Source organism: Agrobacterium sp. CNPSo 3708 (assembly GCF_028674915.1).
Lineage (GTDB): Bacteria > Pseudomonadota > Alphaproteobacteria > Rhizobiales > Rhizobiaceae > Agrobacterium > Agrobacterium cavarae.
Window position 1 is genome coordinate 1 of the sequence record NZ_JAQZSF010000002.1, and the last position, 56,298, is coordinate 56,298.

The 56,298-nt window shown below is 55.8% G+C and carries 56 protein-coding genes (1 of these 56 only partly in view); 20 read left to right on the plus strand and 36 right to left on the minus strand.

Annotated features, from left to right (window positions below):
• Positions 1-1,622 precede the first annotated feature (1,622 nt).
• The 5 genes from PVA19_RS02990 to PVA19_RS03010 all read left to right on the plus strand — a co-directional run bounded on the left by PVA19_RS02990 (position 1,623) and on the right by PVA19_RS03010 (position 5,929).
• Complete coding sequence (locus PVA19_RS02990; RefSeq protein WP_274101101.1) at positions 1,623-2,837, plus strand: MFS transporter; 1,215 nt, start codon at positions 1,623-1,625, stop codon at positions 2,835-2,837.
• 103 nt (positions 2,838-2,940) lie between these two features.
• Entirely contained in the window at positions 2,941-3,945 is a 1,005-nt protein-coding gene (locus PVA19_RS02995) for a glycerophosphodiester phosphodiesterase family protein (protein WP_274101103.1), read from the plus strand.
• Between the two features lie 163 nt (positions 3,946-4,108).
• Positions 4,109-4,678 carry a peroxiredoxin gene (locus PVA19_RS03000; protein WP_274101105.1) on the plus strand — a complete coding sequence of 190 codons (570 nt, stop codon included), beginning with the start codon at positions 4,109-4,111 and terminating at the stop codon, positions 4,676-4,678.
• A 16-nt stretch (positions 4,679-4,694) separates the two neighbouring features.
• Positions 4,695-5,279, plus strand: coding sequence for a GNAT family N-acetyltransferase (locus PVA19_RS03005; protein ID WP_274101107.1), 585 nt, complete (start codon positions 4,695-4,697; stop codon positions 5,277-5,279).
• Positions 5,280-5,470: 191 nt separating this feature from the next.
• Positions 5,471-5,929: a hypothetical protein gene (locus PVA19_RS03010; RefSeq protein WP_274101108.1), complete on the plus strand. Its 459-nt coding sequence runs from the start codon at positions 5,471-5,473 to the stop codon at positions 5,927-5,929.
• A gap of 325 nt (positions 5,930-6,254) precedes the next feature.
• Here the strand turns inward: PVA19_RS03010 and PVA19_RS03015 are convergent, their stop codons facing one another.
• A complete protein-coding gene (locus tag PVA19_RS03015) occupies positions 6,255-6,692 on the minus strand; it encodes a VOC family protein (protein WP_274101109.1) in 438 nt (145 codons plus the stop codon).
• 285 nt (positions 6,693-6,977) lie between these two features.
• Between PVA19_RS03015 and PVA19_RS03020 the strand changes: the two genes are divergently transcribed.
• Entirely contained in the window at positions 6,978-8,225 is a 1,248-nt protein-coding gene (locus PVA19_RS03020; RefSeq protein ID WP_274101110.1) for an MFS transporter, read from the plus strand.
• Positions 8,226-8,485: 260 nt separating this feature from the next.
• Here the strand turns inward: PVA19_RS03020 and PVA19_RS03025 are convergent, their stop codons facing one another.
• From PVA19_RS03025 to PVA19_RS03035, 3 genes are all read right to left on the minus strand, one after another.
• Positions 8,486-8,848, minus strand: a complete 363-nt coding sequence (locus PVA19_RS03025) for a type II toxin-antitoxin system VapC family toxin (RefSeq protein ID WP_274101111.1) — start codon at positions 8,846-8,848, stop codon at positions 8,486-8,488.
• A complete protein-coding gene (locus tag PVA19_RS03030; RefSeq protein WP_112520236.1) occupies positions 8,845-9,078 on the minus strand; it encodes an AbrB/MazE/SpoVT family DNA-binding domain-containing protein in 234 nt (77 codons plus the stop codon). The genes PVA19_RS03025 and PVA19_RS03030 overlap by 4 nt, the downstream gene beginning before the upstream one ends.
• A 248-nt stretch (positions 9,079-9,326) precedes the next feature.
• Positions 9,327-10,067, minus strand: coding sequence for a histidine phosphatase family protein (locus PVA19_RS03035; RefSeq protein WP_274101112.1), 741 nt, complete (start codon positions 10,065-10,067; stop codon positions 9,327-9,329).
• Positions 10,068-10,509: 442 nt separating this feature from the next.
• On the opposite strand from PVA19_RS03035, the gene PVA19_RS03040 reads away from it, so the two are divergent.
• The 3 genes from PVA19_RS03040 to PVA19_RS03050 all read left to right on the plus strand — a co-directional run bounded on the left by PVA19_RS03040 (position 10,510) and on the right by PVA19_RS03050 (position 11,948).
• On the plus strand, positions 10,510-10,956 hold the full coding sequence (locus tag PVA19_RS03040) for a hypothetical protein (protein WP_274101113.1): 447 nt from the start codon (positions 10,510-10,512) through the stop codon (positions 10,954-10,956).
• Between the two features lie 135 nt (positions 10,957-11,091).
• The gene (locus PVA19_RS03045) at positions 11,092-11,442 is read left to right on the plus strand and encodes an MbcA/ParS/Xre antitoxin family protein (RefSeq protein WP_113262187.1); all 351 of its coding nucleotides are present in this window, start codon (positions 11,092-11,094) and stop codon (positions 11,440-11,442) included.
• Between the two features lie 8 nt (positions 11,443-11,450).
• Positions 11,451-11,948 (plus strand): RES family NAD+ phosphorylase, encoded by a 498-nt coding sequence (locus PVA19_RS03050; protein WP_113262177.1) that lies wholly within the window; start codon positions 11,451-11,453, stop codon positions 11,946-11,948.
• 66 nt (positions 11,949-12,014) lie between these two features.
• Here the strand turns inward: PVA19_RS03050 and PVA19_RS03055 are convergent, their stop codons facing one another.
• A complete protein-coding gene (locus PVA19_RS03055) occupies positions 12,015-12,320 on the minus strand; it encodes a helix-turn-helix domain-containing protein (protein WP_113262176.1) in 306 nt (101 codons plus the stop codon).
• A gap of 621 nt (positions 12,321-12,941) precedes the next feature.
• On the opposite strand from PVA19_RS03055, the gene PVA19_RS03060 reads away from it, so the two are divergent.
• The 3 genes from PVA19_RS03060 to PVA19_RS03070 are packed head-to-tail and all read left to right on the plus strand — an operon-like array spanning position 12,942 to position 14,501.
• Positions 12,942-13,376, plus strand: a complete 435-nt coding sequence (locus PVA19_RS03060; protein ID WP_274101115.1) for a response regulator — start codon at positions 12,942-12,944, stop codon at positions 13,374-13,376.
• Positions 13,354-14,142 carry a DUF429 domain-containing protein gene (locus PVA19_RS03065; protein ID WP_274101116.1) on the plus strand — a complete coding sequence of 263 codons (789 nt, stop codon included), beginning with the start codon at positions 13,354-13,356 and terminating at the stop codon, positions 14,140-14,142. The genes PVA19_RS03060 and PVA19_RS03065 overlap by 23 nt, the downstream gene beginning before the upstream one ends.
• Positions 14,118-14,501: a hypothetical protein gene (locus tag PVA19_RS03070; protein ID WP_274101117.1), complete on the plus strand. Its 384-nt coding sequence runs from the start codon at positions 14,118-14,120 to the stop codon at positions 14,499-14,501. Before PVA19_RS03065 ends, PVA19_RS03070 begins: the two co-directional genes overlap by 25 nt.
• 14 nt (positions 14,502-14,515) lie before the next feature.
• Here the strand turns inward: PVA19_RS03070 and PVA19_RS03075 are convergent, their stop codons facing one another.
• From PVA19_RS03075 to PVA19_RS03090, 4 genes are all read right to left on the minus strand, one after another.
• On the minus strand, positions 14,516-14,827 hold the full coding sequence (locus PVA19_RS03075; RefSeq protein WP_113262173.1) for a hypothetical protein: 312 nt from the start codon (positions 14,825-14,827) through the stop codon (positions 14,516-14,518).
• Entirely contained in the window at positions 14,802-16,061 is a 1,260-nt protein-coding gene (locus tag PVA19_RS03080) for a type II toxin-antitoxin system HipA family toxin (RefSeq protein ID WP_274101118.1), read from the minus strand. Before PVA19_RS03080 ends, PVA19_RS03075 begins: the two co-directional genes overlap by 26 nt.
• Positions 16,058-16,369, minus strand: coding sequence for a helix-turn-helix domain-containing protein (locus PVA19_RS03085; protein ID WP_274101119.1), 312 nt, complete (start codon positions 16,367-16,369; stop codon positions 16,058-16,060). Before PVA19_RS03085 ends, PVA19_RS03080 begins: the two co-directional genes overlap by 4 nt.
• Positions 16,370-16,680: 311 nt before the next feature.
• Entirely contained in the window at positions 16,681-18,951 is a 2,271-nt protein-coding gene (locus tag PVA19_RS03090) for a cation:proton antiporter domain-containing protein (protein WP_274101120.1), read from the minus strand.
• A gap of 453 nt (positions 18,952-19,404) precedes the next feature.
• Here PVA19_RS03090 and PVA19_RS03095 point away from each other — a divergent pair, with 453 nt between their 5' ends.
• Positions 19,405-20,388, plus strand: a complete 984-nt coding sequence (locus PVA19_RS03095; RefSeq protein WP_113262171.1) for a YiiG family protein — start codon at positions 19,405-19,407, stop codon at positions 20,386-20,388.
• Between the two features lie 339 nt (positions 20,389-20,727).
• Here PVA19_RS03095 and PVA19_RS03100 read toward each other — a convergent pair whose 3' ends face one another.
• The 9 genes from PVA19_RS03100 to PVA19_RS03140 all read right to left on the minus strand — a co-directional run bounded on the left by PVA19_RS03100 (position 20,728) and on the right by PVA19_RS03140 (position 29,878).
• Complete coding sequence (locus PVA19_RS03100; protein WP_274101121.1) at positions 20,728-20,886, minus strand: TetR/AcrR family transcriptional regulator; 159 nt, start codon at positions 20,884-20,886, stop codon at positions 20,728-20,730.
• A 187-nt stretch (positions 20,887-21,073) separates the two neighbouring features.
• The gene (locus PVA19_RS03105) at positions 21,074-21,484 is read right to left on the minus strand and encodes a DUF3830 family protein (protein WP_274101122.1); all 411 of its coding nucleotides are present in this window, start codon (positions 21,482-21,484) and stop codon (positions 21,074-21,076) included.
• A gap of 21 nt (positions 21,485-21,505) precedes the next feature.
• Positions 21,506-22,915 carry a dihydropyrimidinase gene (gene hydA / locus PVA19_RS03110; protein WP_274101123.1) on the minus strand — a complete coding sequence of 470 codons (1,410 nt, stop codon included), beginning with the start codon at positions 22,913-22,915 and terminating at the stop codon, positions 21,506-21,508.
• 9 nt (positions 22,916-22,924) lie between these two features.
• A complete protein-coding gene (locus PVA19_RS03115; protein ID WP_274101124.1) occupies positions 22,925-23,653 on the minus strand; it encodes an amino acid ABC transporter ATP-binding protein in 729 nt (242 codons plus the stop codon).
• Positions 23,650-26,550 carry an FAD-dependent oxidoreductase gene (locus PVA19_RS03120; RefSeq protein ID WP_274101125.1) on the minus strand — a complete coding sequence of 967 codons (2,901 nt, stop codon included), beginning with the start codon at positions 26,548-26,550 and terminating at the stop codon, positions 23,650-23,652. Before PVA19_RS03120 ends, PVA19_RS03115 begins: the two co-directional genes overlap by 4 nt.
• Positions 26,551-26,564: 14 nt before the next feature.
• Positions 26,565-27,458, minus strand: a complete 894-nt coding sequence (locus PVA19_RS03125; protein ID WP_274101126.1) for a dihydrodipicolinate synthase family protein — start codon at positions 27,456-27,458, stop codon at positions 26,565-26,567.
• 22 nt (positions 27,459-27,480) lie between these two features.
• Positions 27,481-28,173: an amino acid ABC transporter permease gene (locus PVA19_RS03130; RefSeq protein WP_113326524.1), complete on the minus strand. Its 693-nt coding sequence runs from the start codon at positions 28,171-28,173 to the stop codon at positions 27,481-27,483.
• A 68-nt stretch (positions 28,174-28,241) separates the two neighbouring features.
• Positions 28,242-29,066, minus strand: a complete 825-nt coding sequence (locus tag PVA19_RS03135) for an ABC transporter substrate-binding protein (RefSeq protein WP_274101127.1) — start codon at positions 29,064-29,066, stop codon at positions 28,242-28,244.
• Between the two features lie 170 nt (positions 29,067-29,236).
• Positions 29,237-29,878, minus strand: a complete 642-nt coding sequence (locus PVA19_RS03140; protein ID WP_274101128.1) for a GntR family transcriptional regulator — start codon at positions 29,876-29,878, stop codon at positions 29,237-29,239.
• Between the two features lie 121 nt (positions 29,879-29,999).
• Between PVA19_RS03140 and PVA19_RS03145 the strand changes: the two genes are divergently transcribed.
• A complete protein-coding gene (locus PVA19_RS03145) occupies positions 30,000-30,683 on the plus strand; it encodes a GntR family transcriptional regulator (protein WP_274101129.1) in 684 nt (227 codons plus the stop codon).
• A gap of 574 nt (positions 30,684-31,257) precedes the next feature.
• On the opposite strand, the gene PVA19_RS03150 is transcribed toward PVA19_RS03145, so the two are convergent.
• The 11 genes from PVA19_RS03150 to PVA19_RS03200 form a co-directional block, all read right to left on the minus strand.
• Positions 31,258-32,574 (minus strand): c-type cytochrome, encoded by a 1,317-nt coding sequence (locus PVA19_RS03150; protein WP_113265121.1) that lies wholly within the window; start codon positions 32,572-32,574, stop codon positions 31,258-31,260.
• Positions 32,575-32,585: 11 nt separating this feature from the next.
• Positions 32,586-34,355: a GMC family oxidoreductase gene (locus tag PVA19_RS03155; RefSeq protein ID WP_153310391.1), complete on the minus strand. Its 1,770-nt coding sequence runs from the start codon at positions 34,353-34,355 to the stop codon at positions 32,586-32,588.
• Positions 34,356-34,358: 3 nt separating this feature from the next.
• Positions 34,359-35,063 (minus strand): gluconate 2-dehydrogenase subunit 3 family protein, encoded by a 705-nt coding sequence (locus PVA19_RS03160; protein WP_274101130.1) that lies wholly within the window; start codon positions 35,061-35,063, stop codon positions 34,359-34,361.
• Between the two features lie 442 nt (positions 35,064-35,505).
• Positions 35,506-36,975 (minus strand): M20 family metallopeptidase, encoded by a 1,470-nt coding sequence (locus PVA19_RS03165; RefSeq protein WP_062599720.1) that lies wholly within the window; start codon positions 36,973-36,975, stop codon positions 35,506-35,508.
• Between the two features lie 104 nt (positions 36,976-37,079).
• Complete coding sequence (locus PVA19_RS03170; protein ID WP_274101131.1) at positions 37,080-38,621, minus strand: ABC transporter substrate-binding protein; 1,542 nt, start codon at positions 38,619-38,621, stop codon at positions 37,080-37,082.
• A 39-nt stretch (positions 38,622-38,660) separates the two neighbouring features.
• Positions 38,661-39,521, minus strand: a complete 861-nt coding sequence (locus PVA19_RS03175) for a serine hydrolase (protein WP_274101823.1) — start codon at positions 39,519-39,521, stop codon at positions 38,661-38,663.
• A 17-nt stretch (positions 39,522-39,538) separates the two neighbouring features.
• Positions 39,539-41,167 (minus strand): ABC transporter ATP-binding protein, encoded by a 1,629-nt coding sequence (locus tag PVA19_RS03180; protein ID WP_274101132.1) that lies wholly within the window; start codon positions 41,165-41,167, stop codon positions 39,539-39,541.
• Positions 41,164-41,982: an ABC transporter permease gene (locus tag PVA19_RS03185; RefSeq protein WP_274101133.1), complete on the minus strand. Its 819-nt coding sequence runs from the start codon at positions 41,980-41,982 to the stop codon at positions 41,164-41,166. The genes PVA19_RS03180 and PVA19_RS03185 overlap by 4 nt, the downstream gene beginning before the upstream one ends.
• Positions 41,979-42,923 carry an ABC transporter permease gene (locus PVA19_RS03190; protein ID WP_274101135.1) on the minus strand — a complete coding sequence of 315 codons (945 nt, stop codon included), beginning with the start codon at positions 42,921-42,923 and terminating at the stop codon, positions 41,979-41,981. The genes PVA19_RS03185 and PVA19_RS03190 overlap by 4 nt, the downstream gene beginning before the upstream one ends.
• A 169-nt stretch (positions 42,924-43,092) precedes the next feature.
• Complete coding sequence (locus PVA19_RS03195; RefSeq protein ID WP_062600543.1) at positions 43,093-44,007, minus strand: LysR family transcriptional regulator; 915 nt, start codon at positions 44,005-44,007, stop codon at positions 43,093-43,095.
• A 40-nt stretch (positions 44,008-44,047) separates the two neighbouring features.
• Positions 44,048-44,959 (minus strand): LysR family transcriptional regulator, encoded by a 912-nt coding sequence (locus PVA19_RS03200; protein WP_274101137.1) that lies wholly within the window; start codon positions 44,957-44,959, stop codon positions 44,048-44,050.
• Between the two features lie 100 nt (positions 44,960-45,059).
• Between PVA19_RS03200 and PVA19_RS03205 the strand changes: the two genes are divergently transcribed.
• Positions 45,060-46,436, plus strand: a complete 1,377-nt coding sequence (locus PVA19_RS03205; RefSeq protein WP_274101139.1) for an MmgE/PrpD family protein — start codon at positions 45,060-45,062, stop codon at positions 46,434-46,436.
• Between the two features lie 211 nt (positions 46,437-46,647).
• On the opposite strand, the gene PVA19_RS03210 is transcribed toward PVA19_RS03205, so the two are convergent.
• The gene (locus PVA19_RS03210; protein ID WP_112358086.1) at positions 46,648-47,223 is read right to left on the minus strand and encodes a GNAT family N-acetyltransferase; all 576 of its coding nucleotides are present in this window, start codon (positions 47,221-47,223) and stop codon (positions 46,648-46,650) included.
• 373 nt (positions 47,224-47,596) lie between these two features.
• Here PVA19_RS03210 and PVA19_RS03215 point away from each other — a divergent pair, with 373 nt between their 5' ends.
• Entirely contained in the window at positions 47,597-48,019 is a 423-nt protein-coding gene (locus PVA19_RS03215) for a hypothetical protein (RefSeq protein WP_062599729.1), read from the plus strand.
• A gap of 54 nt (positions 48,020-48,073) precedes the next feature.
• Here PVA19_RS03215 and PVA19_RS03220 read toward each other — a convergent pair whose 3' ends face one another.
• Entirely contained in the window at positions 48,074-48,910 is an 837-nt protein-coding gene (locus PVA19_RS03220) for a helix-turn-helix domain-containing protein (protein WP_274101142.1), read from the minus strand.
• Between the two features lie 72 nt (positions 48,911-48,982).
• On the opposite strand from PVA19_RS03220, the gene PVA19_RS03225 reads away from it, so the two are divergent.
• The 3 genes from PVA19_RS03225 to PVA19_RS03235 all read left to right on the plus strand — a co-directional run bounded on the left by PVA19_RS03225 (position 48,983) and on the right by PVA19_RS03235 (position 50,587).
• Positions 48,983-49,345, plus strand: coding sequence for a nuclear transport factor 2 family protein (locus PVA19_RS03225; RefSeq protein ID WP_274101143.1), 363 nt, complete (start codon positions 48,983-48,985; stop codon positions 49,343-49,345).
• Entirely contained in the window at positions 49,345-50,136 is a 792-nt protein-coding gene (locus PVA19_RS03230; protein ID WP_274101144.1) for an alpha/beta fold hydrolase, read from the plus strand. Before PVA19_RS03225 ends, PVA19_RS03230 begins: the two co-directional genes overlap by 1 nt.
• Before the next feature lie 136 nt (positions 50,137-50,272).
• Positions 50,273-50,587 carry a putative quinol monooxygenase gene (locus PVA19_RS03235; RefSeq protein ID WP_062424485.1) on the plus strand — a complete coding sequence of 105 codons (315 nt, stop codon included), beginning with the start codon at positions 50,273-50,275 and terminating at the stop codon, positions 50,585-50,587.
• Positions 50,588-50,879: 292 nt separating this feature from the next.
• Here the strand turns inward: PVA19_RS03235 and pcaF are convergent, their stop codons facing one another.
• From pcaF to PVA19_RS03255, 3 genes are read right to left on the minus strand one after another with little or no spacing between them, the layout of a single operon-like run.
• Positions 50,880-52,085 (minus strand): 3-oxoadipyl-CoA thiolase, encoded by a 1,206-nt coding sequence (gene pcaF, locus PVA19_RS03245; protein WP_274101145.1) that lies wholly within the window; start codon positions 52,083-52,085, stop codon positions 50,880-50,882.
• 11 nt (positions 52,086-52,096) lie between these two features.
• Positions 52,097-52,798 (minus strand): 3-oxoacid CoA-transferase subunit B, encoded by a 702-nt coding sequence (locus PVA19_RS03250; protein ID WP_274101146.1) that lies wholly within the window; start codon positions 52,796-52,798, stop codon positions 52,097-52,099.
• Positions 52,795-53,517, minus strand: a complete 723-nt coding sequence (locus PVA19_RS03255; protein ID WP_274101147.1) for a 3-oxoacid CoA-transferase subunit A — start codon at positions 53,515-53,517, stop codon at positions 52,795-52,797. The genes PVA19_RS03250 and PVA19_RS03255 overlap by 4 nt, the downstream gene beginning before the upstream one ends.
• A gap of 133 nt (positions 53,518-53,650) precedes the next feature.
• Here PVA19_RS03255 and PVA19_RS03260 point away from each other — a divergent pair, with 133 nt between their 5' ends.
• Positions 53,651-54,412, plus strand: coding sequence for an IclR family transcriptional regulator domain-containing protein (locus PVA19_RS03260; protein ID WP_274101148.1), 762 nt, complete (start codon positions 53,651-53,653; stop codon positions 54,410-54,412).
• 15 nt (positions 54,413-54,427) lie between these two features.
• Here the strand turns inward: PVA19_RS03260 and pobA are convergent, their stop codons facing one another.
• Positions 54,428-55,600 (minus strand): 4-hydroxybenzoate 3-monooxygenase, encoded by a 1,173-nt coding sequence (gene pobA, locus PVA19_RS03265; RefSeq protein WP_274101149.1) that lies wholly within the window; start codon positions 55,598-55,600, stop codon positions 54,428-54,430.
• A 62-nt stretch (positions 55,601-55,662) separates the two neighbouring features.
• Positions 55,663-56,298, minus strand: the final stretch of a protein-coding gene (locus PVA19_RS03270; RefSeq protein WP_274101150.1) for an AMP-binding protein. The gene runs 861 nt beyond the window's last position; 636 of the gene's 1,497 nt are visible here — the last part of the coding sequence; the start codon falls outside the window, past its right edge — the gene reads right to left on this strand; its stop codon occupies positions 55,663-55,665.

Consider the following 56,298-nt stretch of genomic DNA (forward strand, 5'->3'; position numbering starts at 1 on the left):
AGACGCTCGAGCGCATCGCAAACGGCTGGCCTAGCAGCGAAATCCATGCCCTTATGCCGTGGAACTACAAGGCCTGAACGGCCTCAGCTTGCCGCTTACAGTTCAGCAGTCAGATAGACACGGTTGTTTCGAATCCATTCGATAGCAAACTTGGGGGCAAGCTTGGGATCGGCGCAACCGTCGGGGCCCAAGCGAGCGGAACTATGTCGCTACGAGGAACTATCGTGGCGATCTCGGAAATGTTTGGGTCATCCAAAACCAAACAGAAAGACATTGAGAACAGGGCAAAAAGTCGGTCGCCGGAAACTTCGAGAACCAGTGAGCAGTCTAGATCTAAGTCCCGTGAATTGTCCAACAATAGAACTGATTCCAATAACGCGAACGATTCCAAAAAGACGGTGAGAATGTAGATGCCTAAATTTTTAATAATTCTTGTTTTGCTTCTACAGGCTTCCCTACTGGCCGCGTCTATTTTGTATCTTCAGACCTTGTGGACGCCATACATCGCGCTTCTTGCAACGCTAATTCTAGCGTTTGCTCGTCTGCGTTACGTAGACTGGAGATTCTCACTGAAAAGGAGGAACATCAACGGAAAAGCTGTCGGTGGCGAGCTGGTTTGGGGAGTAGTGATGTTTCCGACATTTTATGCTGCCTACAGTTTTATGAATCCTATACTATTCACGCAAATGAACCATTACGCGATTGTAGTCGCCTGTTTTTTTGGTACTCTTTTTATTTGGTGCACGTTGGAGGCTTTGCAGCGGATAAAATTGTAAGTGAAAATTATTTCGACAGGCCTGACTTCGCCCCGTTGAATAGTCGATTTTAAAGTATGCTCTGCCCCATTGAGATGACCTGGGAATGAAGCGAAACCTTTTTACAGACGAACCAATCTTTGGTCCTGACCAGCGGGCGGTCGAGACGACGCTCGAGATCGGCTTTTCCGACCCTCGCGCGCGAGTTAAAGAACTTCTCGCGAAATTCATATTGGTTGAGACCAATCCGCGCAGTGGCGGCCGAAGGACGCCCCCAGCTCGGCGCGCTTCAACCATTTCCATGCCCTGAAGCATGCAACCAAGCGCTTAGTATCAATCGATCGATACCACTTGTTAGGCTACTCGACCTTGAAGTTTTGAGGTCGGTGCACATGACCCGCAAAGTTCTGCTGTCATGCCGAAGCTTTTTCCAAGCGTGGATGAGAATGGTTCGTGCGGTCGACGTCGGAGGCCTCTGCGCCCAACCCTATTGCAAGGCGCTGTCGCCGATCAGATATTCGACACTCGGGCTACGATGACTCCGCCTCTCAACCAATTGCTCTCGGGATCGAAGATTAACTTCGTTCTATCGTACGCGGCCCCGGTGGCGATAGCACGACCCGTAGCGCTCCTGGGAAGCTTACCGGCAAGAACGCCAGGGAAGTCGAGAGTGGCACTGCCGGAGGGTGTGGAAACGCGAACGTGAGTGGCGCCGCGGGTATAATGTAAGCGGTGTTTTCCTCGCACATTTACCAAGCGCGAGAGACAATTCCGAAGATTCCCGCTGCGACATTGAAGGCAAGAATGCGCTAATAGCGGTCATGTAAATGTCATGCCTGCGTTTTATAGTTGCTACGATAATCCTAGATGCTGCGCGGCTTCAAATCATTCCAGATGACCACCTTTTCTCGCACTGCTTCAGTAGTTGCTATGTTGTCGCTTACTCAGCTCTTAGGATGGGGCGCGACTTTTTGGATGATCGCCGTCACCGGTCCTGCTACGGTCGCCGATCTCCACCTTCCGCTGTCCATCGTAATGGTTGGCCCCACGGCCATGCTCATAGTGATGGCTATCATCTCGTGGCCACTTGGCAGAGCGTTTGAGCGCTTTGGAGCCCGCCCGATCATGACGACGGGAGCGCCGATCGCGTCGGTTGGCCTAATGATAATGGGCATGGCAGGCGGCCCTACAGCCTACTTCCTCTCCTGGGCCATGCTCGGCATCGCTGGAGCTTGTATGCTCACCGCACCCGCGCAGATCGCCATTACCGAGATCGCAGGCGAAAGATCAAGAAATGCTCTCAGCGTTCTGATTCTTGCAGGCGGTCTCACTTCAACCATAATGTGGCCCTTAACGGGTATCCTGCAGGCGCACTGGGGTTGGCGGACAACCGCACTCATCTACGCAGCTCTGCTGTTCTTCGTCTGCATGCCACTTCATTGGTACGGATTGGCCAGAAATGCAGGCAACAAGACCAAGGGAGAAAAGCTGGTCAGGTCTACATCCGCAGACCTCAGAAAATTCATTCTTCTCGCCACCAGCTTCGCCGCGAACGGTTTTTTCACATGGGGCTTTGCCCTCACCATCATCATCCTGTTTGAGGCGAAGGGCCTAGACCATACGTCAGCGCTAGGCGCTGCAGCCTTCATCGGTATCGCTCAATGGGCTGGCCGCATGACTGATTTAGCTTGCGGACACCGCTTGTCGGGACTGGCGATGGGTCTCCTCGGGGCAGCTCTTTTTCCGGCGAGCTTCATCGTTTTGCTCGTCACAAACAGCTTTGGCGGCGCAGTGGTCTTTGCTATCCTCTATGGTATCGCAAGCGGCATTACCGCCGTCGCCCGTGCGACGCTTCCGCTAGAGCTCTTTCCAGCCGGTGCCTATGCGCGCTCGTCCGCCAGGATGTCGGTGCCGCTGAATTTCGCGTTTGCGACCGCGCCGCTTGCATTCACGGCGATCATGACATTGGCAAGTTCGCAAGCAACCCTATGGTTGGCCCTGTCCGTGTCGATTTTTGCCTTTGCCAAGCTGCTATGGCTTTCTGTCGTCTATCGCAAGCTAACGAGCGAAAAGACCGCCTAAGGTCCACATACTCTTCCACTTCGCGCCAGAAGCGGTCAGAAGTCTCACCGCCTCAAATCCGTCGCTATCACTCGGATAGCTTGCGCCTTTTGAGGGTACCAATATGGCAAAGAGATTTTGGAAAGCTTCAGTTTATGGTCTGATCGTTGTTTCGGTAATTGCGGCGGCCCTGTTCCTTCTTAATACAAATCTGCTTGCAGCACGCCCTACGGCCTCAATGACCCTTCTCGCCCATCGCGGAATCGCGCCAAGATACGATATGACAGGGGTTAAAGCTGACACCTGCACTGCCACTCGCATGCTGCCCTCTGGAGACGTCTTCATCGAAAATACCCTGGCCTCGATAAAAGCCAGTTTCGAAGCAGGCGCTGATGCGGTTGAGTTCGATATTCATCCGACTACGGATGGTGAATTCGCGGTCTTTCATGACTGGACTCTCGACTGTCGTACTGACGGTCATGGCGTAACGCGTGAGCATTCGATGGCAGAACTGCGTAACCTCGACGTCGGCTACGGCTATACCTCCGATGGAGGCAAAACGTTTCCGTTCCGTGGGAAAGGAGTCGGCCTCATGCCGACGCTTCGAGAGGTACTCGACACGTTCCCAGGCAAAGGCTTTCTGATCAACATCAAGAGTAACTCTCCGAAAGAGGGTGAGCTTCTCGCCGCTTATCTCAAGTCTTTCCCGTCGAGCGTCACCGATAAACTGTTCGTCTATGGTGGCGAGAGGCCGACGGTGGTTCTCAAGCAACTTATGCCGAGGCTGAAAACGACAACGCGGGTTTCGGCCATCGCCTGTTTGAAGGAATATTCCAAATGGGGCTGGTCTGGGATCGTGCCATCCTCATGTTCAAATGGCGTGGTTTACTTGCCCATCAATCTGGCACCGAAGATGTGGGGCTGGCCCAATCGCATGCTCGATAGGTTTCGCGCCGCCGGCAGCGAGGTTTTCATCATTGGGCCTTACAACGGCGGTGACTACTCGACCGGTGTCGATACGGTCGAAGAACTCAAGTCACTTCCGACTGATTGGTCTGGAGGCGTCATGACCAATGACCTACAGCTGCTTGCCCCGGTAGTTGGTCGCAAGCCGCCCTCGGCGAATTAACTTTCGCTGCACACGTATTTTCAAGCACTGAGAACAGTCGCTGTATTCCTGCTGAAGATCAGATGCCGCGGTCGACTTAGCGCAATAGCAGACATTGCAGTGGCATGATAATTATCTAGCGTCAGCCGCTGCTTAGGCCATGTATAACGAAGTAAGAGACACAATGAATGAATTCGGGGACGCGAGAGCAGGTTTGGTTCCTCAAGACGACGGAGCGGCTGCGCGTCTGCTTGGCATGGAAGTGCCCAGCATCGCTTTACAGGCTACGGATGGGACCACCGTGAGCCTGTGCAGTTCCGGCCTATCTGTCGTCTACGCTTATCCTCGGACAAGCCCGCCCGAAGGCAAAGCTATTGACGGGTGGGATGTAGTCCCAGGCGCGAGAGGATGCACACCTCAATCCTGCGCGTTCCGGGATCATTTCGCAGAATTAAAAGAGCTGGGAGCGAGCCGTCTATTTGGTCTTTCCACCCAGACAACGGAATACCAACGCGAGGCTGCGAAACGGCTTCACCTCCCGTTTCCACTTCTCTCCGATCACTCGCTCCTTCTCGCGTCGGCCCTCGACTTACCAACGTTCCAAGCCGGGGGCATGACTCTACTCAAAAGGCTGACGATGATCGTCGAAGCAGGTGTTATAAAACACGTCTTCTATCCCGTACATCCGCCCGAAAAGAATGCAGATGCAGTGATCCGCTGGATAAAGGCCAACCGAATTTCCGCGATGGGTTGATGAATGATTTGGGCCAATGGCGTCCTCGCTTCGCAGCAACAGCGCACGCTGCTGCAGCCGTAGACCTTCGTTTTCTGACGTACCGAAAAACACAGAGAGTAAACACATTTTCGACATTCTTCCGGCAGATGCCGCTGATCGTAAGGATATCGTCAAGCTCTGGCACCAAGGATGGCATGATGCCCATGCAAACCTCGTGCCCGATGGTGTGCTACCGTATCGGTCTAAGGACCATTTCATTCTCTGGCTGAAGGAGGCAGACGACGCATTCTTCATCGCATCAGACGACATGGGCGCAGTCGGGTTCGTCTCCGTGAATGGACCAGAGGTCGTCAAACTCTATGTCAGTAACCGTGCTCAAGGCACCGGTGTAGCCCAGGCATTACTTTCGTTCGGTGAAAAGCGTCTGCTTGAGGCCGGGATCGAAAGAGCGATGCTGCTCTGTACGGGCGGCAACATCCGGGCGGAGCGGTTTTATGCGCGGGAGGGGTGGGACTTATCTTATTCATACGAAGGTGCGCTTTGGACACCAAAGACCAGCAATGAAAGGTTCTTTGTTCTGACCCACCGATTTGAAAAAGACCTGACGCTGCTTCCTTAGCGTCGTTGGGAACAGCTTACGGTCTTCGCCACAGCCATTGGATAAAGAAAGAACGCTTTGGGCCGCCGACCGTCAGAGCGCAAAAGCGCCAACAGTGGACATTAATTTGGGTTCGCTCGGCGCGATCGACGGCAACTGGGTTCTGCGTATGCTCCCTCTCGTGTTCCTTTTAAACGGTAGAGAACCGATCCATGAGCCAAATAGACGATACCATCGAAGCTGTAAAGAAAAAGTGCGGCTTTCAAGTCGTGTCAGGCACAACTTGGAATGATGGAGATTTCAGTCGCTTCGCGGAGCTCACAGGTTTGGCGATCCCGAACCAATTGGCGGACGTGCTGAGACGATATGGCCAATCCGGGACGGAATATAACGACTACTTTCTTGTCGAGGACCATAACGGTGGTCGGTTCGTGCACGACGTTCAAGTTCTCATATCGACTTTCGATATCATCGTAGAGCGCCATGAAACCTTCATTTCTCGGTCCGTCTGGAGGACCAATTCACGCTGCCAATGGTTTTCTTTGGCTCTGCCGACTCAGGACATTCTTATCTTCTCGCCGACGGGATCAATCCTGAAAACAATGCTGTCTACATTTGGCAGCGCGCCACCGATCGGTTTGGAACGGGTAATAACTCCACGGGGATCATAAGGTTGGCCGATAGACTTACAGATTTTTTCTTGCCCTAACTGCACTTGATAACCTCGAAAGCGGGCGCTGTCTCTCGCTTAGAATATAGGGTTTGATCGACATCTGTGTAAAGCCGCTGGTCGCAGGCTCCTAATGACAGACGGTGCAAGAGCGGCTTCATTATGTGATCGAACGGACCTGTTCCGCCGACTGCTCCTCAAGCAAGATGCGTCGCCAATGCCCTAACATATCAAACAAATCCTCCAGCTCTCAAAGGTGAATGAAATTTTCGTCGCGAAACTCGCTCTAAAAAGTCGAAGTTTCGCGACAGACATTTGCGACAGATTTAAGCTGCGAGTGACATGCCCTCGGCCTTACGCTCTACGAGCGCCCAAATGTGGCCGAACGGATCGAAGATCGAGGCCACGCGGCGGCCCATCACGTCAGTCTGGATTTCGTCTCGGATCGCAGCTCCGGCTGAAAGGGCGCGCTGCATTACACCTTCGATGTTTCCGACCTTGAGCTGGAAAATCGTGCTGACCGCCCCTGGTTCTTTCGGAAAGAAAGGGCCACCGTAGGATGGAGACTGTTCGCGATTGGGATTAGAGCCGGCGACCCACACAGGCAGGCTCCCAAACCGCATCTCTACGGCCGCCAGAACGCCATCGATGTCAGTAGTGTTCTCTTCCTGGGCACCAAAGGCGGCGGCATAGAAAGTGGCGGCCTCTCTCTCCCGCCCATGCTCAACAAACAAGGAAGGTTCGACGACGATATCTGCGGACATCTTGGCTCCTCGCTCTATCTGAATCACCTCTCCACCATACCGCAAACTTTGTCGAAACACTGGCATCGCACAAGAGCCGCCAAATTCAGAATCACGGGCGGCTCGTTTCGATTTACCTTCAGCGGTATAACCGGCCTGAAACCGAGGGTTCAGTTAATCCAGAGATCCTTGAACGGGAAAAGCACATGGATAGAACGTCCAGAATTACAGCACGCGTTGCATTTCTAGTGTATGACATCACGGTCACTACCCAAGACGCCACCCCCTTTGTAAGAGATTAGTTTAATGTCCCTACTAGCCGGTGCAGGCCGCTTCGGCGCATTTCGCCATCCCGCCTACCGGCAATTTTTCTCAGCACGCTTCCTCTCCGCCTTTGCAGTGCAGATCGTCAGCGTATCGGTCGGCTGGCAGATGTATGAGGTCACGGGCAACGCCTTCTATCTGGGGCTGATCGGGCTTTTTCAGTTCCTGCCATCGTTGCTTCTCATTCTGGTGACCGGAACGGTCGCAGACCGTCATAATCGCCGCATGATCATGTCGCTTTGCCTCCTCGTTGCCTGCTCCTGCGCGGCAGCGCTACTAGGACTGACGCTCGCGCATGCCTTTACGCCATCGCTCGTCTTTCTCATTCTCATCCTGTTCGGCATAGAGCGGGCATTCATGGGTCCGGCCGTGCAGTCGCTTGCGCCGAACCTAGTGCCGGAAAGCGATCTGCCTAATGCGATTGCTTGGAATTCATCGTCATGGCAACTGGCGTCCATTCTTGGCCCGGTTGCCGGTGGTCTGCTCTATGGCGCAAGCCCGGTTGTATCCTATTCGGTCGCGCTCACGCTCTTTGCGCTCTCGGCCATCCTTGCCTTCATGATCAGGAAGCCTGAGCAGCGGACAACATCGCGCGCGGTGACGCTGGAAAGCATGCTGGCAGGCTTCCGGTTCATCTCTCATGAAAAGGTGGTGCTGGGCGCGATCTCTCTCGATCTTTTCGCCGTCCTTCTGGGTGGCGCGGTCGCGCTGATGCCGATCTTCGCCAAGGAGGTGCTGACGCTTGGACCGTGGGGGCTTGGCCTCTTGCGCGCGGCACCAGGAATTGGTGCGATCGTCGTCGCGATCTTTCTGGCCTTTCATCCGATCCGCCACCATGCCGGCGTGACGATGTTTGCAGGCGTCGCCCTTTTCGGTGCCGCGACGGTGGTCTTCGGGCTCTCGGCTACGCCATGGGTGTCAATTGCTGCGCTAGTGGTGATGGGCGCAGCCGACATGGTGTCGGTCTATGTTCGTGAAACGCTGATCGCGCTCTGGACTCCTGATGGGGTACGTGGCCGTGTCAACGCCGTCAACATGGTCTTCGTCGGGGCGTCCAACGAACTTGGCGAATTTCGCGCGGGAAGCATGGCATCCGTTTTCGGCGCGGTGCACTCCGTCGTCATCGGTGGGATCGGTACGCTTATGGTCGCAGCCATCTGGGCGGCGCGTTTTCCCAAGCTTCGGAAGATCGATAGTCTCGAGGCGCCAGGAAAAACTCGGACCGAATGATCGGGGTCACTTAAGACATTCCGATTGCGACTGCGACCGCGCTCACCGAACCCGCGTCACGCCGCTTACACCGCGATCCTGTCCGGTTCCTCCTCAAATCGCCCATGGCGCGCTTTCGGCCGCAACAGGCGGATACGCGACTGAGCTTGATCATAGACCACTGCGGCTGAATCAGCTCGCGCAGCATGCGTCGCAGTTCCAGCCAGGAGGTCTCTTCCTAGCGAAGCTAAGGAATTACAAGTGCCTAGACTGGCGCATTCCTAAGCTTCAGGCGAGATCAGAGTGACAGTCGGAAAATACGATTGGTAACGGGCCACATCTCGCGTCAACAAGGGAAGGTTTTGTATCGCTGCGTGGGCGACAATAAAAAAGTCAGGCAAGGCCTTACCTGCCAGAAATAACGCCGCGCGAGGGAAAGGGTTGAGCTTCAACCCCGCCTGATCAACAAAAGCATCAAGCGCTTCTATCCGCTCATATCGAACAGATAGTTCCGCGTGCACAACATCATTGATGCACAACGGACCTGAAACGCTTGCCAGTTCGAGCTGCTGAATTGACCAGTCGGCCGAAACCGGGTCGTCCGTCACAAGATCAAGCAGGACATTTGTATCGACAAGCGTCACTCGTCACCACGGGTCAGAGCCAGGATGGCGTCGGTACCCAGACCTTCACCAGCATGGCCGCGCAGCTTGGCGAAACGCGTGAGCGGCTGTTTCTTGTCAGCCCTGACAAGAACTATCCTTCCATCGGGAGCTCGAACAAAATCGACCGAGCTTCCTGGTGAAATCCCTAAAAGCTCGCGTACGGCTTTTGGAATGGTGACCTGCCCTTTGGCCGTGACAGTTGTTGCCATGTCAAATTCCTGTAATACCGACATATGAAATGGTATTACTTTCGTGCATCTTTTTCAACTTGTCCCGTGCCGAAAACGACCGCTAAGGCCCAGGCACCAGATCATCAAAGCAATATACCATTTCAAACCGGCCCAAAGGTCATGGACCGGATTTCTCTCCAGCTGAATTTTGCCCGTTTCAGAATTCATGGGTCTGTCTTCGACGTGCTGATCTACGATCAAAAGCGGTCAACGAAGCTCTTTTATGCCTACGGTCCTGGCTTGACCGATACTTGCGCGCCATACACCTCTCGCAGATCGTTCTGGTCAGGCTGACGATCACCAGCCTGATGGAGCAGCCTGGAGGTGTATCCGGTTTCGCGCGTCCCCTCGATCAGCGTGACGTCGGAATTACCGGGATTGACGGATCTTTCAAACCAGTCAACCGACTGCTGAAGGAAACTCATCTCGAAGGCACGATTGGTAACACCGTGGCCGACAATCACAACATTGTCGTGGCCGTGGCGCGCTTCGTGCATAATTGTTTGCAGAAACAGCCGCATCCGCTGCGCCACATCTGCGCGGCTCTCGCCATCGGGCGGCCGGGCATAGAACTTGCCGCTGTTGCTGCGTAGTCTCGCCCATTTTTCGAATTCGTCGGGAAATTTCTGCTTGCGCTCAGCATGGTCATAGATTTCCGTAAAGAGCCCGAAATCCTGCTCCCGCAGGAGATAATCCTCGCGGACCTTGCCGACGCTCTCGAGAGGCAAGGCGTCGAGTAGAGCGTCCTTGCTTTGGCGCGTGCGCATGAACGGTGAGTACCATATGCGAAGCGTCTCTAACCCCGGTTCGGCCAGTCCTGCAAGATAGGCTGCGATCACAGATCCGGCTTCACGCGCCTGGCGATATCCCCATTGCGTCAACGGGACATTGTGATCGCCAAACTGGCTGTAAGCCCGCTCGTCGAGATTACCCAGAGATTCGCCGTGACGGACAAGAAAGATGCGCATGAGCTATCCTGCGGCAAGGGTTTGGACGCCACCTCTCCCAACCTTAACCGACAAATCGATATGGTGGTGGCCTTCAGCACCATTCACTATCATATGAACTCTAGACCGCGAGACTGCAAACCGGCATAGGGTCGGCAAATTGCCATGATCGTCCACCGGATGTGGAAAGTTGGTCGCTCATCACGACATTCCTGGCGGTCGAGATAAACAAGCTTCGCTCCCGAATAGCTCGAATCTACGCATCGGGTGACAGCTCAAAGTCTGACCAGACGCTGGTTTAACACCCTCGTAGTCGTCGACAAAAGTCCACCAATCGCTTCGCCAAGCAAGCCTACCTCGGTGCCCGATAAATTCCGCTCTTTCAATTGAAGCGCAAAGCACTGGTATTCCTCGTATGGATGTTCTACCCGCCACGGGCCGATATCCATGAGACGGCACGGTTATGGCAATCCTGTTCAAGACGACAATTTCTGAAGACAACGCATTTTCCAGGATAGAGCAACTGCTCAATTCTGGCGTTGAGTATGATGGCTATTTCAGTGTCGCGGACGATACCGGCGAGACGCCGCTGCCGTGGGGGCCCTCCATGAGCGCCGAAGAGTTCCTTGCCAAAGTCAAAGAGCAATTGGAAGTGACCTGGAAAGCCGCGCGCTTCTGGGTCATCTATGAACGTCGTGGTGACTTTGCAGATCCCGATGCAATCGTCATGCGCAACGCGGCGTTTCGCATTACCCGTGGATACAACGGCGTCATCATCGCCTCGTTCAGTCTTCTAGGGCGACACGACGCCTCGCATGATCTCGAACTTGTCTTCGTCTGTTTTCCGGAAGACTTTCAGCGCCGAAACTTTAGAATTCGCTTCGAGAACAAGCCAATTATCCCTCATTGACGAGCATGACATCGATCCGATCGGCTGCCATATGAAGGTCTCCTGAGCGATCCATATTCCCGCCCCATGGCTTGAATGCCGCATTAATTGACGCTATATTGCGTCATAATAGCGGGAAATGCGTGGGGTTTTGATATGGCTCTGACACAATATGCTGATGATGGCTTGTTTGCGCCCAACAAGATCGCCAACGTTCTTCACACCACAAGCGAGGACATCGCGCGTAGTGCTGGACTTGGCAAAGACGCCGTCCAGCGCAAAGACCGGATCAGATCCGACAAGACCCAGAGGCGCCTGCGTGAAATGGTCGAGGTCGTCAATAAGGTCGAGCCTCGGTTCGGATCTGCGCTAATGGCCTATGCCTGGTACCGCTCAGAACCCCTTTCAGGCTTTTCCGGCCACACCGCAATGCAACTTGTGCGGAACGGCCGGGCTGATGAAGTGCTCGATTATATCGATGCCATTGATGCCGGCGTCCATGCCTGACCGTGCAAATGCACTACAAAGGCAAGCTGTACCGAGCGCTCAATCCGCTCTACGCCCGTGAGCCGTTTTCGGGACGGGGTGCCGAACTTTATGGCGGCCGATTTAATCCAAAGGGAATGCCGGCACTTTACACGTCACTGACCATCATGACGGCGCTTAGAGAAGCAAATCAGGCGGGAAGTCTGCAACCAACCACGCTCGTATCCTATGACGCAGATTTCGAGCCGTTGTTCGATACGCGAGACCTGAACCTCCTAGAAAAACACCGGATAAGTCCTCAAGCGCTGAGTAACACGACCTGGAGAGACGAGATGAACCTGCGCGGTGAAGCGCTAACGCAGCAGCTTGCTCGAGATCTAAAAAACGCCGGTTTTCACGGCCTGGTCGTCAGGAGTTTTGCTCCTGGCACGACCGACACTGACCTCAATATTGTACTGTGGACATGGGGAACGTCGCTGCCAAACCGTCTGTCAGTGATCGACGACGAGCGCCGATTATCGAGATAGCATCAACCTTCAAGTCCTTCCGCAACACCCTAAGCGACGAGATAGAGCCTTGGATCGAGATCCACGTCAGGCATCAGCATCACCATCGGAACTCGGAACGAACGCAGGCAGATCCTCGTCGCTATCATGCGGCTGAAGCAGCGCATTGACAGCCGGCACCATCGACTGCGGAATGAACATCAGCTCGAGACCAAGCGCACGCGCGATATTCACCAACGTTGTCGCGCGGGCAGCGCTACTTCCGGTCTCAATCTCGCGGTAGCGTGGTCGCGATATGCCAGCCATCTCGGCGACCTGCTCCTGCGTTAGACCCAGCCCTTTTCTCCCCGCCCTTAGAAGATCGCCGATTTCCACCAAGGTTTCAGACTTCATTGACACATGATCTCCAAACATATCTTTGGAGTTAATATTGATACGTCTGCGTATCTTTTAAAGTGACCGCCCCAAAGACTATGCATCGATCCTCCGGTGGACCGCACTGCGGCAGGCGCCTAGCGCACCAGATCTCGGAGGCTCCTTAACAGCGCAGACGGCCGCGGCGGGTGTAGAGTGCCCATTTGGTCTTAAAACACCTGAACCGTTACTCACCGCCACCGGCAATAAGGCGTTTGCCTTCGTCGGTAAGGATGAGGCGAGGAACCCCGTTCGAGGCGCCCTCTCTGACGAACGGTTCTCGTTCAAGATTGGCAACCATTGAAGCCGATATACGGTGTCGCCAACCAGCCAAACACGACCAGAACGACGCTGGTAGCGATACTGGTTTATCGCCGACAAGGTTCGGATTGCGTTCTTCGAAAGCTGCTTTTCACAAGACATCGTCATGACGGCTCCCATGAATGTTCTCTGTACGTTCAATTGATGGCGGACCCACGAGCTTTCAACTGCACGGCCGGTCATTCAGATTTAATTAAATATGTTCGCAAATACTGGTTAGCAGGGATGATCGAAACGGGCGTGGACAAGTTGAGTAACCGATAGCCATTGGAGCCACACATGTCCCCGCGTACCGTGCTCGTCGTAGAAGACGATCTTCTGATCAGATTGATATTGGCTGAGGCACTCCAGGACGACGGGTATGCTGTCGCCGAGGCCGCGAACGTTCTCGAAGCTGTCGCGGTGGTTGGACGTAATCCCTCCTTTGACGCGCTGGTCACTGACGTCGATATGCCAGGGCATCTGACCGGCCTTGATCTTGCTAATATGGTAGCGAGCGTGTCTCCTCGAACACAGGTCATTGTCGTTTCAGGTCGTGATGTCAGCGACGATATGAGGACGGGCTGGGTTTTCATGCCAAAGCCTTACAGCCTGGATCAGCTCCTAAGCTTCCTAGATAACGCCCAGGGCGCGTCGCAACCGAGGCAGCTGAGATGGCGCGAGCAGTCTGAACATGCGATAGCTTCGCTCTATGACAGCAGTTCTCGGCATTGATGCAGCATGGACATTCACAGAACCAAGTGGCGTAGCTCTGGTTGAACGTGACGGCGTTGATTGGCGACTTGTCCGGGTTGCGGCGTCCTACCAAGCGTTCCTTGCTGATCAGGATTTTGAAGTTGGTAGACATCGCGGTTCGAAGCCTGATCCACATGCTCTCCTTTCGAAGACGGCTGAACTCCTCGCAACGCCTGTCAGTGTTGTCGCTATCGACATGCCCTTGTCGACTAACCCCATCACGGGGCGGCGCGTTTCCGACAACGCGATTTCTTCGCTCTATGGATCGAGGCATGCTGGTACGCATACGCCAAGCCAAAGCCGACCCGGAAAGCTCAGTGACGACCTGACATTGGGTTTTGCACGAGCAGGCTATCCGCTCCTGACATCCGGAGCATCTTTTCCTGCTCTCATCGAAGTCTATCCGCATCCGGCTCTGATCGAACTGGCAAAAGCAAACCGAAGGCTCCCTTACAAGCACGCAAAATCCCGTAAATACTGGCCGGAGGCGAGCCTTATAGATCGTCGGCACGCGCTCCTAAGCGTCTGGGCAGGCATCGTCACCTTGCTGGATCATCGCATTAAGGGCGTGGCATCCGCTCTGCCTTTACCAGACCCATCCTCGCGAGGCTATGAATTGAAAGCCTTCGAGGATTGCCTGGATGCAGTCGTATGTGCCTGGGTTGGTACATGTGTTCTGGAAAGAAGCGCTACAGCGTATGGCGACGATACTTCGGCCATATGGGTGCCAATAGCCGGAACATAGCCTTACCGATCGATCTTGGTGCCAACGGTGCTAAATCCCACATCAATATGACAAAGACGCCCGATCATTCATCTAAAGACCAAATTCAAAGTGAGGACGCTCAAATGGCTTACAAGCCGAGGCTGGGAGAGGTTTGCTTGTTCGAAAATGAAAAAGCCGGACACAACACCGCTCCTGACCACCGTGGGTATTTCATCGCAGACCGCGACATAACGGCCGGAGAAAAGGTCGAGTTCGCGCTGTGGGCTGGACGAGCAGATAGCCCGCGTTCATTTGGCGGCCGCCTGTCCGCGCAAAAGAGTTCGCCTGAGCCTCCACCGCTTGATCTGTTTGGGAATCCTGTTGAAACCTCTGAGTGAGTTTCGCGATCCAATCATGTCGGCGCTTGGGGCGCGTGCTGTAACGAGCTTACAATCCATCCAAAATCAACGGGCAATGGTAGACAGAGACGTTTCAACATCGAAAGCAACGGCGTCATATAGCCAGCACCATCGCCGCCCTGGTCGCGCTGAGAACGATTACCCATCGCGATCGAACACGCAACGAATAAGAAAGTTATCCTGCTGGCGAGTTTCGGGATGGCTGCAGACATTTCGATCCTAGCACGTGTTTCCAGCATAGTGGTGCCGTATCGATGAGCGCCGCCAGGCAAGACCAAATCATCGGTCAGCCAGCCGATCGCCATTCAGGAATTTGTCGAGTTCAGCGGTGCGGGATCTGGATAGTTGAACTTCTTCGGCAAACTGCGGCCAACGATCTACAGCGTCTCTTACCTGCTCTATAACTTGCTTGGCATCATGATCGGAGATCGAAGCCCCTCTGGAGACCGCCAAGAGGTGTTTCATGCCGGGAGCTCTACCCTCTCCGGCTACTGCAGCGCTATGCTCACCGCCCGGTCCAGACGAGAACGTAAGATCGTATGCAGGTGCCAAAGACCACCGGCCTTTCCCATCCATAAGAAATGCATGATTTTTGGCATGGTCGTCGCGATTTTTCGCGTAAACATTGAAGACCATATTGCGAAACATCTTGAGAACTTCGGCAGCATCGCGGGTCACAAGATGGGTCAGCTTGTGAAGTTGCTGATAGTCCACGCTGGCCTCGCGATGGCTGGCATTCAACAAGCCGCTTGCCGTGTGCATGTGAAGCCTGCCGGCAGATGTCCTGTCAAAACGTTGCGTCGCAAAAAGCCGCCTGCCTTTCCGGGTCTCCAACAACCGCGTGTCAGCCATTGTCAATCCTGCAGCTACCGCCATCAGCGCATAGGCCCTTTCTTCAGCGCCAATCTCGGGCGGATCATCGGAACTTGGTGCCTTGACCATCCATCTTTCGAACCCCGCAGCCAACGGTTGGCCATAGTCAAGAACACAGATGTTTTCCGCCTTGTTGAAGCCGATCATAATCTTTGGACGCGCACCTGCGGATCCACCTTGTGCGCCCTGCAAACGATCTATGTCGGCAATGTCCATCTGCGTCTGTACCAGTTCGACCTGATCAGCAAACCAGTCCAGATCATTCTCTGCCTGTCGTTTCTCATCATCTGGCAGTTCTGGATCGTATGAGAGCGCACCCATCCCCGATCGTCCTACGGCCGACAGACGCTCAACTGGCGTGAGCCTTGTATAGTCAATGCCCGCTCGCTGGAGACGGCGTTCTAGCAAAAGACGGCCCCACCCGTCAGGCAGGCTGTCGTTGAATAGCCCGTGGAGCCCGTCGAACGGATCCCGAGGCGCCGCAATCAACCCGATGGCTGCCATCATATGGAATGGTGAGACCAAAAGCGGCGCTGCCAGAAACTCCGCAGCGTACTCGAAGTAAGCCCTGCGTTCCCTGCCACTCCAGGCCAGAGTACCGAGCTTCTTCTCATTCCCTTCGAGATCTAGGTGAACTTTAAGCTGCTGGATCGGCTTGAACTTCATTTCTTGCGCACACGCTGTTTGAGAGGACGATCAATAACGTCGTCGATATCCTGCGGCGGTCGACCTGGAAACAAGCGTTCGAATTCCGCTTCCGCCTCAAGGGCAAACGCGATTTTCACGACGCTCTCGAGTGAAATTTTTCCGGTTTCTTCAAACAGTCTCAGCGATCCATAAGACACATTCGATCTCGAAGCCAGTTCACGCTGCGTCAACCCATGCTCAATGCGACGACGCTTCATTCTCTCCGCCATCCCCTTGACAACGTCCGCAGGGGAAAGCATCTTAAATGCTAACATATTATCACCCAACACCAATATCTTCTATTAATGCTAGTATAATAGCATTTATGTGAAAGACAAGTTAGCAAGTTACCAGAGCGTATGGACGGCACGGGAAAAGGCAAGGGCATCGTTCACCCCAATGTCACTTGCAAAGAAACGGGTTCACTAGTGCCCACACTACAACAATAAAATGCCCCGAAACGGGGGGGCAATCGGCCGGTATGTCGAGTTTTGTGGCCGGATCGGCGAAGCCACTTAACCGGCGCTCGACGTCAAATTCCACAAAGGCGAGGACTTCGAGATCGGCTTTTTGTCGATACAAGGTAACGGCAGAACCATCATATTTCGATGAAGACAACCGAGCGGTCGGCGGTTTCCAGAAGCGTGTCGGCGACAGTGCCATAGGAAAGATCAGCGCCTGCCCGCCTGTTGACGCCCAAAATGATCAGATTGAAGCGGCCTCTCCGAGCATGCTTGAGTATGGCCAGTTCCGGTGATCCTTGCTGCGACGTGACCTTCTCCAACGGCAGACCGTAGAACTCTGCAATTTGGTCAAGTTGCGCGAACGCCGATTGCTGGACACCACTCGTGTCGCTGACTCTCGACAGAGACGCTGCCTGTGCAGGATCCTTAAAATACACTGCAGCGATCGATCCGCCGGTAGCCTTTGCGATGACAAATGCAAACTCTGCTGCGTTCAGCGAACGCTCTGTCCCGCTGACAGGTACAAGTATACGCAGCTGACTATCCGCGTCTGGAAGATGTCCTCGAGCCGAAACGATCGCCGTCGTCCCGCTGAATGCATCCACCATCGCTGTGTGCCGCCCACCGTACCCACCGCCCTCGGCCGTGCTTGGCTCAACGCCGACGAACATCATGTCATGGCCTTTGTCCGCAGTCTCGGAGAGGATGTCGTCCAGTTCCCCGTCCCTCGGTCGGATCGTGACGTGGACCTCGCCGTCGGCCGAAGCTTGCTTGACGTCGTCCATTTGCAGGGTCGCATCGGCAGTGCTCTGCACGCGCTCGCTGACTTCTTTCGCGCGACTGTCCGGCATACGTCCCGCTAAATCGTCTCGACCATCGCCGGGTTCGTCCACGACATCCAGAACGGTAATTGGCATCTTGCGCACGGCAGCGAAATGTCCAGCGATGCGAGCAGCAAGATCGCTGCTGGCTGAATGGTCGACCGCAAGCAGGATACGCTCGAAATTGGAAAGGAAGCTTTTTTCCTCGAAGGATTCAAGCCGCAGGCGATCCTCCTCATCTTCCCGAATCGGTAACCGCGCCAGTGCCCACCGCAAAGTGGGTGGCATAGCCATCGTTGTCACGACTGCCATAGCAACGATCACGGAAAACAGACGCTCGTCGAGCACGCCGACCGATAGCCCTATGGAAGCGACAATAACTTCAGTTGATCCCCGGGCATTCATTCCGCACCCAAGCGCAATAGCTTCTGGATTGGAGAACCCACCCATTTTAGCACCGACAAAGGCACCACCGAATTTTCCAAGACTGGCGATCAGGATCAGTCCTACAGCTAGAAGCAATATGGACGGCTCAGCCAAAAGGCCAAGATCAGTGTGGAGCCCCGTCAGGCCGAAGAAGACCGGCATGAACAGCGCAGTCGTCAAGGCGCGCAACTGTCCTTCGATCTGGCGTGTCAAGATCGGGGACTGACCGACGAGAATGCCCGCGACAAACGCGCCCAAGACAGTGTGAACACCGATCAAATTGGTGATGATCGCCATGCCACCCATGATGGCAATAATTGCGCTTAACACCGGCAGGTCACTCTTGAAGGTATCGTTGACCCATCGAATGATCTCAAAAACGATGCGCCGCCCGATCGTGAAACTGAAGGCCATGAACGCGATCGTGCCGATGACGCTCTTTGCGAGGATTGCGACATCCACAGTGCCACTCGTCGCCAGGCTGAACGTCACAGCGATGATAACCCAGCCGATCGTATCATCGATGATCGCTGAGGCGACAATCAACTGACCGACGTTACGGCGCATGAAGTCCATCTCGCGAACGACGGACGCGACAATCTTTACCGAAGAAATCGACAGCGCGGTTCCAATAAAGAGCGATGTGACCAATCGCGCGTCGGGATCGGGCAACAGACCTGCAGGGATAACCTCCCCCAACGCAAAACCGAGTGCAAACGGCACCACGATCCCAGAGAGGGAAACTCCAGCTGCCGCACGACGCAGCCGCAACGCCAGACCGAGGTCCGTTTCCATACCTGCAAGCAGGAGCAAGAACAAAATACCGAGTTGGGCAACGGCGTCTGCCATTGCCTTTTGCGCCTCGCCGTTCGGGAATAAAGTCGATTGCGCTTCCGGAAACACGAGACCGAATACCGAAGGACCCAGCAAGATCCCGCCGATGATCTGGCCCATGATCGACGGCTGCCCAATGCGCACCATAGCCTCGCCCAGCAATCTGCCGACGACCACAAGAACAATGATCTGGATCAGGAACAAGGCCTCTGAGGGACCGGGTGACTTTCCATCGGCGGCAAAGGCCGCGCCACACGTCACGAACGTGCCAACTATCGGCAAGACCCAAAGGCTAAGCCGGCCAGAATTCACCTTGATTTTCATTCGATGGAAGCCCCGCGCATTTCTGGCGATAAAACGGGCGAGATATTTGAATGTTCCACCGAGAGAATTGGAGACGGTGCCACCAGAACCGTTAGTTTCAACCCGCTGATCCAACTCGCAACAAAATCATCTCCGACGCTCGCGTCAGCTCGACAGAAAACCTTAAGCCGTACGCAGCTGCCAAATGGCCGGTTATATGGGTCCTCCAGCTAAACCCGACCAGTCACCTCCTATTCATCAGCCAGAGGTCCCGCCGTCCTCGAAAAGAGCGAAAAGCTTCATTAGACTTGTCTTGAAAAAGCGATCGGTTCAAAAGCAACCCGTTACAGCGCCTCTCCACCACGATACTGAACAGGCGCTTTGACCTGAGCAAGATTCTAATGCCAGGCGGCACATCGACTACGAGCTGGCGCCGAAACTGACGATCTTCTCAGAATGCAAATGAGGACCGAAATGACATCACATCGACTTTCCAAACCCCTGATCCGCTCGCTAGCCCTTGCCGCATCCCTGATCCTGCTCTCGGCCTGCGATGACAGCACGTCGAGCCAATCAGGCCAGGCGAACGAGGAGCAAACCGCAAGCGAGCAAGCACAGATCCAAAAGTACAATGCGTATGTAGAGGTCGCCAATTCGGTTCAGCGCTCTTACGCTGAGGATCTGGCAACGTACCAAACTACCGTAAAGCCCGTGCTTGACGGCAAGAAGAAGGAGGACAACCTTCTCTTCCCGTCTTCGTCGCCTATGGGCCGGATTAAGGAAAACCTGGACAAGGCACGCGCGATGAAGCCTGACATGGCCGAACTCGACGGGCCAGCGAAAGCTTATTCCGACGCATTGGCGAAAGCGGTCCCGCTTGACCGCGACATGGCCAACTACATTGAGGCCAAAACCTATCTGAGTGACAAGGGCGCGCATGGCCGCGATACACAGCCTGCTTATATCGCCGCTATGGAAGAACTGGCCACGGCCCAGGCAAGCTACAACAATGCCATAGAGGCGAAGGACCGCGCCCGCATCAAATCCGCCTTCGACAAGACGGAAAAAGACACGCTCGCCTATTTCCGGATCGGAATGGTCTATCACATCAAGGACAGCATGGATCTCGCCTCCGGCTTCTTGAGCGGAACAGGGCTTGGCGACAAAAAAGAAGCCTTTAAGGCCTCGCTTGACCAGTTCAATACTATGGCAACCGGTTATGACAATAAAATCAGGGAGCAAAGCAACGAGGGTTGCTCGGCCATCATGTCCAAAGCCAACGCTTACCTCTCGACCGGAAGGCAGATCGTCAGCAGGACAGAAGACGGCTCCTACGAAAAGGACAAGCAGCAACGCTCCCAGTTCCAGATGATGCAATCGCGGGAGCAGCAGGATGCCAACTCGCTGCTGCAGGACTACAACAATATGATCAGCCGACTGAACATGAATCAGTGCTAAACCGGAGACGATCAATAGTGTCGCGGATCACTCGCTGATCCGATGGCTGATTTCCCTTAAGTCTGCATTCCATGTTGTTCCAGCGTCGAATGCAGACCAGGTCATGATCTTGTAAATTGGGATGAGAGCCTGATCCCAAAATGCTTCCACCGCCTCGATATCCGTGCGAACCCGCCAAGGATCATTCCCAGTTGCTCCAGATCTATCGATAAGCGGGCGCCTGCGATCATGCGATGCGGTGGTCTGCAATATTGATTCAGCCCGCCCAGCCGCGTGTGCCTTGCAGAGGTCCCCTTCTTTACAACTGTTCTTTTCACCGCAATGCTTCGCGTTGGTGGGCTACCCGGGGATCTCAAACGAGAGATAGTGCTGAATGGTCGGTGCAAAGAGCGAGGTGATCGTGCCTGGCGACATCGTGGCAAGTGGCTCGAGCTTCAATATATATCGCCCGAGCGCCAGACCAAGCATATGTGATGCAACGAGTGCTGCTCTCGTCATCAAGTTTAATCCGCCTTCCTTTAGAGGTGCTAAATCGCCTTGGCTTGCGCTCCCCACGTCATTGCTTTGGTCGGACTCATTGTCGGAGGGTCTAAGGCAGACCCTCCCATCACTCAAACGGAAGAAAATACGGATTCTCGGTAATAGATACAACGTCTCGCCTCTGTATCTCTGCTTCGAAACACTTCTAAGCAAGTTCGAACCGAATATGCTGCGCCCCTTCCCAAAGTGTCTTGTTACCCAGCACAGCCAAGTTTTCGAGGTTAGACGTCACGGTGATGAAATGGTTGCCAGCGAGTTGTCCCATCTTGGACGAGAAATCGACACCGCCGTAAGCGAGCAAAATTTCCGTCTCGCTGATGCCGCCGGGGTAAAGTATGATATGGCCGGGGGCGGGATGGCTCGTGTGGTTTTCGTAGCCGACGCCGAAATTATAGTCCCCAAGTGGTATCCATACGCCCTCCCCCGACCAGCGAACATGCACGATCTGGCCTTCAAACGGCAAACGTTCAATGAAGGCCTTGCAGGTCTGAGGGGCTTTTTCTGTTTCGAGCACGGCATCGAAAACGAACGGGCCGGCAGTGATTTTCAGTTTCATAAATTCAGGTCTCCGAATTGCTTAGATAGTTTTAGTGCTTTGGGTGCGGGCTGAGCGGTAGGTGCCATCGCCCTTCTTCCCAACGAGCGCGCCGTCACGAACCATCACCCGGCCGCCGAGGATGACGGTGGTCGGCCAGCCCGTGATCTCGATACCTTCATAGGGCGAATAGTCAGCACCATCGTGCAGATCGGCATGGCGTATCGTGCGATTGATGGTCGGGTCCCAAATGGCGATGTCGGCATCTGCACCGATCGAGATCGTGCCTTTTTCCGGGTAAAGCCCGTAGGTTTTGGCATGATTGGTCGCCGAAAGCGCGACAAAGCGCGGCAAATCGATACGCCCCTTCATCACCCCTTCCGAAAAAAGTATTGGCAGACGCGTTTCGACACCGGGGATACCGTTTGGAATGTGACGAAAGCTTTCAAGTCCCTTCGGACTGCGCTTGCCGCGTTCGTCATCGTAGCGGAACGGGCAGTGATCGGACGAGAAGAGATCGAAAATGCCGGTTTCAATACCTCTCCAGCATTCTTCCTGAGCAGCCTTGTCGCGGGGTGGAGGAGAGCAGACAAATTTCGCGCCCTCCCAATCCATGCCGTCTAGATCATCGGCCGTCAGCATCAAATATTGAGGGCATGTTTCGCCAATCACCTTGAGACCACGAGATCGAGCTCGCGCGATTTCCTCCATCGCTTCGCCGTTGGAGACATGGACAATGACAATGGGCACATCAACGATTTCGGCAAGTGTTAGCGCCCGGTGTGTCGCCTCGCGTTCAACCGCCACCGGCCGTGTAGAGGCATGCGCTCGCGGAGCAACGTTCCCCTCCGCCTCATGCCTTGCAATCAAAAAACGGATAGCATCTTCATTTTCACAATGGACCATGACAGTCGCGCCAGTCGATCGTGCAACGTCCAGCGTCTTGAGGATTTCTGCATCGTTGAGCCGAAGCCCCTCATAAGTCATGAAGACTTTGAAGGAAGAATAGCCGTCAGCAGCCAAAGCCGGAAGCTCCTGACCAAGGAGACTATCCGTCGGGTCCGAAACGATGAGGTGAAAGCTGACATCGGTATAGCAGTTGCCCTCGGCGAGCTCGTGATAAGCATTAAGCGCCTCGCGCATCGGCTTATCCTTCTCCTGCAGGCAAAACGGCATAATCGTCGTATTGCCGCCGAAAAGGGCAGAACGGGTACCGCTCTCGAAGTCGTCGGCCATGACGATGCCATCTCCCGAGGGCTGGGAGATATGGACATGGCTATCAATGCCACCCGGTAAAACGTATTTGCCGCTCGCGTCGATTGTCTGGGCACCGCCGTCGAGCTGTTCGCCGATCTGGACGATTTTGCCGCCGCGAATGGCTATGTCGGCTTTGAAGATGTCGGAGGCGGTCGCTATGGTACCACCTTTAACGACTAAGTCGAATTCGGTCATATCAAACTCTCAATGATGGAGGATCTTGCTGAGAAAGGCTTCTGTGCGCGGATTGTGACGATTACTGAAGAAATCTTCCGTGGCGCGGTCCTCGACGATTTCGCCCTGGTCGATGAAGATCATCCGTGTCGCGACTTTGCGTGCAAAACCCATCTCATGGGTAACAACCATCATCGTCATGCCTTCACTGGCAAGGTCGGTCATTACATCCAACACTTCGGAAATCATCTCGGGATCGAGAGCTGATGTCGGCTCGTCGAACAGCATGGCTTTCGGGTTCATGGCAAGCGCCCGGGCTATCGCCACGCGTTGCTGCTGTCCGCCGGACAATTGGCCTGGATACTTGTGGGCGTGCCCTGTCATCCCCACGCGATCCAGAAGATCCATGCATCGCCTTTTGGCAATAGTTTCGCTGCGATGAAGAACGATGCGCTGTGCAAGCATGATGTTGGCTTCGATTGTCAGGTGCGCGAAGAGTTCAAAGTTTTGAAACACCATACCAACACGGGAACGAAGATCAGGCAGGTCAGTGCCGGGATCATTGACTTCTATCCCATCCACTCGGATCGACCCTTCCTGAATGGGCTCCAGCGCATTGACGCATTTGATCAGGGTCGATTTGCCAGATCCAGACGGCCCACAGACCACGACAACTTCACCCTTGGAAACACTCGTTGAGCAATTCTTGAGGACCGCAAACTCGCCATAGTATTTCGTGACGCCGGTGATCTCGATCATGACCGAACTCCCTGAAAGCGGTTGATGGAAAAGGCCGACAAATCGCGCCCGGGGTCGCGGCCAAGGACGAGATCGGCCGTGAGTTGGCCGATGAGAGGCCCAAGCGTAAAGCCATTGGATGTGACTGCATTAAAGAAACCGGGCAAACCTGGATGCTCTCCAAGGATTGGCGCGCCGTCGATGTTGATGTTCATCGCAGCCCAACTGCGGATGACGTGCAGTTTTCTGAGATCTGGGACAACGTGCTGCGCCACCCAAAGATTGCCCTCTAGGCTGGAAAACATCGGGCGAGGATGGCTGTGGACAGGATCGAGACCAGCCGTCCAACCACCGCCGATCAGAAAATTGCCGTTGGCAGCCTGCTTGAGCGTCAGATGACGGTCGGCATGGGCAACCAGATGCGAGACAGCTGGCGCAGCGGCCTCGGTCACCACCATCTGCAGCGGCGCCCCGAACACGGGAATGTCCAGCCCCAGCATTGCCCCGACGCGCGAAGCAAAAGCACCGGCAGCATTCACGATGCGGCCTGCCCGTAGCGGTCCCCGCGAGGTTTCGATGATAAATCCTGACCCTTCGCGGCGGATCGACAGCACTTCGGTACGGTCCGATACGCGAGCACCAGCGGCCACAGCGCCGTCATGCACGTGTCGCGTCGCGACAAGCGGGTTGATCTTCCCTTCCATTGGACAATATGCGGCGCCAATCATCAACGGAGAAAGCGCGGGCTCTAGCTTCCGTAAATCTTCAGCGCCAATCACATGACAATCGATGCCATTTTCGCGTTCAACTCGAGTCTTCTCCTCAAGGAAGCGCATGTGTGCTTCGGTCTCGGCAACCATCAGGCCGCCCGTGATCTTCATCTCAAAATCGCGACCGAGCTTTTTTTCAAGCATCTGCCATAGCGAAATGGAGTCTCGCTGCAACCGAAGCGTTTTTGCGGCTGGCCCTCCACCTGCTTCTGCTCGGGCTCCGTGATCGAATGACAACAATTGCGCATGGAGGCTGCCGGCATTCCCGCCCGATGCCAGTCCGCCAGGAAAACCACGTTCCAACACCACAACATCTTCGCCAGCTTCCGCCAGAAACAAGGCGCACGAAAGTCCGGCAATTCCCGCGCCGATGACAACGGTGGACGCTTCTCTCATCGGCAGCGGTTCGGAATGGTGCAATGGCGGACGTGCGGGCAACAGTGCTCGTCTATGCCCTCCCCACTCCGGCTTCTCAATCGCAAGTGCCGCAAGCGGCACCGGACGTAGTGGCATCTGCGGTGCAAGCAGGCCGTCGGTCTCGCTCATAGGTCGGCCGGTCAATTCTGTGAGCGTCCGGCCACAGTAGCGGCTTTGGCAGCGTCCCATCCCGGCACGGGTCAGGCGCTTCATTGTTGCGATGTCCAGCGGACCCTTAACGGCAAGACTCTTCAGAGTACCGATTGCGACACTTTCGCACCGGCAGGCGAGAGCGGTGTCTGCGGGTTCCAACGGTGTTGGCGCCGGGGCAAACAATCGCCAAAGCGCTGCTTGAAACGCTTTGGCGCGCGCAAGTTTTCTCTTAGCTGTGGTGTCTGGCTGAGGCTTGAAGCCGAGCTTGGCTGCGATTGCCAGACCTGCAAGCCTACCTTCAGCCATTGCCAGGTAAGCACCACCAAAACGCACAGCCTCGCCGACGATATGGATGTGAGGCAGCGAACTTTCGCCATCCTCGGCACAATCTGCCGTGAGGGTGCCGTTCCCGGTTACACGATGAGCACAACCCAGCAACCGCGACAACTCGTTGGACGAGGTAAAATGTCCACCCAACAAAACGGTATCGACTCCGAAGGTTAAGTCGCCCCCAAGACCGGAAACCGTCACCGCCTCTACCCGGCCATCACCTTTGATGTCCGATATTTGCGCGTTCCAGGCGAGCTTGACACCTGCTCGCTCCAATCTTGCGATCTCTTTCACGCCTTTGAGGGCAAGTGCCGCGTCATGGCGAAAAACATTGAATGCTTCGACTGGACTGCTCCATGGTGCGCCTGCCTGCTCCACCAGACAGACAACGTCACCGCCCGCCTTGAGAATCTCGCTTGCGACTTGAAAATTGAGAGGACCGTTCCCGGCAATCAGAATGCGCCGACCGGGAAGCGTGCCATAGCTGCGCAGCAGGGTTTGTGCAGCCCCTGCCGTCATGACACCCGGTAGCGTCCAACCCTTGATGGCTGGCGGTCGCTCAAAAGCCCCGGTTCCGATGACAAGCATGGTAGGTCGGCAATAGAAAACGCCATCATGGTCTAGACTGGAAATTACTACTCGTCCATCTTCTCCATGAGCCGCGCCCCAGACGGTCACGCCTGAACAAATGGTCACGCCAAGCGAGCGTGCTCTTTCGATCAACGCAGCCCCATCTGCGGCCTGCCGGTCAGCCTTGAGCGCCAGACGTGCTGCATCCGTGTTAGGCTGCTTGAAGAATTGGCCGCCAGATGTGTGCCGCTCATCGACCAGAGTTACAGAGGCCCCGGCTTCTGCCGCTGCCACCGCGGCAGCGAGACCACCCGGCCCCGCTCCAATGACCAGCAAGTCCATGTCCAACTCAGGAAGTTTTGTTGGGACAGGGCTCAGGTCTGCTAGACCAGTGGAAGTGATGTCGGGACGCGCCTGCTGACGATCAACGCGCATGCCGTCTCGAACGGGCGTCATACAGGCGCGCTGGCTCGTGCGGCTATCGATTGTCACAAGGCAATCGTGACACACACCCATGCCACAAAACAGACCACGCTTCTCCCCTGCTGCATCAGTAGAGAAGTCTGCTTGATCCAGCGCGGTCAGCGCGGCGGCAATGGAAAGGCCCGGATCGACGCGATGCGCAACGCCATCGAAATAGACGGTCACGCCTGCATCCTGAATGATCGAACCGGGCATCTGGTTTCTCCGGCTCAGTTTTGGGAAAAGCTTAAGCCGAAACGCTCGACCAAAGCCTTCATCGCGGCATCCTGCTCTGATGGCAACGGCAGACGCGGCGGCAGCGGCGATCCTGCGGCAAACCCCATGTGGTTCAGCAAGGCCTTGGAGCCAGCGACATAGGCCTGTCCACCGACCGCCTGGATGATGGGAAGCCACTCCAGATAAAGCGCACGCGCTTCATCGTATTGCTTCTCATCGGCCGCTAGAGTGAAGATGCGCGACATTGCTGCAGGCGCCACATTGGACGCAACGGCTACCCAGCCCTGCGCGCCCATGACGAAAGATTCAAAGCCTAGAATACCGCCGAAAGGCGTCATTTTGTCACCAGCCAGGCGAACGATATCTCGGATTCTGGTGACCTCGAGCGTCGATTCCTTGACGTAGTCGCAGCCATCAATCTCGGCGATGCGAGCCAGAAGTTCGGGCTTCATGTCCACATTCGACGTTGCAGGGTTGTTGTAGACCATGATCGGAATGGAAATTGAGCGGGCGATGGTTTGGTAATGTGTTACCAGTTCGTCGTCGGTCGGCGTCGAGTAGAATGGCGGGATTATCATCACGCCATCCGCGCCCAGTGCCTCGGCCTTGCAGCTCAAGCGAACCGCTTCACGGGTATCTTCAGCACCTGTTCCGATCAGAACTGGTACGCGCCCGGCGGCGCTCTGGATGACCGTGCGGGCGACGTCGTCCCAATCCTGATCGGATAGTGAAAGGAACTCTCCTGTCGAACCAAGAGGGATGAGTCCATGCACGCCCTCCCGGATCTGCCAATCTGTAAAGGCAGCGAGTGCTGGCAAATTGACTTTCCCATCTTCGTCGATGGGAGTGATCATCACGGTAAAGACACCACGAAACGTCTTTGGCATGCAGTAAGTCCTTTATTGAATATCAGCGCTTTTCGCTGAGCTGTAGCGGTGCTGTGGACTGGCCGAAGCGCCTTTCGATATGCCGCTGCACAAAGTCCCAGAGGGTCGTGAGAAGAAGATAATAGATGGCAGCCACGGCGAAGAGTTCGAGCACCATGAACTTTTCCTGGATCAGCACCTGGGTGCGCCGTAGCAGTTCCTCCATTGAAATGACGGAGGTGACGGATGTTGTTTTCAGCAGACCATTGACCGAGTTACCAAGGGGCGGGATGATGACCTTGAACGCCTGCGGCATGACGATGTGGCGCATTATCTGACGCTCAGTCATGCCTAAAGCTCTCGCCGCACGCGCTTGTCCTGCAGGAACTGCCTCGATGCCGGACCGGATAATCTCCGCCAGATATGCTGCCTCGTTCAAAGCCAGCCCGATCAACGCAGCTTGTACAACGGAGAACTTGATCCCGAGTTGCGGTAATGCGGTATAGAGCACGATCAATTGCACGAGCAGCGGCGTGCCACGGAACAGCCAGATATAGAACCACCCGATGCACCTCATAAGCCTTAGCTTGGATCTGCGCATGAGGGCCACGACAAAGCCGAGTAGTAGGCCGAACACAAGTGAGACGCAGGTCAGCCAGATCGTGGTGACAACACCTCCGAGGATGAAGGGATTGACGAGATAGTCGAAGAAGCCAGACCAGTTCCAGTACGACATGGAGGGACCTTTAATGCTAAGGAGATGCCGGACGAGCCGGCATCCATCAGAATGATGAACCGCTCAGATCAGCGGCCTGGACCCTTGACTGAGTAGTCGCCTGCGATCATCGGCAGACCGTAGCTGTCGAAGAGTTTTCCCAACGAGCCATCTGCTTTCATTTCTTTGAGGACGCCGGATACCGCGTCTGCAAGTTTCGCGTTCTTGAAAGCAACGGCAACGGGTGCAGGATAAAGACCGCTGACGGCACGACGGAAATCGCCACGGCTATCATATTCCTTTGCGACACCATCGATTGAGACAACGCCCTCGACTTGACCGGCGCGTAGCGCCTGGAAGGCCAGCGCGAAATTATCGAAGGTCTGAATGACGAGCCCTGTCTTGCCGGCGGCTTTGAGTTCAGCGTCAAGAGCACGGGTCGTCGTTTCTTCGAAGCCGCCGAGCTCGACGCCGACGCGCAGACCATCAAGCCCATCCTTGTCCTTCACCGTCGTATTGCTCGTCGCCACTGAAACGCTGATGGCCTGGTCCTCGTAGGGGATCATTTGCATGATGGCCGCGCGCTCTTTCGTGAAGAATATTCCAGTGTTGATCATATCCCATCGGCCAGCCTGAAGACCGGGGATCATCGCCGAGAATTCGATGCGGACATATTCAGGCGTAAGGCACAGGCGCTTGGCAATTTCCTCGCCAAGTTCGACCCGCATGCCTTTGAGCTCTCCGGTGGAATCGACGAACTGCATCGGCGGTAATGTTGGATTAACCGACATTGTCAGCGTCCCAGGCTTGACCAATTCGGAATCGGGAACCTTAGGCGTGCAGCTCTGCGCAAACGCCGACGCTGCCGTGGAGAGTAATAGAAGGGAGGCAATGGAGATGGTGCGGAATGACATGATGACCCTCTGGTTTTTCGATCTTCTCGTGGACCTAAACAACGATGCTTGTTAATTTCGCATTCATTTGGTATACCACTTTCATACACAATCATTTGCCGTATGCAACATCTTTCCGCCAGGGCAGTCAAAAATTGAAATATCTGAGGTTTGGGATAGGCTGGCTCGGCTCAGTACGTCGAAAGGACGTTCTGGCGCACCCGTTCAAGATGCAACGTCATAGCCACGCGGGCGGCATCCGCATCGCGATCCATCAGTGCTTTTACGATGCCCTGATGGTCAGCAAGACCCGGCTTCCGCTGGGCGAGTTTACGCTGGCGCTCGAAGATCGTGGTGTAGCGCCTCATTTGCAAGATGGTGTCCGCCATGAAGGGATTTCCACTGGCATCAGCAATGCCCTGGTGCAAAGCATCATCGAAGTTCCATACGAACTCGGGATCAGGATCTGGATCCAACTCTATGTCTCGAAGCATCGCAGCGAGGTCTGCGACTGTCTCAGCCGTTATTCCCTTGCACGCTTGCGCCGCCGCACTTGGCTCAACGAGCATTCGCATCGCCACGCTGTTCAGGTAGTCGGACAGGGTGACGATACGCACCGTGAGAACGCCCTTGGCGTTGCGCGCAAGAAGCCCCTGCCCCTCAAGACGTCCCAACGCATCACGCATTGGCGAACGAGAGACGCCCAGTCGCGCCGCAAGCCTGCGCTCCTGCACCACAGCACCACCCGCCATTTGCGCGGAGAGGATTTCCCCGAGCAGTGCAGAATAGGTCTCATCTGCAAGGCTTCGTTCCGCCGTGACCTGACCGTCCATTCCATTGACTCCCCGGTAGTTGACAATATCGAGCGGTATGGACCATGGCTGAAAACAAGAAAAGCCTTTGGGGCAACATCAACTGGGAATAGACCAATAGCTGCCTGGAGGCTGATGCGCTTTGACACAAACAGACACTGATCCTGGCATAGGAAAACGGTCCAAAGACGCAGGCCACAAGCTTGCCGCCCTCGCGTATAACGCTGTTTCTGACATGATCCGCCACCGTCGTCTTGGAGGCGGCCACGTTATCATCGAAGCGCAGCTTGCCGAGATGCTCGGTGTGTCGCGCACGCCCCTGCGTGAAGCTTTGCAGCGGCTGGAAGGTGAAGGCTTGATTCACAAAGGCGACGGCCGCAACTACGTGGTGCGACACGTCGATATCGGAGAATACATCCAGAGCCTGAAGCTACGTCTGTTGATCGAACCACACGCGGCTGTACAGGCCATGCCAAGCATACCCGGTCGCAAACTCGTCGAGGTGCGGCGCGAAATTGACGAGCTTATGGGCGCTACTGCGTACCATACGGATGCCCACTGGTTTTCAGACGATCACTTGCATAACCTGATAATCGACCATTGTGGCAACGAAGTTATGGCAGGTGTTTTACGCAATCTGCGAGCCGCCACGCGCCTCTTTGAAATCGGCCAGTTGAAAGACCGCCTGACACCAGATTCTACGGAACATCTTGCCATCATCGACGCCTTGCAGCGCAACGACCCCGGCGCGGCGTTTGAAGCAACGAAAGCGCACATTGAGAGCCTCATTGAGTTTGCGCGAATGCACCTCATCACCAATGAGTGAGCTTTCTCTGTAAAGCACGCTACATCCGGCGGCCTTGCGTCTTTCTAAGTACTTGGGCATGGGGATTGGCGATTGGTTGGAGAGATCAGAAACGCGAGTGGACAAAAGTGAAGGCAGCGATGATACACCGCATGTGTTTTTCAAATTGTCCTGAAGTCAAATCATCTCCTGAATGTGCCCGCTATTGCCGCTTGAGAAGAACTTACGTGCTTTATAGGGGTATTCCGCCTTTCCTGCTCGGATCGTTGTGAAACTTGGAACGCGATGTTTCTGCAAGGTGACAACGCAAATGAAGTCGAGTACGTCCGCCGCCGGGCATCGAAGTGTAAAAAGACCGGAAGCTTATCGCTCCACCTCCGTCGACCGACCTCTCGATTACAGTTCTGCTGCGACCTTGTTCAATGTGGGTACCTTCTAAGCGTCGATGAAACGAACGACTTCCTTCTCAGTTGTCGCCCCTCTCAGGAAGAAAGCCAAAATACACAGTATCTCGCACAAGGATGGCGATCATCAAATTCGGTTACGAAAGAGCCCCACTGAGATGACGAGGGCTCTTACTTACTTCTTGTGGCCATTAGTGAGCGTTGCCGAGCTTTCTGATCGCTTCCACGTCCTGCGTGGTTACCGCAGAAGCTTTGTTCGTCCACGCGTTGCGCAGGAAGGTGGCAAGCGTTGCGATCTCCTCGTCGGACAGGCGATCCTCGTAGCCCTGCATTCTCACCTTCATGGGGCGTTTTTCAGTTGAAGGAAGCTCTGCACCATGGAGGATCACGCTAATCAGGCCTTTGCTAGACTTCGCTGTCACCAGTGAGTTTCCGTCAAGTTCCGGGAATATTTCCGGCGCACCCTTACCGTTCACGAGGTGACATCCACCGCAATTGTCCAGATAGAGCCGCGCTCCGAGCGGCATGTCAGGTCCAGCGCTCGACAAGAGTTCTTCCGTCGGCGTTGGCGCGTCGGCCGATTTTGCGGCCTGTTGTCCAGGCGTCCCGATCTTCGTCAGGAAGCTTGCTATCGCCCGATTGTCATCTTGCGTCAGGTACTGAGTGGAATCGCGCACCACCAGCATCATTTCTCCTGTTGCCGTTGAATGAGCGTTGCGAGCGGTGGCAAGATAAGCTGCCGTCTCCTCGACTCCCCATTTTTGTGGACCGCTGCTAGGGCCTCTGAGATCCGGAGCCGTGTAGTTGTCGATTTCACCACCCGAGAGGAAGCTCTTGTACGTCTCGTCGATACCATCCTGCGTCATCAGCACCGAGCGTGGGCTGTGACAGGCGGCGCAGTGACCCGGCCCTTCGACCAGATATTTGCCACGGTTAAAAATGGCGTCTTCTGCTGTGTTGGGTGCAAATCCGGCTTCGCCACGCAAAGCAACCCAGTTCCATGCACGCAGACCAAATCGCATATTGAAAGGAAATGCGAGTTTCGTTGGCTCGACTTTATTCGAGACAGGCTTCACCTCATGCATGAAGTAGTCGTAGAGCGAAACTACGTCTTCTTCCGTTAGCTTGCGGTAATTCTCATACGGCATGGCGGGATAAAGATGCGTGCCGTTCGGCGTCACACCATCATAGAGAACGGCACGAAAATCGTCGAGCGTATAGCTCCCGATACCGGTTTCCTTGTCAGGCGTGATGTTGGTGGTCCAGATTGTTCCCATCGGGCTCTGGATCGCACGACCGCCTGCAAAGGGTGTTCCACCCTCATTCGTGTGACAGGCCATGCAATCGCTGGCACGCATGAGGTATTCCCCACGACCTTCTGCTGGCTTGAAATTTGCTGCCAGTTCAGCAGTTGCTTCCGTGCGCTGAACGGGCACGAAAATGAAGGCGAGAAGACAAGCAATGCCAACGAGGACGAGAGCGGCGAGAACTTTGAGAAGCGTTTTCATGGTGGCACTCCTCAAACTAGTGGCCGTGGGTTGGGAAGGTAGTCCTTGCGGATATGCTCAGCTGCCCAATAGGCGAGACCACCCACCATGCCGGTGGGGTTATACTGCGTATTCTGCGGAAATGCCCCGGCGCCAAGAACGAAGATATTGTGCTTGTCCCAGGCCTGAAGGTACCGGTTGACCGCCGATGTCTTGGGATCGTCGCCCATTACGGAGCCGCCGACATTGTGCGTGGTTTGATAGGGCCTGACATCATACATGGCACCTTCCTTCTTGAAGCCTTCCTGCATGGATGTCGGGTTGAGAGCCTTCGCAATCGGCTCGATCTTCGACTTCATGAATTGGGTCATGCGAATGTCATTGGCATTCCAGTTGAACGTCATGCGCATCAAGGGACGCCCGTGCCGGTCCTTGTAGGTCGGATCGAGATCGAGGTGATTCCCACGATAGGCCATATGGGACCCGTGCGAACCGATGGACATGGAGTGCCCGTACCATTCACCCACGGCCTGCTTCCACTTTGCGCCCCAGCTTGGGGTGCCTGCTGGAAGCGCCATGGAGCGGATCGGTTGACCATTCGATTGCCCGGCGGAGATGTAGGAGCCGCCAATGAAGCCTTCCCGACCGAAATCGATGTTATCGATACCGAAATCATCGATGGTCATGCCGTTGGCACCAGTGCCGATGAATGGATTGAAAACCTCGTCCTTGAAAAACAGCGTGTAGCCACCATTCATCTGATAGGCATAGTTGCGGCCGGTAACGCCTTCTCCCGTATTGGGATCATAGGGCTGCCCGATGCCGGATAGCAGCATCAGGTGAACGTTGTGCAGCTGATAGGCAGCCAGAATTACCAGATCGGCAGGCTGGAAGACTTCCTCCTGCGCCTTTTCGTCGAAATAGGTGACGCCGGTCGCGGTCTTGCCATCCGGTGCCATTTCGATGCGCAACACTTCGCATTCCGTGCGATATTCGAAATTCGGCTTGCGCTTCAGGGCGTCAAGAATGGCGGTCTGCGGCGAAGATTTCGAATAGTTATAACAACCATAACGCTCGCAGAAGCCGCAATGATTACATGGGCCCATCTGCATGCCGTATTCGTTGACATAGGCTTGCGACGCTATACCGCCGGGGCGCGGAAACGGATGGTAGCCCATGGATTTAGTGACTTCACCGAACTTGGCTCCGTCCCAGGTCGTCGGCATAGGCGGCATGGGATAATCGCGGGAGCGTGGAGCCTCGAACGGATTACCGCCTTCGATCTTCTCACCCTTGATGTTACCAGCCTTGCCCGAGATGCCTGCAACCCGTTCGAAACGGTCGAAATAGGGCTCGAGCTCGTCATACGTGACCGGGTAATCCTGAATGGTCATATCTTCGGGGATAATGGATGCCCCCCAACGTTCCTCGACATAGGATCGAAGACGATATTCTGACGTCATAGGACGCCAGTTGAGCCCGTTCCAGTGCGTGCCGGCACCGCCGACACCAATACCCGGTAGAAAGGAGCCGAGGCTGCGATAGGGCAATGCCACCTCGGTCTCGCTCCGACGAATTGTCACTGTCGAATTCCGCGGCTTTTGCATCATGCCGAGACGTACGCCGTATTTCAGCTCATCGATCATCTCAGGATATTGGAAATTGGGAACGGTATTCTGGTCATGACCGCGCTCGAGCGCGACGATCTCAAGCCCGTCCTGCGCAAGCTCCATGCCGAGGATCGATCCGGTCCAACCAAGACCGACGATGACGACATCTTTTTTCTTTTCAGTTCTAGCCATCGTTCATGCCCTCTCGCCAGAGATCGAAACCGGTCCCAGCGGATATTTAACGTTATGTTTGAGAACCCATTCCTTGTACGATCCACGCGCGCCGGGGAAACCGATATAGGTCCACGCCTGCATTTTATGGTTTCCGCCATACAGTGGATCGGCGAAATAACCCTCTTTGGTGTTTCCAAGCAGAATGGAGAAGAAATCGCGCATTTCCGGATGAAGCTTCATTTCGTCTTTCTGAAGCGAGGTAAGCGCCTGATCCTGCGTCGCCTCATCCAGCTCCGCGAAAATCTTCCCATGTGTCGTGCGACACCATTCGTCAAATACCGGGATGGCTTGTTGATAAATCTGAAGCGGCGTCAGCGGTGTCTGCCAGCCACGCAACGGACTTGCGTCGGCCTCATGAGGACCTTCCATATACCAATCGGCAGCGCGACCGAAATCGCCAGCCAACTGCATATCGATAAAGACCGGGACACGTGTTTCGATGGCTCCGGGGCCCTCGCCCTCGGAAGGGATCAATCTTGCTACCGCTGCCACTACTAAAGCCCACTCGCTGGGCTTGAGACAGATAGGCGTGTACGCATCCAGCGCGACCGGCTCTAGTTGCTCCTCAGCCTTCAGCGGCACGGCTGCGAGTCCAGCGACTGCAGCACTTGCAGCGGACGCTTTAAGAAAATTTCGACGTGAAGGACGGCCTGGAAGGTCTCTCATAGGCAACTCGCTTTGTGACGGGCATCACTTGAAAATTGTTGTTTAGATCCATCGGGAAATGAGTCAGGTGGGCCGCTGCGGTTTATCGTCGCAGCGAAATCAGCGCAAGTTCACTTAGAACAAAAATCGTTCGTTTGTCGCTTCGTGAGAATCTGGTTCCGTAATTCTTCTAAAATAAGCAACAATCTTTAAGACGCCTAGCGAAGCGTTCCGATCTGAAACCAACATACCCAAAGCATAGAGTATCTGTCTGACAACCATGCGGTACAACGTCAGATCGGCAAGTAGGCGGACTCACAATGCCCTCCGGCACGCGCTTCCAGAACGCGAATTGAGGCGCGCTGACGCCCAGAAGGCGCAACAGCATCCACCTCAGGAAGCTCGCTTTAACGCTCGCTCCTTATTGACTGGGGCGCTTTAGCGTCTGTTTGATATTCATCCGTTACCCCAGCGATTGCTCCTTACTGGAATGCAAAGCACCAGGCATGACGTTTTCAGGTATTGGGCAGACATAAGGGTCGTCGCCCCTCGCAGCTTTCCATTCTGCTGTTGCCTTGGCCAACAGGCTCGGAGATGTTGCCAAATCAAGGCCCGTCGAAGCAAGAGCTTTAGCAGCATGCACCATTGCCTTATGGGCTGCACGGCTTCTGCCCTGCGCCACGACTTGCCATGTATGAGGGTTTGTTCCTATCGCCCAAGTTGGCGCCCAGCACTGTGCGGTAGGTGTCACACGGCTGACGTCGCCCACATCGGTAGATCCTGCTCGAAAATGGGAGTGCCCTTCGAAAGCACGCAATCCCAAATGTAGCGGCGTCGATCCGTCAATCTTCTCGTTGGAGAAGACATCATCCTTGATCTGATAAAGTTTGATGCTGCTCTTGATCGCTTCCTGCGTAAATGTGGCTTGGATTTTACGGGCGAACTCCATGTCTGCCTCATCAAACGGCACCGGCCCAATCGCCATCAGATTTTCGTGGATTGCGTTTTCAAGCGTGAGGTTCGGCAGCAAGTTTGTGGCGGCGGTGTCGAACACGATCTCCACCTCAGTTCCGGTCATCATGGCGGCACCGCGCGCGACCTGATCCACGCGCTCGGCCAGTGCCAGAGCCTGGGACATTTCGGGCGCGCGAACGAGATAAAGCACCTCTGCTTTTGCCTGAACCACGTTAGCGGCACGTCCGCCTGCATCGGTGATGGCATAATGCACGCGGCAATCCTGCGGCATATGCTCGCGAAGGAAGTTGACACCGACATTCATCAGTTCGACGGCATCGAGAGCCGACCGCCCAAGATGAGCCGCATTGGCGGCATGCGCGGCAGTGCCTTTGAACCTATAGTAATACTCTAGTACCGCGAGGTTATTTGTCGATCTGACGCCATTGAATGGGGCTGGGTGCCAGGTCAGTGCGGCGTCCACATCGTCGAAGGCACCTGCCCGCACCATGAAGGTTTTTCCGGAACCGCCCTCCTCTCCAGGGCAACCATAATATCGAATTGTCCCCGGCAGACCGTTAGCCTCCAAATGTCTTGCCAGCGAGATTGCCGCGATGAGAGACCCGACTCCTAATAGGTTATGGCCGCAGCCGTGACCGCTGGCGCCCGGCTCACCTTCCCGTTGCTCATCGATGTCCGCAAGCTGGCTCATGCCTGCAAGAGCATCATATTCGCCAAGGAATGCGATGACAGGTTTGCCATGCCCGTATTGGCCGACAAATGCGGTTTCCATTCCCGCGATGCCTTCCTCAACGGAGAAACCATGTTGCTTCAATGTCTCAACAAGAAGTTTGGCTGATTTATATTCGTCGTACTTCAGTTCTGCCAGATCCCATATTTGATCACTTATGGATGTAAAATTAGGAGCTAGGTCGTCGATCGATTGCGTTAGTGATTTCAGGGCTGATTGATCTGGCATGCTGTTCCTCGAGACAAAGCGAAACCGGCACCGCGCATCGATGATGGCAGAGGGCTTCTGTGCATATGAAAGGCACCGCTTATTCGCGGTGCCTAATGACTGGATTATTTACCGACCGACACTTCCCAAAGCCGCGCGTTGGATTGCCAGACCGGCTGACCCTCAAGCGACTTGGTCGCTCCCCAAACGTCGATCATGTCGTAGAGGAAGATGCCTGGCATATCCTGCAACATGAGCTCGTGGAACTGGTCGAAGATTGCCTGACGCTTCTGCTGGTCGATTTCCGCATAAGCAGCCTTCATCAGTTCGATCGCCTTCGGATTATCCCACATGAGCGAAGCGTTCTTGTCCTTATCGCCCACATAGAAGCTGTACATCAACGCAGGATCGAGACGGGGTGCGACGGATTGCGAAATGATCTGGTAATTGCCAGAGCGGCGGCGATCAACCTGCGTTGCATAGTCCAGAACTTCGATCTGCACGTTCAGACCGATCTGCTGCAACATCGCCTGAGCGATGACGGCTGCCGGAAAGCTGGGTACATTGCCACGCTTGTTGGCGATGATGTTGATTTGCTCACCCTTGTAGCCGGATGCTTCGAGTTCCTTTTTCGCCGCATCAAGATCGTAAGGAAGACGCTTCTTCTGTGTCTCGCTGAAGTAGATAGAGTCCGACGCCACCATCGAGCCGTTGGCCTTTCCGGTACCATTGGAGGCCGCAGCAACAAGCTCGTCCATGTCAAGCGCCATCGCGATTGCACGGCGAACCCCGGGTTTGCTCATGACGGGGTCGCGGGTCTGGATGTAGAAGAGGTTTTTGCCGTTGTTCTGCGAAATAATGACCTTGGCCTTTTCGCTCTTCTCAAACTCCGTAATGAGATCAGGCGAGATTTCCGCAGTGTCGAGCACACCCGATTGGAGACCTGCCTTCACAGTGGATGCATCGGGGATGACCATGAACTTGATGCCATCCACCAGTGGTCGCTTCGAGCCGACCATGCCATCCGGTTTGCCGTCATTGGCCGGAGACTGGTATTCATCGAACTTGGCCAAGTGGATGTATTCGCCCTTCTTCCACCCATCCCATTTGAACGGACCAGTTCCGATTGGCTTATCGAATGCACCTTCAGCGTTGAGGGAGTCTTTCGAGATCATGCCTGTGTAGCCGCACTCCGGCCGCGCCATCAGGCCGAGGAAAACCGCGGAGGGCTTATCGAGCGACATCGTGACGGTATGCGCATCGACAGCCTTGATCGCTGTCACCTTCACCGTACCGCCGTCGAAATCCTTGATGCACGTCCACTTCGTGGCGGGGTCCATGTATCGGCTCCAGTTCCAAACGACGTCATCCGCGGTCAGCGGCTTGCCATTGTGAAACTTGACGTTCTGGCGAAGCTTGAATGTGTATGTCAGACCATCGCTCGAGGTTTCAACACTTTCCGCCAGCAAAGGCTTTACTTCGCCGTTGTTGGCGTAGCCCACGAGCCCTTCGACGATATGAAGGATGACGCCATCCGTATTCCCATCCCGGTTAACGCCGGGGATGTTGCTGCGAAGATCCGAGCTCTGCGCAATCACGATATCGCGCGCGTGGGTCGCGCCTGAAAGCGCCATCAATATAGTTCCAGCAAGAAGTAAGCTTTTCATGTTCTACCCTCTGTTATTGTTGGTTTTAATGCTGTTGGCTCAAGCTCGAAAATCATCCCAGCAGACGCGCGAAAGGCGTCCGATGGTTTCAAGAGACATGGTGTATCCCGGTGTTCCATCCGGCATTTCCTGCGGCACCTGGTCCGTAAAAGCGGTGATGATGTAGAGCGGTTGACCATCGCTGTAGACGATGCCTGCATTCATCCTCCCGCGCTTTCCTGTGCCGCCCTTATGAGCGACGACCGTGCCGAACGGCAGACGTGAAGGGATAGCGTATCGCAGAATCTGATTTTTCAGCGTCTGCAAGGCGTAGGCACTCAATTCTTGAGAAACGCCCAGCCGCTTCGAAGCCTCTTCGGAACCCTGAGCATCGAGAATCGACTGGAGCAGGAACATTTGATCGCGCGCCGTTGTCGTCGTAACGGACTTCAAGGAATGATCGGGAGACAGAGCGAGCGGCGGGATCAGAAAGCGGTGATGCGTGCCTTCCATGCCGATTGCCCTGCAATAGCTGTTCACTTCCTCCAGCGTCAGGCGCTCGAAGACCATCTTGGTGCAGACATTGTCGGAAAGCACCATCATGCCGGTGATGGCATCGCGAAGCGAGATCACGATGCCCGGCGTAAGATAGCGAAACATTCCGCTTGCGACTTCTTCGGCAAAGCGCGGCTCGTAGACAATCTGCTCATCCAGATCGAGCCTGCCTTCTTGGACCGCGCTCAGGGCAGCCATCATGATCGAGGTCTTGCGGGTGCTGGCAGACGGAGTTTCCTCATTCGCTCCGCGTTCAAATATCTCGCCATTGCGCAGGTTCTTAATGCTGAAGCGCGTGACGAATGGCTGTCCGTTACAGATCGCGTTCAGCCTTTCGGCGGTTGATCCGAGGTTGCCGGATGTCATGGGTGCTGTATTCATCGTCACGCCTCCAAGCGCCACTTGAGTTTCACGCCGCCGGTCTCGTTGAGATCGAGCGCGGGAATTGCCGAGAGAAGGCGCCGGGTGTAGGCCTGCTTCGGCATGTCGAAGATCGTGTTGCGGTCACCTTCCTCGATGATCCTGCCGTCCTGCATGACGATGACGCGATCAGCGACCTGTTCAACGACGCCGAGATCGTGGCTGATAAACAGGCAGGAGAAGCCATATCGTTTCTGCAAATCGGAAAAGAGCGAGAGCACCTGTGCGCGAACGGTCACGTCCAGCGCCGAAACGGGCTCGTCGGCAATGAGGAATCGTGGTCGTCGCGCAATCGCTCTGGCAATGGCCACTCTCTGCCGCTGTCCGCCCGAAAGTTCATGCGGATAGCGAAGGGCGAATTCGGCGTTGAGACCAACTTCTTCCAACGTTTCGTAGGCGCGCTTCATCTTCGCCACCCGGTCTATTCCGGGAACGAGACGCAGCGCCTCTTCAACGAGAGCAAGGATCGTCATGCGAGGATCAAGCGAGGAATAGGGATCCTGAAAAACCATCTGGCAATTGAGGCGATAGTCGCGCCAGTCCTGATCGCGCGTGCGCCCCCGGAAGAAAACCTCGCCTTCAGTCTCCTTGACCAATCCGGCAATCGTGCGTCCCAAGGTCGTCTTGCCAGACCCGGAACCGCCGACCAGAGCCACAACTTCGCCTTCATGAATGTCAATCGAGACTCCATGCAGTGCGCGTTTTGGCTCGCCCTTCTTGAGAAACGACTTCCGTCCAGGATAATCCACGACGATGTTGCGGGCCGAAATCATCGGTGCGGATATCGTATCGATATGCCTGACTTCACCGCGCACGGGCAAGGATGACAGAAGCTTGCGCGTGTAAGGGTGCTGGGGGAGTTCCAGTATCTGCTCAGTCGTACCGGCTTCAACGATGGAGCCCTTTTCCATAACGACGATCCGGTCTGTGTAGCGGGCCACCATCGGTAGGTCATGGCTGATGAGAAGGACTGCCGTGCCTTCTGCCTTCGTCAGTTCCACCATCAGTTCCATGACATCGCGCTGAATGACCGCATCGAGCGCCGTCGTTGGTTCATCGGCAATCAGCAACGCCGGTTTTAAAAGCATGACGGATGCCAGCATGATGCGTTGGCGCATGCCGCCGGAGAACTCATGTGGATAGGACGTCAGTGCTCGCTCAGGATCGCGAATGCCGACACGTTGCAGCATGGAGAGAATTTTCTCGCGCCTCGTGGAGGCTTGATCCTGCGTGTGCAGTGCGAGCCCCTCCTCCAGTTGCCGTCCAATCGTCATGGACGGGTTGAGCGAGGTCATGGGCTCCTGAAAAACCAATCCAATCTCCGCACCACGCAGCGTGCGCAAGTCCTTTTCACTAATTGCGGTGATGTCGCGGCCCTTGAAGATGACCGTACCTGCCGTCTTGCGAATGACGGGCGGCAGCAGAGAAACAATCGCCCTTGTCGCAAGAGATTTTCCCGAACCGCTTTCGCCGACGATGCCGAAGATTTCACCCGGCGCGACATCGAAGCTGACATCCTTCACCACGCCGACATCGCGACGGACGATTTCCAGCGAAAGATTGCGGACGCTGAGAAGCTTTCCTTCAGTCATTTCAAACCTCTCATGCGTGGGTCGAGTTTATCGCGCAGAGCATCTCCGAGAAGGTTGATGCCAAACAATGTGAGTGCGATGCAGAGGCCGGGGAAGAGTCCGAGCCAGACAGCCTGTTCGATGAAAGGCCGACCTGCAGCCAGCATGTTGCCCCATGTCGGTGCGGGAGGCGGAACACCGAGACCGAGGAAACTCAAGGCACTTTCCGAAAGGATGGCCCAGCCGAACATCGAGGTTGCAAGTACGGTAATTGGGGCAAGGCAATTGGGCAGGATGTGTCTGAACATCGTGAAGATTTCGCCATTGCCCATCACGCGGGACGCTTCGACGAATTCGCGTTCCCGCAATGACAGCACGGCTCCTCGAACGACGCGCGCCATGGACGGCGTGTATGCGATGCCCAGCGCGAAGATGATGCCGTATTGATTTGCGCCGAACACCGCGAGAAGTCCGAGTGCCAGCAAAATGCCGGGGAATGCCAGCAGTGCATTGTTCACGGCCATGATCAGGCCATCGATCCAGCCACGGGCATACCCGCTGATGAGACCGATCAACGTACCAGCCACAACGGCGAAACCGACCGTAAGGCAGCCGATCCAGACACTTGCTCGTGCGCCGACCATAAGGCGGCTGAGTACATCTCGCCCGAATTCATCAGTGCCGAGGAGATGCAGTGAGCCGGGAGAAGCCAGTTTTGCCGTGAAGCTCAGCTTCATTGGATCGAAAGGCGTCCAGAAGAGGCTCAGGGCTGCGACGATGAGCAGAGCAGCGATCAGAACGCCGCCGATCAGGCCATTGAGAGAAACCTGTTTCATTCGGCCACCACGCGCGGATCAAAGAGGGGATATAGGAGATCGACAATCAGGTTGACGACCACATAGGACATGGCGACGAAGAGAAGGCAGCCCTGAATGACGGGGTAGTCGCGTTGGAAGATGCTATCGACCATCAGGCGACCAAGGCCCGGAATGGTGAACACCGTTTCGATGACGGCGATGCCGCCAAGCAGATTTCCAAGGATCAGGCCGATCATCGTCCATGTTGGACCGAAGGCATTCTTGAAAGCGTGCCTCCAGAGAACCGCCTGCTCCGAGAGTCCCTTGGCACGGGCATGGGTGATGTAGTCCAGCCGCAGCACTTCCAGTGTGGAGGCGCGGGCCATGCGGATCAGAACCCCGGCCTCATGGATGACAAGCGTCATGATGGGCAGGATCAGATACAACAGCCCGGACACGAAATTATCCGAGAGGGACACATATCCCAGCACCGGCAGCCAGCCGAGCTTCAGTCCGAAGAAAAGAAGCAAAAGCAATCCCAGCCAGAAGGTCGGGATCGAAAGCAGCACTGTCGCCGTGCCTATCAGTACGAGGTCCGTGGCGCTGTTCTGGCGCCACGCCGCTATGACACCGGCTGGCACCGCGATGAGGCTTGCCAGAATGACCGCGACCACGACGATCTCGGCTGAAACCATGAAGCGCGAAACAACCAGCGGAAGCACCGGCTCCTTGTTCACGATAGACTGGCCGAAATCACCGCTCAGCACATTGCCCGCCCAGACGAAAAACTGCTGCGGCAGTGACGTATCGAGGCCAAGTTCAGTGCGCATCTCGGCAATTTGATCTGGTGTCGCCATGTCTCCCAGCATCAGAGCTGCCGGATCACCTGGGATGAAACGAATAAGAGCGAAGACTGTGATTGCGACGATCAACAATGTCGGGATCGCCATCAGCACTCGATGGAATATGAATCTTATCATCGGTTCCCCTGAACGCGATTGGCGGGACCGGATCTACAAAGTCACCGGCTGTTATGTTTGAAACTATGACGGATCAAAAAAATGAGCGCAATATTATGCATTATCTTCATAGGCTAATGCATATTTTGCAGACGCAGGTGCGCGTTGAGTTTGATCTGTGGCGCGGTGCTTAACAGCTAGAGCAATGCTTTTGTGAGATTTCGATTTGGCGCTTGAGCGCGTCCATCAAGGCTTTTGCTGCCAGAGAAGCAGACGTGCCAGAGGGGGTTGCGAGCGCAAATTCCTGCTTGGTGACCGGAACGAATGGGCGCTGCACGATAGGAAGGTTTTGGTAGAGATTGGCAAAAAAGCTGCTCAATATGGCAACTCCCAAACCGTGAGCCACATAGGAGCAGGCCGAACTGTTGGTATGAGTCTCGATTTTTACGTTCTGCCTCACGGCTTCGCGCGCAAAGGTCTGATCGAGCAGCATACGTGTCGGCCTTTGCCGACCGATGAGAATAAGCGGCACCCCACGCAGGTCCCGTGCACTAATTTCCTTCATCGACGCAAGTTCGTGACCTTCGGGCAGAACGCAAACGCTGGTGCCTGATGCCACGATTTCCATATCGATCCCAGGTAAAGCGGGATGTTCGTTGCGCAGAAAGCCGAAATCGATGACCTTCTGCTCAACCAGACGTGCGATGTTGGATGTCGTCTCGAAAAAGGTTTCGATCCGGACCGACGGGTAATCACGCACGAATTCCTTCATCATCGCGGGCGCGAAATTTTCCCACATGCTGCTGGGAAGCCCTACCCGCACCAGTTCTGGCCCTTTTGCACCGCTGCGGAGATCTTCCGCCAGTCCTGAAAACCTGTTCAATCCGAGCAGGATCGTTTCGGCATCCCGCGCCAGAATACTGGCTTCAGGCGTTGGAATAAGTCTGCCCTTATCCCGATCAAAAAGCCTCAGTTCCAGATCAGTCTCTAACTGCTGAAGGAGACGGCTCACGCCGGACTGGCTAAGCCCCATGCTCTTGGCGGTAGCGATCGTCGACCCTGTCGCGAGCAAGGTTTTCAGAACCTCAAGCTGCCTGAAATTTATCATGCCGTCGCCACTCCCTCGCCCGCCGATACGAAAACGCTTAAGCCCATTCCCGGATGCAGTTCAAGAACGACACGGCGATTTTCGGAAGTGGCGAGAGTTCGGAACTGACGATGGCGTAATCGACGGAGATGGTCGGTTCAAGCGGAACGAATGCCAGTGGCAAGGCCTGATATTCAAGCGCCAGCAATTCGCTGACGATTGCAATGCCCAGCCCTTCTGCCGCAAGTGCGCAACCGCAACCAACCGAATGCGCTTCGATTGCCGGCCGGCGGCGAAGCCCGGCGCGATAAAAAATCGCTTCCAGCTCATGACGGACGGCCCGCTCCCGGTTCAGAAGAATCAGATCCTCGGTCTTCAACTGTTCGACGTTGATCTTCTCCTGACCGGCAAGCGGATGGTTCTTATGGAGAACACAAATATTGCGCGTCGGCATGACATGCTCTTCGCGAAGTCCCGGCGTCGGCGAAGGCAGGCGCGTGAAACCGAGATCGACCGCCCCTTCCGCCACCATGCGTTCTATTGCAAGATAATTCCCAGAGGCAATTTCAACTCTGACGGGACCGGCTTCGGCCAGAAATCTCTTGATCAGACGCGGCACAAGCGTTGCGGAAAGGCTCGCAGGAAATGCTATCCTCAACGGGATTTCAGTCGAGCGTCCCTCCTCCAGTTCCTGCGCCGTTATTTTGAGAGCCGTAAGCTTGTCCGCAATGGCGCGGATTTCCGGCCCCAGCTTCAAACCTTCACGTGTCATGGAGAGCCGGTTCTTATCCCGGTCGAACAACCGAACACCGAGGTAGACCTCCAACTGATGCAGAAGTCGGCTGGTATTGGATTGAGAAATACCGAGATCAACGGCAGCGGCAATGGTTGAGCCTGTGGCCGCAATCGCGTCGAAGACCTGAATATGCTTGATGCTGATCTGAACGTCGCCCGATTTTTTCAGTCTCATTCTCCCGGATAACGTCACCCGTCATTTGCATAAGATTGCGCCGATAGACCTGCCCGTTCATCAATGCCGCTCCCTCCGAGTTTTGCAAGGAAGCGCGTCAATGACAACCGTTCTCGAAAAGATTGCCCGACAGGTCATTGCAAGAACGTCCTTTTCAGCAATCGCAATAGAGCGGGCGGAAGACGCGATTGTGGATACTATCGGCTGTATGATTGCGGGCAGGAATGACGCTGCCCCACGGTCTGTGGCCGCAGCTTTTCGTGACGAGATCAATGAAATTGGCGCATCGCTGGTTTTCACAGGAGGCCGCGCATCGCGCTCCATCGCTGCCCTCATCAACGGCACTGCCGCCCACTGCCTCGATTTCGATGACAATTTTCATCCCGCACGCGCCCACGCATCAGCGGTCCTGGTGCCAGCGCTTCTCTCCGTCGCGACGAGTAGCGACGAGTTTTCGGGCCACATGATGGTCAGAGCATATCTTGCCGGGCTGGAAGCGCAGGGATCCATTGGCTTCGGCGTCATCCCCTCGCACTATAATCGGGGCTGGCACGGAACCTCGACAATCGGCTGCGTCGGAGCCGCCGCAGGTGTGGCCGTCCTTCTCGGACTTGACGAAGCTAAGATAGCAAACGCAATGAGCCTCGCCACAAGCATGGCCTCGGGTCCAAAAGGACAATTTGGCACCGGAGCAAAACCCTTTCACGCAGGCATCGCGGCGCGAAATGCGATCGAGGCCGCGTTACTTGCCCGATCGGGTTTGGGCGGCAGGCTCGATATCCTCGAACGATCGCAAGGCTTCCTCGATCTCTTCGGAGGCAACGAAGCGACGGGGTGGGCGGACCTCACATGGAACGAGGAGCACATCATCGAAACCCGCGGTCTGGTCACGAAACTTCATCCATGCTGCGCATCCACTCACAGAGCCATTGACGCGGCGTTGGACCTTCAAAAGAAATACGGATTTTCGCTTGATGACATCGAACGGATCGATACGAAAGTTGGAAGATCTGCATTTGACAATCTTCCCTATGACGATCCTACCGATGAACTACAGGCGAGGTTTTCCATGCATTACTGCTTGGCTGTCGCGCTCTCGGGCGGAGGACTATCACTCCGTGATTTCACTCCTCAAGCTGCTACGCGGCAAAGTTTCCGAGCCCACATGGCGAAGATCAGTATTACTTCTTACAGCGCAGAAGAAGAGCGCGGCGTTGAGCGCCTACCGCATCAAGTCCATATCTCGTTAATGGATGGCCGGAGGTTCTCCACCGAGCGCCTTCACGCCAACGGCTCTATAGTCGCACCTTTAAATGGCGGGCAGAAGCTTGCAAAACTTGAAGATTGCTTGCGGTGGGCAGGACATTCCAGGGCGCTTATCACCCACTCCGAATTGAAAGCAATTTGCTCCGGAAAGAGCGTGAGAACCGTCTGCGATGATACGTTGCAACAATTTTTTAGTTTGTCCCGAATTTAAACCATCACCTATGTGCCCTCTTGAGGCACGAAGCGGAAATTATTCCTGCGCCCACGCCCGGTTGACTAAGCCCAAACCCAATGCAAAAAGGTAGCAACCAATGTCGCTCGCGATGGAAAAACAGATGGGATTTCAAGACTTTTCCAACAAGCAATTTCTGAAATTCAAGGTTTCCCAGCCGAGCAATTTTGAGCGAATTTTCAACCAAAATTCAATCAGCGCCGCAATCATGGTCCCTAGGCAAATGATCGCGCACCATAACTAGCGTATCGGTTTGCCGGTGGGCGGTTCGTGATACCTCCCGATAGCCACATTGCTCGGCAAGGCGGAGGGATCGCCTGTTTTCAGGTGCAATGATGCACGCAGACGTACGCGGTGCTATGGATCTATCAAGCCATTGCAGCGCAGCGATCAATGCCTCTCGGGCATAACCTTTTCCCTGCATTGCGGAGGTAAGAACCCATCCACCTTCAGGCACGCCCTTCAGTTGAGGAAGGCCGGCGCGGTGCCAATCCGCGAAACCCATCTCCCCTACGAAATCACCGGTCTTGGTCTCACGAATAGTCCAATAGCCATAACCAACCAGCGCCCAGAGGCCTCTATAACGTAAAAGGCGCTGCCAAACCTCATCGTCAGTGGAAGTACGGCCTCCGATATAGCGGACGACATCGGGATCGCTCCAGAGCTGAACCATGTCCGCAAAATCAGACACTTCTGGCAACCGCATCGTAAGACGATCGGTCAAAATGACATTCGGGGCTTCATTTTGCGTGGCAAGTGCGTCCATCGAACCTCAGTCGTCATCAGCTCTTACATTATCTGGTCTCGTCAAACTAAGTTGATACCGAACATATTGGAAGAGACGCTTGCACGGATCGGAACGTCAACGGCGGCCAAAGGCGGCTTGGTGGAATATGACCAGAGTTCCAGGCAATCTGCGATCGACGGAGTGATCCGGCAGCCGCGAAGAGGAATCGAGTTGACGTCAGAGAAGTTGGCGAGCAGTTACAGTCTTTTGGCAGCTATCCGTTCGCCTGCGGAATGCATTCATGCGCTCCCCTTATCAGTGTCCCTCGTAGACGCCACATAGCGCTGTCGTTGAACCACGCTGCATTATCAAGGTAGGTGTAAATTCCATAGATAGGAATAACGAGGCTTCTATGACCACCGAACGTGACAATCCTGATTTGCACGCAGCAATCAACGAATTGGTCGGCAGATTTTATGCCGCGTTCGACAACCGCAGCGGACGGGTCATTAACGTGCGAGGGCTGCGGGAAATGTTTCTTCCTGAGGCAGTCATCGTGCGAGCCAATGCTGCTGAAGTGGAAACGATGAACGTGGATGCGTTCATCGTACCGCGCGAGCGGATGCTCAGCGACGGCTCGCTTATCGACTTTCATGAGTGGGAGACTTCAGCGACCACTCAGGTATTGCGTGGCATAGCCTGCCGCCATTCGACCTACGCAAAGAGTGGGATCTTCTCGGGCGAACCCTACGATGGAAGCGGCGCAAAGCTCATTCAGTTGGTGCGGACTCAGAATGCTTGGCGCATTGCCGCCATTGCATGGCAAGATGACTAACATGTTCGTGCGGTGAAGCTGGTAAAAGAACGCTCGGACTGCTGAACAAACGGCTCATAATGGCTTGGTCATTCCCTCCATGAGAGATTTTCGCGTCTTCTCGTCTGCCGGGTAAAAGCATTCCAGCGTCAGTTCTGCGAGCGTAACGTCCACCGCAGTGCCGAACACGGTCGTTGTTGACAGAAACGACATCACGCCGCGATTTGCTTCGCTGCGAATGGAAAGCGTCACGGCAATGCGCTCGGTAGAGCTTGGCGGGCGGCGACTAGCGGGAAAAGGAAAGCCGGAGAGTTCGGTGTGGAGCGCTTCTAGTACCGGGTCAGCAGATTGATCGATGTCTCTTCGAAGTCGTGACAAAACATGGTGACGCCATTCGGCGAGGTTCAAAATGCGTGGCGCCAGCCCCTGTGGGTGGAACGTCGCTCTCAACACATTTACGGGAGGCCTCAGCAGCCTCTCATCGATGCCGATCAGCATCTGCCGCGCGGTATCATTGGCAAGCACTAAGTTCCAGTGCCGATCGACGGCCAGCGCCGGAAAGGGCGCATGCGCTCGCAACACTGCTTCCACGGCAACCAAAGCGTTTTCCATGTCTGGAGAGGAGAATGCACGCTCTTCATAGATCGGGGCGAAGCCCGCGGTACGCAGTAGTTGATTTTGCTCTCTCAGAGGTAAGCGAAGTGCTTCCGCAAGACGCAATAGCACATGGCGGCTAGGAGACGCACGGCCGCTTTCAATGAAACTGAGATGGCGAGTAGAGACCTCCGCTTCGCCCGCGAGATCAAGCTGGCTAAGTCGGCGTCTTGCCCGCCACATTCTCAATGCCTCACCAAGGGTCGTCGATAATGCGCTCATGTGGCGGAGACTAACGGTCTGGATCGTCGAAGTCATTACCTCGGAGGTAATCGTCTTCGTCTAGCGGCTGCGGCATTCTTGGTTCGTCATCTAATATGGAGGCGGACAATGATAAATCCCGAATTGCTTGCCAGTGAGTATCTTGCGCTCTGGAATGATCCTGACGCCACATCACGCGACCAGAGACTGGCCAACGCCTGGACACCGGGAGCTCGCTACGCCGACCCGATAATGGCAAGCGAAGGTTGGGGGGGCATCTCTGCAATGATCGCAGGTGTCCGGGCCCAACTCCCTGGCCACACCTTTACACTTCGGGGCGAACCTGACGGGCATGGCTCATTTGCGCGGTTCTCCTGGACGCTCTCAGGCGAGGACGGAAGGCTGATCGCCACGGGGACCGACATAGTCCGCACAACGCAGGACGGTCAAATCGAAGAGGTCATCGGGTTCGTCGACAAGGAGTTCGTATGATGCCGCCATTTGTTTCACGCGGAGACGGGCATTTTCTTCACGTCAGCGATTGGGGTGATGGTCCGCCCGTGCTCTTCTTGGCTGGATGGGCTATGGACAGCCGAATTTGGGGTGAAACTAGGCTTCGTCTCAATGACGCAGGTCTCAGGACCATCGCTTACGACCGAAACGGACATGGTCGTTCTACCGATCGGGCGACCTACTCTTACGACGACTTGGCAGACGATCTCGCTGAGGTGATGAGGTCTCTCCACCTTTCGAACGTGACGCTTGTGGCGCACTCCGGCGCCGGCGGCGAAGCAATACGCTACCTTTCGCGGTACAATGGCAACCGGATCAAAAGGCTCATTCTAGTGGGTGCAACCGGGCCTAGAGTCATTGGCGTCGGTGGAGTAACTCCCGAAATTGTGGAAAGGCTGTGCGGAGAACTCACCTCCAACCTGTCGGGCTGGATCGACGCCAACATCGACCCCTTCGCTCCCGGCGCCCATAGACGCGTCAAGGACTGGATGGGCTCAATGGCTATGGATTGCTCTCGCCGGGCGTTGGTCGCTTTCCAACAGACGATCGCGCTGAGTAACCTTTCGGCGGAAGCCCACGACTTGAAACTGCCAGTCACGATAATCCACGGCGACTGCGACGTTTCCGCGCCGCTGGAGTCCAGTGGGCGCGTTTACGCTGCCACGATACCCGGCGCGGAACTTGTCGTTTACGAAGGGGTGGCACATGGAATTATGGTCACGCACGCTTCAAGGCTTGCCAACGACATTAGCGGCCGGGTGTTGGCATGATCAAGTCGACCTCTGATCGGGCACCCCGCAGGTATCAACTATCAGCGCCCTCACGGATTCCGATCCGAAGAGTGTCACGCAGATATACTTTGCAAGGCGCCACAAACATTACCGTCCTGTTTCCGGAGGCGCTAAGATGACCTCGCACACACAGCCTGAAACCTACGTCATCACCTTCCACGTTTTACCTGAGCAAGTTGGCCGGTTCCTCGCCCTTCTCGACCCGGTACTAGACGCAATGCGCCATGAGCAGACGTTTGTGCGATACACGCTGCACGTCGATCCGGAGCGGAGCAACGTCTTCCAGCTTCATGAAACATGGACAGATCGGGCGGACGTGCTCAAGGTTCAGCTAAATCGGCCCTATCGAGCGGCTTTTCATGAGAACATCGATGCTCTGTTGGTGGAGCCGCGACATATTGCAATATGGACCGTTGCGAGGTCTGCCTGACCATCTACTCTCGCAAGGCAGGCCTGTGGCCCCCCTCCCACGGGAGGCCTGCGCCGGGGGCCATCACTGGTGTCGCGAGATTAGAAAGCTGGGCCAGGATGTGCGTCTTAAGGCCCCTGAGCACATCAAGCCTGTAGTGAATCGTCAGAAAAATGATGCCATCGATGCTGAAGCGATCGCCAAGGCTGCTTCTCTACCCACCATGGAAGTTTTTACCGTCCCACTACATCTTCCTTGTGGCTGATAATCCACTGATATCATCCGCAAGACGCACTTCAGGATTGAACCCAGCCTACACCCGCTCCAGCGCGACCGCGATGCCCTGCCCCACGCCGATACACATAGTGGAAAGCGAGTAACGCGCGCCGGACAAGGAAAGCTCAAGCGCTGCCGTGCCGGTGATGCGGGCGCCGGACATGCCGAGTGGATGGCCGAGCGCGATGGCTCCACCATTGATGTTAACGCGCGGGTCGTCATCGGCAATGCCGAGATCCCGCAGCGTCGCTAGGCCTTGGGAGGCGAACGCTTCGTTGAGTTCGATGACGTCGATCTGCTCCTGAGCGAGGCCGAGGCGGGCAAGAAGCTGCTTGGTTGCCGGTGCGGGACCAAAGCCCATGATGCGCGGGGGAACGCCTCCCGTCGCGCCACCCAGAATGCGGGCGATGGGGGTCAGGCCGTGCTTTCTGGCAGCAGCTTCGGAAGCGATGATGAGCGCTGCCGCGCCGTCATTGACGCCGGACGCATTACCCGCTGTAACCGTGCCACCTTCGATTTTATTGACTGGCTTCAACTTGGCGAGCGCTTCCATCGATGTCGCACGCGGATGCTCGTCGCGATCAACGATTAGCGGTTCACCCTTTTTCTGCGGCACGCTCACCGGCGTGATTTCTTTAGCAAGGCGGCCATTGGCCTGGGCTTCAGCGGCCTTCGCTTGGCTTCCCAAGGCAAAGGCGTCCTGATCCTCACGGGCGATATTGAAGTCAATCGCGACATTATCGCCAGTTTCAGGCATCGAGTCGACGCCATATTGCTTCTTCATCATCGGGTTGATGAAGCGCCAGCCGATGGTGGTGTCGTAGATTTCGGCATTGCGTGAGAAGGCAGTCTCTGCCTTTGGCAGAACGAAGGGCGCGCGGCTCATAGATTCCACGCCGCCCGCAATCATCAATTCAGCTTCGCCCGACTTGATCGCCCGAGCGGCGGTAATGACAGCATCCATGCCGGAACCGCACAGGCGGTTGATCGTGGTGCCTGTAACCGAAACCGACAAACCAGCCAGCAGCAACGACATGCGCGCAACGTTGCGATTATCCTCCCCCGCCTGGTTGGCGCAGCCATAGACGACGTCATCGACGGCACCGAAATCGACGGTCGGATAACGTGCCATTAGCGCCTTGAGCGGCACTGCGCCGAGATCGTCAGCACGAATAGATGACAAGGATCCGCCGAAACGGCCGATGGGCGTGCGAATATAAGCGCAAATAAAGGCTTCGGTCATTGATTTACTCCTTACAGCGCCGGAACCACTAGCTCGTCGACATGGCCATCGATATGGAGCTTCGCACCCGTCATGTCTTGAAGCTCCTCCATAGTCATGGCTGCAAGCTTTTCTCGTACGACGAATTTGCCACTCACAATGTCGATTACCGCATGGCTGGTATAGACGCGCGTGATGCAGCCGACGCCAGTGAGGGGAAAGGTGCAACGCTCGACAAGTTTCGGCTTGCCATCCTTGGTGACATGCTCGGTGATGACCACCACCTGTTTTGCGCCGTGGACAAGGTCCATCGCGCCACCCACCGCGGGCACGCCCTTGGAGCCGACACGCCAATTGGCAAGATCACCATTTTCAGCAACCTGATAGGCCCCAAGGATCGCCACATCCAGATGCCCGCCGCGCACCATGGCGAAGCTGTCGGCGTGGTGGAAGAAGGCCGCACCGGGCTTCAGCGTGATAGCCTTTTTCCCTGCATTGATGAGATCCCAATCCTCTTCACCAGGGGGCGGCGCTTCACCGAAATTCAGGACACCGTTCTCCGTATGGAAGATCGCCTCGCGGCCCTTGGGCTGGAACTTTGCGACCATTTCCGGGAAACCGATGCCGAGGTTTACATAAGCGCCGTCGGCAATATCCTGTGCGGCCCGCCAGGCAATTTGCGCGTTGGAAAGCTTGATGTCGTCGCGAGTATCGATCATGGGTGCGTCACTCATGCGTATGCCACTCCTGCTCGGATCAGCGCTTCTTCCTGTTGCGGATCAGCCACTTCCACGACCCCGTCGACAAAAATGCCTGGCGTGATCACCTGCTCCGGATCGATCTCTCCTGGCCTCACGATTTTCGACACCTGCGCGACGGTCCTTTTGGCCGCCATGCACATCAGCGGATTGAAATTGCGCCCGGCCAGGCGGTAGGTGAGATTGCCGTGGGTGTCGCCGAGATGCCCCTTGACCAGCGCTACATCGGCCTTCAACCAGCGTTCCTGCACATATTTGCGACCATCGAATTCGGCGATCACTTTGCCGTCGGCAAGTTCGGTACCGAAACCGGTTGGCGTATAGAAGGCGGGAATGCCGGCACCGCCGGCGCGGATGCGCTCGGCAAGCGTGCCCTGCGGCACCAGTTCCAACTCGATTTCGCCTGCGAGGTAGCGATCTGTGAAGGCCCGCGGATCGGATGAACGCGGGAAGGAGCAGATCATCTTCGTGATCATGCCAGCATCGATCATCGCCGCGATGCCGATACGACCATTGCCCGCATTGTTGTTGATAACCGTGAGCCCTGAGGGCTTACCCGTTTCCTTGAAGCGGTCAATAAGAGCGTGAATGAGTTCGATTGGGGCGCCTGAGCCGCCAAAGCCGCCGATCATTATCGTTGCGCCGTCTTCGATATCAGCCACAGCATCCGCTAGGCTGTCTATCCTTTTGTCCATACCGTTTCCCTCCAGCGACCTGTCGTGTGGCCGTTTAAGGTTCACGTAAATCCCAACTCGGCTCGACATCAAGCTCATTTGTGCGATATAGTATATTTGTTCGATTATCGCACAACATTGAATGAGGCGGACCATGGCTGTGAGTGGACGCGACATGATGGGTGGCCTCGCCAAAGGGCTGAGCATTATCGAAGCCTTCAGCGCCGAACGGCCGAAACTGTCGATTTCCGAGGCGGCAGAGATTGCCCAACTGGATCGTGCGACTGCAAGACGCTGTCTTTTGACGCTGGCCGAGCTCGGCTACGCCGCCTATAATGGAAAATTCTTCACCGTCACACCAAAGGTACTTCGACTTGGAACGGGCTGTCTTGCTTCAATGCCACTGCCGCGCATCGTGCAGCCCTTTCTCGATCAACTGTCGGAAGACATCGGACAAAGCACATCCGTTTCAATCCTCGATGATACCGAAATCGTCTATGTCGCACGTGCCGCCCAGCGTCGCGTCATGTCGATTGCGCTGATGCCAGGGTCGCGGCTGCCCGCCTACTGCACTTCCATGGGGCGGGTCCTACTGGCTTCCCTGTCCCTAGAAGACCGCCGCGCCTCTCTTGAGCGCTCCGACATCGTTGCACGCACGCCGATGACGCTTACCGATATCGATGCTCTCATGGCTGAAATCGAAGAGACCGCCGCCCGTGGTCATGCGATGATCGATCAGGAAGTCGAGATCGGCCTGCGCTCGCTGGCCGTGCCGCTGAAGAGCGCCCGGGGCAAGACGATCGCCGCCCTCAATGTCGGTGTCGCCGCCTCCGCAGCTTCCATGCAGGATTTGGTCGAGCGCTATCTGCCTGCGCTGGGTGCAGTACAGGCGGAGTTGAAAGGGCTTCTGGTTTAAGCGCGCCGTCACCCGTTATAAGGGCAAGCCGACGTAGTTTTCGGCAAAACTTGCCTGCGCACGTGGTGAGCTTCGTAGATAGCTGAGTTCTGCCACCTGCATTCGTCGCTCAAAAGCCCCCGTTTCGGGGAAACGATGCGTAAGGGTGGTGAACCACCAGGAAAAGCGCTCAGCCTTCCAGACGCGCCCCAGCGCTCGCGCCGAATAGGTGTCGATCCCCGCGCCCGAGCGCTCACTGTAGAATTCCGCCAGCGCTTGACCCAACATGGCCACGTCGGAGACTGCGAGATTGAGGCCCTTCGCTCCAGTCGGCGGCACGATATGGGCAGAATCTCCGGCAAGGAACAGTCGGCCATAGCGCATCGGCTCGGCAACAAAGCTGCGCAGCGGCGCAATGCTTTTTTCGAAGGACGGCCCGCGCTGGAGCCGCGCTCCGAGATTGGGTCCAAGCCGCACGGCCAGTTCATCCCAGATACGTTCGTCCGGCCAGTCTTCCAGCCGCTCGCCCATGTCGCACTGGATGTAATAGCGGCTGCGCGTCATGGAACGCATCGAGGCAAGCGCGAAGCCGCGCTCGTGGCTAGCATAGACGAGTTCCTCGCTGACAGGCGGACGCTCGGTGAGAATGCCGAGCCAGCCGAACGAATAGACACGCTCGAAGATGCGCAAAACATGGTCGGGGATTGCTTGGCGGCTGATGCCATGGAACCCGTCGCAGCCGACCACGAAATCGCAGTCGACCCGGACCTCCCCGGACGGCGTGCGCAAGGTAACGAAGGGTTTTTCCGTCTCTATATCGTGGAGACCGACGTCGCTCGCTTCGAAGAGGATCGTCAGACCCCGCGCCTCGGCGGCTTCGAAAAGGTCACGCGTCACCTCCTGCTGGCCATAGACCGTAACGCAAGCACCACCCGAAGCCTGTTCGAGATCGATGCGAAAATCATCGCCGTCGGCGGACAGATGCGTGCCGGAATGGCGCAGCCCTTCCTCGCGCAAACGCTGGTCCAGCCCAAGGCGGGACAGGCAGTCCACTGTTCCCTGTTCCAGCACCCCTGCCCGCACCCGTCCCTCCACATAGGCGCGTGTCTGCCGCTCGATCACCACTGTCTCGATGCCCGAGGCATGGAGGAGATGAGCAAGGATAAGTCCGGCGGGACCGGCTCCGACGATAGCGACTTGCGTGCGCATGATTGTCTCCTAACTGGCTCTGCGTCGTCTGGCGGCGCTGCTGGATGCTGGGTACGGAACGGTCAGGCGGAAAGACTCTCCCGGAGCTTGTTCTTGCGGATTTTGCCCGTGCTGGTCCGGGGCAGTTCCGTGACAATCCGGAAATGTTTCGGCACCTTGAAGCGGGCAAGCCGCGCCTCGCAATGGGCACGAAGTTCGCCCTCCGCATCTTCGCATCCTGGTGAAAGTATAACGAAGGCATGCCCCGCCTCGCCCCAGCGCGGGTCCGGCACACCAATAACTGCCACCTGGAGGACCGCTGGATGTTCGGCGAGGACGCTTTCGATCTCTACTGGATAGACGTTCTCACCGCCCGAAATGAACATGTCCTTTCGGCGATCGACAACGGTTACGAACCCATCGGTATCGCGAAGTCCAATGTCGCCGGTGCGCAGCCAGCCATCCGGCGTGAAGGCGGCATCGCGCTCTTCCGGTCGGTTCCAGTAACCGGGCGTGACATGCGGCCCTTTGACGATGATCTCGCCAGCGGTCCCGTCCTGCACCTCCCGGCCCTCGGCATCGACGATGCGAATGGCCGTGGCCGGTCCCGCCTGGCCGACCGCGCCGGCATGATTGGAAATCAGCGCTGGATCGAGCGGCATGCCAAGGATCGTTCCGGCCTCGGTCATTCCGTAGCCATCCACCATGGCAACGCCACG

Excerpts from the sequence above, each read along its gene's own strand:
- PVA19_RS02990 (WP_274101101.1), top strand. The coding sequence starts at position 1,623 with ATGCTGCGCGGCTTCAAATCATTCCAGATGACCACCTTTTCTCGCACT.
- PVA19_RS02995 (WP_274101103.1), top strand. The coding sequence starts at position 2,941 with ATGGCAAAGAGATTTTGGAAAGCTTCAGTTTATGGTCTGATCGTTGTT.
- PVA19_RS03000 (WP_274101105.1), top strand. The coding sequence starts at position 4,109 with ATGAATGAATTCGGGGACGCGAGAGCAGGTTTGGTTCCTCAAGACGAC.
- PVA19_RS03005 (WP_274101107.1), top strand. The coding sequence starts at position 4,695 with ATGGCGTCCTCGCTTCGCAGCAACAGCGCACGCTGCTGCAGCCGTAGA.
- PVA19_RS03010 (WP_274101108.1), top strand. The coding sequence starts at position 5,471 with ATGAGCCAAATAGACGATACCATCGAAGCTGTAAAGAAAAAGTGCGGC.
- PVA19_RS03015 (WP_274101109.1), bottom strand. The coding sequence starts at position 6,692 with ATGTCCGCAGATATCGTCGTCGAACCTTCCTTGTTTGTTGAGCATGGG.
- PVA19_RS03020 (WP_274101110.1), top strand. The coding sequence starts at position 6,978 with ATGTCCCTACTAGCCGGTGCAGGCCGCTTCGGCGCATTTCGCCATCCC.
- PVA19_RS03030 (WP_112520236.1), bottom strand. The coding sequence starts at position 9,078 with ATGGCAACAACTGTCACGGCCAAAGGGCAGGTCACCATTCCAAAAGCC.
- PVA19_RS03035 (WP_274101112.1), bottom strand. The coding sequence starts at position 10,067 with ATGCGCATCTTTCTTGTCCGTCACGGCGAATCTCTGGGTAATCTCGAC.
- PVA19_RS03040 (WP_274101113.1), top strand. The coding sequence starts at position 10,510 with ATGGCAATCCTGTTCAAGACGACAATTTCTGAAGACAACGCATTTTCC.
- PVA19_RS03045 (WP_113262187.1), top strand. The coding sequence starts at position 11,092 with ATGGCTCTGACACAATATGCTGATGATGGCTTGTTTGCGCCCAACAAG.
- PVA19_RS03050 (WP_113262177.1), top strand. The coding sequence starts at position 11,451 with ATGCACTACAAAGGCAAGCTGTACCGAGCGCTCAATCCGCTCTACGCC.
- PVA19_RS03055 (WP_113262176.1), bottom strand. The coding sequence starts at position 12,320 with ATGAAGTCTGAAACCTTGGTGGAAATCGGCGATCTTCTAAGGGCGGGG.
- PVA19_RS03060 (WP_274101115.1), top strand. The coding sequence starts at position 12,942 with ATGTCCCCGCGTACCGTGCTCGTCGTAGAAGACGATCTTCTGATCAGA.
- PVA19_RS03065 (WP_274101116.1), top strand. The coding sequence starts at position 13,354 with ATGACAGCAGTTCTCGGCATTGATGCAGCATGGACATTCACAGAACCA.
- PVA19_RS03070 (WP_274101117.1), top strand. The coding sequence starts at position 14,118 with ATGGGTGCCAATAGCCGGAACATAGCCTTACCGATCGATCTTGGTGCC.
- PVA19_RS03075 (WP_113262173.1), bottom strand. The coding sequence starts at position 14,827 with ATGGCGATCGGCTGGCTGACCGATGATTTGGTCTTGCCTGGCGGCGCT.
- PVA19_RS03080 (WP_274101118.1), bottom strand. The coding sequence starts at position 16,061 with ATGAAGTTCAAGCCGATCCAGCAGCTTAAAGTTCACCTAGATCTCGAA.
- PVA19_RS03090 (WP_274101120.1), bottom strand. The coding sequence starts at position 18,951 with ATGAAAATCAAGGTGAATTCTGGCCGGCTTAGCCTTTGGGTCTTGCCG.
- PVA19_RS03095 (WP_113262171.1), top strand. The coding sequence starts at position 19,405 with ATGACATCACATCGACTTTCCAAACCCCTGATCCGCTCGCTAGCCCTT.
- PVA19_RS03100 (WP_274101121.1), bottom strand. The coding sequence starts at position 20,886 with ATGACGAGAGCAGCACTCGTTGCATCACATATGCTTGGTCTGGCGCTC.
- PVA19_RS03105 (WP_274101122.1), bottom strand. The coding sequence starts at position 21,484 with ATGAAACTGAAAATCACTGCCGGCCCGTTCGTTTTCGATGCCGTGCTC.
- hydA (WP_274101123.1), bottom strand. The coding sequence starts at position 22,915 with ATGACCGAATTCGACTTAGTCGTTAAAGGTGGTACCATAGCGACCGCC.
- PVA19_RS03115 (WP_274101124.1), bottom strand. The coding sequence starts at position 23,653 with ATGATCGAGATCACCGGCGTCACGAAATACTATGGCGAGTTTGCGGTC.
- PVA19_RS03120 (WP_274101125.1), bottom strand. The coding sequence starts at position 26,550 with ATGCCCGGTTCGATCATTCAGGATGCAGGCGTGACCGTCTATTTCGAT.
- PVA19_RS03125 (WP_274101126.1), bottom strand. The coding sequence starts at position 27,458 with ATGCCAAAGACGTTTCGTGGTGTCTTTACCGTGATGATCACTCCCATC.
- PVA19_RS03130 (WP_113326524.1), bottom strand. The coding sequence starts at position 28,173 with ATGTCGTACTGGAACTGGTCTGGCTTCTTCGACTATCTCGTCAATCCC.
- PVA19_RS03135 (WP_274101127.1), bottom strand. The coding sequence starts at position 29,066 with ATGTCATTCCGCACCATCTCCATTGCCTCCCTTCTATTACTCTCCACG.
- PVA19_RS03140 (WP_274101128.1), bottom strand. The coding sequence starts at position 29,878 with ATGGACGGTCAGGTCACGGCGGAACGAAGCCTTGCAGATGAGACCTAT.
- PVA19_RS03150 (WP_113265121.1), bottom strand. The coding sequence starts at position 32,574 with ATGAAAACGCTTCTCAAAGTTCTCGCCGCTCTCGTCCTCGTTGGCATT.
- PVA19_RS03155 (WP_153310391.1), bottom strand. The coding sequence starts at position 34,355 with ATGGCTAGAACTGAAAAGAAAAAAGATGTCGTCATCGTCGGTCTTGGT.
- PVA19_RS03160 (WP_274101130.1), bottom strand. The coding sequence starts at position 35,063 with ATGAGAGACCTTCCAGGCCGTCCTTCACGTCGAAATTTTCTTAAAGCG.
- PVA19_RS03165 (WP_062599720.1), bottom strand. The coding sequence starts at position 36,975 with ATGCCAGATCAATCAGCCCTGAAATCACTAACGCAATCGATCGACGAC.
- PVA19_RS03170 (WP_274101131.1), bottom strand. The coding sequence starts at position 38,621 with ATGAAAAGCTTACTTCTTGCTGGAACTATATTGATGGCGCTTTCAGGC.
- PVA19_RS03175 (WP_274101823.1), bottom strand. The coding sequence starts at position 39,521 with ATGACATCCGGCAACCTCGGATCAACCGCCGAAAGGCTGAACGCGATC.
- PVA19_RS03180 (WP_274101132.1), bottom strand. The coding sequence starts at position 41,167 with ATGACTGAAGGAAAGCTTCTCAGCGTCCGCAATCTTTCGCTGGAAATC.
- PVA19_RS03185 (WP_274101133.1), bottom strand. The coding sequence starts at position 41,982 with ATGAAACAGGTTTCTCTCAATGGCCTGATCGGCGGCGTTCTGATCGCT.
- PVA19_RS03190 (WP_274101135.1), bottom strand. The coding sequence starts at position 42,923 with ATGATAAGATTCATATTCCATCGAGTGCTGATGGCGATCCCGACATTG.
- PVA19_RS03200 (WP_274101137.1), bottom strand. The coding sequence starts at position 44,959 with ATGAGACTGAAAAAATCGGGCGACGTTCAGATCAGCATCAAGCATATT.
- PVA19_RS03205 (WP_274101139.1), top strand. The coding sequence starts at position 45,060 with ATGACAACCGTTCTCGAAAAGATTGCCCGACAGGTCATTGCAAGAACG.
- PVA19_RS03210 (WP_112358086.1), bottom strand. The coding sequence starts at position 47,223 with ATGGACGCACTTGCCACGCAAAATGAAGCCCCGAATGTCATTTTGACC.
- PVA19_RS03215 (WP_062599729.1), top strand. The coding sequence starts at position 47,597 with ATGACCACCGAACGTGACAATCCTGATTTGCACGCAGCAATCAACGAA.
- PVA19_RS03220 (WP_274101142.1), bottom strand. The coding sequence starts at position 48,910 with ATGACTTCGACGATCCAGACCGTTAGTCTCCGCCACATGAGCGCATTA.
- PVA19_RS03225 (WP_274101143.1), top strand. The coding sequence starts at position 48,983 with ATGATAAATCCCGAATTGCTTGCCAGTGAGTATCTTGCGCTCTGGAAT.
- PVA19_RS03230 (WP_274101144.1), top strand. The coding sequence starts at position 49,345 with ATGCCGCCATTTGTTTCACGCGGAGACGGGCATTTTCTTCACGTCAGC.
- PVA19_RS03235 (WP_062424485.1), top strand. The coding sequence starts at position 50,273 with ATGACCTCGCACACACAGCCTGAAACCTACGTCATCACCTTCCACGTT.
- pcaF (WP_274101145.1), bottom strand. The coding sequence starts at position 52,085 with ATGACCGAAGCCTTTATTTGCGCTTATATTCGCACGCCCATCGGCCGT.
- PVA19_RS03250 (WP_274101146.1), bottom strand. The coding sequence starts at position 52,798 with ATGAGTGACGCACCCATGATCGATACTCGCGACGACATCAAGCTTTCC.
- PVA19_RS03255 (WP_274101147.1), bottom strand. The coding sequence starts at position 53,517 with ATGGACAAAAGGATAGACAGCCTAGCGGATGCTGTGGCTGATATCGAA.
- PVA19_RS03260 (WP_274101148.1), top strand. The coding sequence starts at position 53,651 with ATGGCTGTGAGTGGACGCGACATGATGGGTGGCCTCGCCAAAGGGCTG.
- pobA (WP_274101149.1), bottom strand. The coding sequence starts at position 55,600 with ATGCGCACGCAAGTCGCTATCGTCGGAGCCGGTCCCGCCGGACTTATC.